Origin of the sequence: Micrococcus sp. NPDC078436, assembly GCF_040702705.1 — a bacterium.
Taxonomy (GTDB): domain Bacteria; phylum Actinomycetota; class Actinomycetes; order Actinomycetales; family Micrococcaceae; genus Micrococcus.
On record NZ_JBFBLX010000013.1, the window covers coordinates 1 to 55,841 of the forward strand.

Consider the following 55,841-nt stretch of genomic DNA (forward strand, 5'->3'; position numbering starts at 1 on the left):
CCACTACAACTACCATCGGCCTCATACCTCCTGCGCAGAGGCTCCTCCGGCCTCACTGGCCCCGGCCCGAGTCAACAACGTCATGCCCTCCTACAGCTAGCCCGCCCCCTCCCCCGAACGAGGTGTCACGAATCGTTGGCATCCGGGCCGCATTCCAACGATTCGTGACAATTCGTCTGCGCGGAGAGGACGGCGCCGCGGCGGAGGGCGGCGCGCAGGTCGGCCGCCATCCGCTCGAACCCCGACGGCGTCCACACGTCCCCGGCCACCCGCAGACAGGTCCAGTCCGACGCCTCGAGACGGCGCACGCGGCTGATGTCCTCCCGGAACTGGGCGACGTCCGTGCGGTGGTGGTCGCCCTCGTACTCGAGGCACACGCGCGACTCCTCCCACACCAGGTCCGGCATGATCCACGACCCGCCCCGGAGCGTGACCCGCACGTTCATCCGCGGCTCCGGGAAGCCGGCCCCCACCAGCCGCAGCCGCAGCCGGCTCTCCGCGGGCGATCCGCTGCCGTCCCGCAGCAGCGGCAGCGCTGCCCGCATCAGGCGCACCCCGCGCACGTTCCGCCGCTTCCCGACGACGGCGGCCAGTTCCGCTCGCGTGCATCGCGGGTGCTCGCCGGGCTCCTCCCTGGCGGCCGCCCCGTGCGCGGACTGGAGCAGCGACTCCCCCGCCACCACGAGGTCCTCGAGGGCACGCTCCTCCACGAGGGGCGGGACGGACCGTGGGTCACCCCACGGGACGAGCTGTGTGGCCAGGTCAGTCCAGGTCCATGCCGCCGACGTCACGGGGACGCCCGCGAGACGGGTGACGGGGGCGGCCGGGGGAAGCGTGTGGGGACGGACGCCGCGAGGACGGGGGCGGCCGCCGGCGTCGATGCGCTTGGACAGATGGAGCGGGGAGAGCGGGTCCAGCGCCGACGGCAGCCAGATCCCCCAGACCCACGCGGCGGTGGCGTGAGTGACCACGGCGTCCCCGGGCGTGAGGTCCGTCAGCGCTCGCAGGTGACCGATCCGGTCGACGGGACCCGGTCCGATCGCCCGCAGACCCCACGCCGGGGCCGCGAGGTCGGACGCGCGCAGGCGCTGGGCCGTCGCACCGGCGGCCCGCAGAGCGCGGACGGTGGACACCGGTGCCGCGCCGGAGGTGAGCAGGCGCCGGGGCACGGGGGCGTCCTCGTGGTCGGGTGGTGGGGAGACGGCGGGCGGGAGCCGTCGAGGGGGACGGGTCATGCCCCCAGTGTGGCGACCGCCGCGCGCGAGGGGCGGGCCGTCGTCGTCGTCGGTGGACGAGGCGCGCCCGCTTGGCACGTGTGCAGGAGCAGCCCACCCCCACATACCCACACGCACCCACACACCCACCCACACGCAGATGAGGTGTCACGAAGTGTTGGTATCCGTGGCGGATACCAACACTTCGTGACACCTCGTTCGGAGGGGAGGGAGGGGGGTGGGGTCAGCTCACCAGCCGCGCTCGGCCAGGCGGTGCGGGGCGGGCAGGTCCGCCACGTTGATGCCCACCATGGCCTCGCCGAGGCCGCGGGAGGCAGCGGCGATCGCGGCGGGGTCATCGAACTGGGCCGTCGCCTTGACGATGGCCTCGGCACGCTGGGCGGGGTTGCCGGACTTGAAGATGCCGGAGCCCACGAACACGCCGTCGGCGCCCATCTGCATCATCAAGGCCGCGTCCGCCGGGGTGGCCACGCCGCCTGCGGTGAACATGACGACCGGCAGGGTGCCGGTGGAGGCGACCTCGGCCACGAGCTCGTAGGGGGCCTGGAGCTCCTTGGCGGCCACGTACAGCTCATCCTTGGCCAGGCCCTGCAGCGCCGCGATCTCCTTGCGGATGGTGCGGATGTGCTTCACGGCCTCGGAGACGTCGCCGGTGCCGGCCTCGCCCTTGGAGCGGATCATGGCCGCGCCCTCGGTGATGCGGCGCAGCGCCTCGCCCAGGTTGGTGGCGCCGCAGACGAACGGCACGTCGAAGCCCCACTTGTCGATGTGGTTCACGTAGTCGGCCGGGGAGAGCACCTCGGACTCGTCGATGAAGTCCACCTTCAGGGACTGCAGCACCTGGGCCTCCACGAAGTGGCCGATGCGCGCCTTGGCCATCACGGGGATGGAGACGGCGTCGATGATGCCCTCGATGAGGTCCGGGTCCGACATGCGGGCCACGCCGCCCTGGGAGCGGATGTCCGCGGGCACGCGCTCGAGGGCCATCACGGCGACGGCGCCGGCGTCCTCGGCGATGCGGGCCTGCTCCGGGGTGACGACGTCCATGATGACGCCGCCCTTGAGCATGTCGGCCAGGCCGCGCTTGACGCGGGTGGTGCCGGTGCCACGCGTGCCGTCGTCCGTGGCGGAGACGGTGGAGGCGGAGAAGCTGGCGGCGCGCTCGTCGCTCATGGGGGTCCTTCCGGAGGGGGGTGCGGCCCCGGCGCCGAGGCGGCGGCACGGAGCGGAGATGCCCACGAGTCTAGACGGCGCGCCCTCCTCGCACGCCCAGGTGCGACGCCCGACGACGGACGCGCCGGGTCAGGCGTTCCAGAGGCCGTAGGAGTCCGCGAGGCCGGCGATCTTCTGGGCGCGCAGCACGCGCGGGAGGTAGGAGCCGTCGCCCACCGCGGCCCCGGACGCGTGCTCCTCCAGGAGGTCGTGCGCCCACTTCAGCTCGTCCTCGGACGGGGACATCGCGCGGTTGATCCACTCCACCTGGTCGCGGGCCAGCACGAGGCGACCAGTCATGCCCATCGAGGCGGTCACGGCGCTGGACTCGCGCACGGCGTCCTCCCCGTCCGTGTTCCCGGGAGGGCCGTCGATCGCGCCGGGCAGCCTCCCCACGCGGGAGGCGATCACCATGCGGGAGCGGGCGTAGGCCATGGCCAGGGGCTCCTCGCCCACGCCCACGTCCTTGCGGAAGTCGTTCACGCCGAAGGCGAGGCGGAAGGTGCCCGGCGCCTTGGCCACGGCGGTGGCGTTCTCGATGCCGAGGGCGGACTCGAGCAGGGCGATCACGGGGGTGCCGGCGCGCAGGCGCATGGCGGTGAAGGTGACCTGCTCGGGCTCCTCGGTCTCCGCGAGGACCACGCCGCGCACGCCGCTCAGCCCGGCCAGCGCCTCGAGGTCCTCGGCCCAGTGGTCGGTGGAGGAGGCCGAGATGCGCACCCACGCCGTCATGCCGCCGGAGAGGGCGTCGACGACGTTCGCGCGCGCCTCGTCCTTCTGCGCCTCGGGCACGGCGGCCTCGAGGTCGAAGACCACCGAGTCCGCCTCCGAGGCCAGCGAGGGGGCGAACTCCTCCGGGCGGGCCGCGCTCACCAGCAGCCAGGAGCGGCTCAGCTTGGCGGGCAGGGCGGCGGCACGGCGGTTTCTCACGGGCATGGGCTCACCCTATCCTCCCGGCCGGGCGCCCCTCCGGGCCGCGCCGTAGCATGGGGGCGTCCTCCCCCGCACCCTCCCCGTGACCCCCAGGAGCCCGCATGCGCCAGCCCCCCGCCCCGCGGCTCCTGCTGCTCGCCGGTCTCGGCGCGGCCACCGCCCTCGCCTCGGGCTGCGCGGTCGGCCCCTCCGCCCCCGACGCCTCCTCCGGGGCCTCCGGGGCGTCCGGGCTTCCGACGGCGGACGCGGAGGGCTACGCACCCCTGGCCATGTACCTCGTGGCCGCCGACGGGGAGGGGCCCACGGGCGCCGAGACCCGCGCGTTCGGCTGCGGCGACCTCCTGGTGCGCGTCGAGACGGTGCCCTCCCGCGAGCCGGACCCGCTGCTCGCCGCGCTCGACTTCCTCACCGAGGACATGTCGGGCGAGCACGGCCGGCCCGCCCTCACCAACGCCGTGGTCGGGGCGGCGCCCGACCTCGTCCTCACCGGCCACCGGCGCGAGGGCGACACCGAGGTCGTCACCTTCTCCGGCCCGGTGAGCCCCGAGGACGACTGCGCGGCCCAGCGCCTCCGCGCCCAGCTCCAGGAGACCGCCCGGGCGCAGACCTCCGCGGCCACGGTGCGCCTCGAGGTGGACGGCACGGACCTCGACACCCTCCTCGGCCTGGCCCCGCTGGCGCTCAGCCCGGCCGAGGCCGGCTCCGCCGCCACTGCGACATCGCCCGCGGCCTCCGCGACGCCGGAGCGCGCGAGGGAGACGAGCCCCGCGGCCGAGCCGAGCACCGAGCCGACGCCGGAGTCCACGACCGCACCGAGCGCAGCCGAGACCTCCCCGGCGCAGACGACCGCTCCGACCACCGGCCGACCCTCTCCCGAACCCAGCCGCAGTCCCACCCCGTCCACCGCCTCCACGCCCCCGCCGACCCTCGGGCAGCGCGCGGGGGAGCCCGCGGCGGACGCCTCCGCGGACCCCGCGCCGTCGGGCTCGGTCTCCGGCTCAGGCGAGCCCTCCGCCACGCCCTCGGCGTCGCCGTCGACGTCCTCCGCGGAGGAGGGCGACGCCGCCCCCGCGCAGCGGAGCACCACGCCGGCGGAGACGAGCCCTGCCGGCGGCTGACCGGCCCCGCCTGTCCTCGGCGGCACGGGCCTGCTAGCGTGCGCAACCGTGCAGCCTCGTCGAGAACTCCTGTCCCACCGCGCCCTGGGCGTGACGCAGTCCGCCGTCCGCGATGTCTTCGACATCGCCATGGGCCCGAGGCTCATCTCCCTCGCCGGGGGCAATCCCTGGCTCGCCGACCTCCCGCTCGAGGAGCTCTCGCGGATCGCCGCGGACCTCGTGGCCCAGCAGGGCACCGAGTCCCTGCAGTACGGCCCGGGCCAGGGCCTGCTGGAGATGCGCCAGGCCGCCGCCGCCGTGATGGCCGTGGACGGCATCCCGGACGCCGACCCCGAGCTCGTGGTGATCACCCCCGGCTCGCAGGCCGCCATCGACACCGCGTGCCGCACGTTCGGCAACCCGGGCGACGTCGTCGTGGTGGAGGACCCCACCTTCGTGGGCGCCCTGACCACGTTCAACACGTGGGAGCTGGACGCCGTGGCCACCCCCACGGACGAGCAGGGCCTGATCCCCGCCTCCCTGGAGGAGACCCTCACCGCGCTCGCCGCCGAGGGCCGCCGCGTGGCCTTCCTCTACACGATCCCCTCCTTCGCCAACCCGTCCGGCGCGCTCCTGCCCGCCGAGCGCCGCGACGAGGTGGCCGCCGTGTGCGAGCGCCACGGCGTGCTGATCGTGGAGGACAACCCCTACGGCCAGATCGCGTTCGACGGCGCCCCGCTCACCCCGATCGCCGCCGCGCACCGCGAGAACACGGTGTACCTGGGCACGATGTCCAAGATCTTCTCCCCGGGTGTGCGCATCGGCTGGGCCCTGGTGCCCTCCGCGCTCAAGCGCGAGTACTACCTGGCCGCGGAGTCCGCCTTCATCCACGCCTCCACGTACTCCCAGATGCTCTCCACGGCGTTCCTCACGCAGCTGGACTGGCAGGGCCACGTGCGCGAGGTGACCGACCTCTACCGCGAGCGCGCCGCCGCGCTGGCAGGCGCGGTGCGCGAGCACTGGGACCCCGCCGTGGAGTTCGCGGACCCGAAGGGCGGCTTCTTCCTGTGGGCCACCCTGCCCCAGGGCGTGGACACCCTGGCCCTGATGCACCGTGGGATCGAGGCGGGCGCGGTGTTCGTGCCGGGCGCCGCCTTCAGCCCCGTGGAGGGCGTCCACTCGACCCTGCGCCTCGCCTACCCGTTCGTGGACGCCGAGCGGCTCGTGGAGGGCGTGCAGCGCCTGGCACCCGCCGTGAACGAGGCCGTCGCGGAGGCGCGCACGCGCTGACGCACGCCATGGGGACGTGCGGGCGGCCCACCCGCCTCGCGCGTCCCCGGGTGCCGGCTCCGCCCGGGGCATTCTCGCGACCCCTTCCCGTGGAGCCGGGTGATCGTATACGATTGCCCGCATGACGCAGATCACGCCCGAGACCCCCGCCCCGCAGCCCGCCGGCGGCCAGCCCTCCGGCACCCCCACCGTCACGGAGCACGACTTCGCCGCGCGCGGCGCCCGTCCCGGCAAGGTGGTGGCGCTGCACCTGAACTACCCCTCGCGGATCGCCCAGCGCGGCCGCTCGCCGAAGTTCCCCGGCTACTTCCTCAAGGCCGGCACCTCGATCGCCCGTTCCGGCGACGTCGTCGAGCGCCCCGTCGGCACCGAGCTCCTCGCCTACGAGGGCGAGATCGCGCTCGTGATCGGCACCGCGGCCCGCCGCGTGAGCCCGGACCAGGGCTGGCGGCACGTCGCCGGCGTCACCGCCGCGAACGACTGGGGCCTCTACGACCTCCGCCACGCGGACAAGGGCTCCAACGTGAAGAACAAGTCGGGCGACGGCTACACGCCGCTCGGCCCGGCCGTCATCTCCGCGGACGGCCTGGACCCCGAGGCCCTGCGCGTGCGCACCTGGGTCAACGGCGAGCTCGTGCAGGACGACACCACCCAGGGCCTCGTCTTCCCGTTCGGTCAGCTCGTGGCCGACCTCTCCCAGCTCATGACCCTCGAGCCCGGCGACGTGATCCTCACCGGCACCCCCGCCGGCTCCTCCGTGGCCCAGCCCGGCGACGTCGTCGAGGTGGAGGTGGACGCCCCCACCGCCCCCGGCGCGCCCTCCACGGGCCGCCTGGTCAGCCGCGTGGCCGAGGCCGAGCAGCCGATGGCCTCCTACGGCCACGGCCCCCAGGTGGACGACCTCCAGCGCGAAGAGGCGTGGGGCTCCCGCGCGGCCGCGGGCCTGCCGCCCGTGGCGGAGGACGCGACGGCCGCCGACGCCGCGGCCACCCCGGCCGCCGAGGCTCCCACCGCCGACGCCGCCTACCGCTGGGTGCCCTCCGAGCCCCGCCCGGACCGGACCCTGCTCACGGACGAGCTGAAGGCGAAGATCGCCGAGTGCGCGGTCGCCACCATCACTTCGCAGCTGCAGAGGCGGGGCATCCAGAACGCCACGATCGACGGCGTGCGCCCGATGCACCCCGGCCGCCGGATCGTGGGCTACGCCCGCACCCTGCGCTTCATCGCCAAGCGCGAGGACCTGTTCACCGAGTTCGGCGGCGGGTTCAACGCGCAGAAGCGCGCCATGGACGCCGTCCAGCCGGACGACGTGGTGGTCATGGAGGCCCGCGGCGAGGCCGGCACCGGCACCCTCGGCGACGTCCTCGCCCTGCGCGCCCAGGTGGCCGGCGGCGTCGCCGTCATCACCGACGGCGGCGTGCGCGACTCCGCCGCCGTCGCCGAGGTGGGCCTGCAGGTCTACAACGCGGCCGTCCACCCGGCCGTGCTCGGCCGCCGCCACATCCCGTGGGAGGTCGACGGGACCGTCACGTGCGGCGGCACCGCAGTGCAGCCCGGCGACATCGTGATCGGCGACGACGACGGCGTGGTGGTGGTGCCCCCAGCCCTGCTGCACGAGGTCATCGACGACGCGTGGGAGCAGGACCGCCAGGACGCGTGGGTGTACGAGCAGGTGCAGTCCGGCCAGCCCGTGGACGGCCTGTTCCCGCCGAACGCCGAGTGGAAGGCGCGGTACCAGCAGTTCCGCGAGGCCCAGCGTGACGCCGTCGAAGGCTGACGCCGCCTACCAGGCGATCATGCGCGGCATCCAGGAGCAGCGCTATGAGCCGGGCGACCGGCTGGTGCTGGCCCAGATCGCGGAGGAGCTGGGGATGTCCGTGGTGCCCGTGCGCGAGGCGATCCGGCGCCTGCAGTCGGAGAGCCTGGTGGAGTTCCGCCGCAACGTGGGCGCCACCGTCGTCGGGATCGACCCCGTGGAGTACCGCTACACGATGGAGACCCTCGCGCTGGTGGAGGGCTACTCCACCGCGCAGTGCGCCCCCCACGTGACGGCGGCCGAGATCGCGCAGGCGCGCGAGCTCAACGCCCTCATGCGCATGCTCGTCACGGGCGAGGCGGACTGGGACGCCGTGCAGTTCACCGACCTGAACCGCCGCTTCCACGCCCTCCTGTTCGAGCACCACCAGAACGACCACGTGCAGGACCTGGTGCGCCGCGGCTGGAACCGCCTCTCGGCCCTGCGCGCCTCCACGTTCGCGTACGTGCCCGGGCGGGCGGCCGCCTCGGTGTGCGAGCACGAGGAGCTGCTGCGGCTGATCGAGGGGCGGGCGGAGTTCGCCGCCGTCGAGCACGCCGCACGGACCCACCGGCTCAACACCCTGCACGCCTACCTGGACCACCAGGCGTCCCTCGAGGACGCCCACCCCGAGACCCCGTCCCCCGCCGGCACCCCGGCGACGACGTCACCCACCCGAGCACAGCTGGAGAGGACACCATGAGCGAGAACACCGTCTCCCACCGCAAGCCCGAGGGCCTGCCGGACGTCATCCGCCACTACATCGACGGCGAGTACGTCGACTCCATCGACGGCGACACCTTCGACGTCCTGGACCCCGTCACCAACGAGTCCTACATCCAGGCCGCCTCCGGCAAGTCGGCGGACATCGACCGCGCCGTGGCCGCCGCGAAGGCCGCCTTCGAGCGCGGCGAGTGGTCCCAGGCCCTGCCCCGCGCCCGCTCCCGCGTGCTGCACAGGATCGCCGACATCATGGAGACCCGCGGCGACCAGCTCGCCGAGATGGAGTGCTTCGACACCGGCCTGCCGATCAAGCAGGCCAAGGGCCAGGCCGCCCGCGCCGCGGAGAACTTCCGCTTCTTCGCGGACCTGATCGTGGCCCAGCACGACGACGCCTTCAAGGTGCCCGGCCGCCAGGCCAACTACGTGAACCGCAAGCCGATCGGCGTCGCGGGCCTCATCACGCCGTGGAACACCCCGTTCATGCTCGAGTCCTGGAAGCTCGCCCCGGCCCTGGCCACCGGCAACTCCGTGGTGCTCAAGCCGGCCGAGTTCACCCCGCTCTCGGCCTCCCTGTGGGGCGGCATCTTCGAGGAGGCCGGGCTGCCCCAGGGCGTCTTCAACATGGTGCACGGCTTCGGCGAGGAGGGGTTCGCGGGCGACCCGCTCGTGAAGCACCCGGACGTCCCGCTGATCTCCTTCACCGGCGAGTCCCGCACCGGCCAGATCATCTTCGGCAACGCGGCCCCGTACCTGAAGGGCCTGTCCATGGAGCTCGGCGGCAAGTCCCCGGCCGTCGTCTTCGCGGACGCGGACCTGGACACCGCCATCGACGCGACGATCTTCGGCGTGTTCTCCCTCAACGGCGAGCGCTGCACCGCCGGCTCCCGCATCCTCGTGCAGCGCGACGTCTACGACGAGTTCGTGGAGCGCTACGCGAAGCAGGCCGCCAACGTGAAGGTCGGCCTGCCCTCCGACCCCACCACCGAGGTCGGCGCGCTCGTGCACCCCGAGCACTACGAGAAGGTCATGTCCTACGTGGAGATCGGCAAGGGCGAGGCCCGTCTCGTGGCCGGCGGCGGCCGCCCGGAGGAGTTCCCGGAGGGCAACTTCGTGCAGCCCACCGTGTTCGCGGACGTGGCCCCGGACGCCCGGATCTTCCAGGAGGAGATCTTCGGCCCGGTCGTGGCGATCACCCCGTTCGACACGGACGAGGAGGCCCTCGAGCTGGCCAACAACACCAAGTACGGCCTGGCCGCCTACATCTGGACCAACGACCTCAAGCGCGCCCACAACTTCGCTCAGGACGTCGAGGCCGGCATGGTGTGGCTGAACTCGAACAACGTGCGCGACCTGCGCACGCCGTTCGGCGGCGTGAAGGCCTCGGGCCTCGGCCACGAGGGCGGCTACCGCTCGATCGACTTCTACACCGATCAGCAGGCCGTGCACATCAACCTCGGCGAGGTGCACAACCCCGTGTTCGGCAAGCAGGAGCAGGCCGCCTCGAAGATGGACGGCTGACGCGCCGGGCCGCCTCCGCCGTCGTTCGCGAAGCGGGGCCCCACCTCCGCTTCCCTTCGCAGAGCGGGAGGCTGAGGCCCTGTGCCCACCGACGGCGCCCGCACCCTCCTCGTGAAGGCACGGGCGCCGTCGTCGTGCCGGGGGCGCATCCGTTGCGGCACGGACGCAGGGGTGGGCGGGAATGCCCGTCCCGCCCTTCCCCCCGGGCCGCGTGATCGTATACGATCGAGCCAGTGACCGTGTCCCAGGCCACAGCGGGGCGTCACCGCCGACACCCCACCTCAGCGAAGGAGCATCGATGACCAACCTCGAGAGCCGCCAGAAGACCTCGTCCGGCTTCTACGTGACCAAGGAAGCCCCCATCACCCCGGAGAACCCCCTCCCCACCCCGACGTCCGAGGCGCCGGACATCCTGCGCTGCGCGTCCATGGAGCTCGTGGTCACGGACCTGGAGCGCTCCCGCAGCTTCTACGTGGACGTGCTGGGCCTCGTGGTGACCGAGGAGGACGACGAGGTCATCTACCTCCGCTCCATGGAGGAGTTCATCCACCACAACCTGGTGCTGCGCAAGGGCGAGATCGCCGCCGTCGCCGCGTTCTCCTACCGCGTGCGCACCCCCGAGGACCTGGACAAGGCCGTGGCCTTCTACGAGGAGCTCGGCTGCCGCGTGGAGCGCAACAAGGACGGCTTCGTGAAGGGCGTCGGCGACTCCGTGCGCGTCGAGGACCCGCTGGGCTTCCCCTACGAGTTCTTCTACGAGACCGAGCACGTGGAGCGCCTGGCCTGGCGCTACGACCTCTACACCCCCGGCGCGCTGGTGCGCCTGGACCACTTCAACCAGGTGACCCCGGACGTGCCCCGCGCCGCGAAGTTCATGCAGGACCTGGGCTTCCGCGTCACCGAGGACATCCAGGACGAGCAGGGCACCGTGTACGCCGCGTGGATGCGCCGCAAGCCCACCGTGCACGACACCGCCATGACCGGCGGCGACGGGCCCCGCATGCACCACGTCTGCTTCGCCACGCACGAGAAGCACAACATCCTCTCGATCTGCGACAAGCTCGGCGCGCTGCGCATGTCCGACCACATCGAGCGCGGCCCCGGCCGCCACGGCGTCTCGAATGCGTTCTACCTGTACCTGCGCGATCCGGACGGCCACCGCGTCGAGGTCTACACCCAGGACTACTACACCGGCGACCCGGACAACCCGGTCGTCACGTGGGACGTGCACGACAACCAGCGCCGCGACTGGTGGGGCACCCCGGTCGTGCCGTCGTGGTACACGGACGCCTCCCTCGTGCTCGACCTCGACGGCAACCCGCAGCCCGTCGTCGCCCGCACGGACGAGTCCGAGATGGCCGTGACCATCGGCGCCGACGGCTTCTCCTACACCCGCGAGACCGAGGGCGAGGAGTCCATGCCCGAGTGGAAGCAGGGCGAGTACAAGCTGGGCAACCAGCTCTGATCCGCTGAGCCGGACCGCCGGTGCGCGACACCACCGCTGTGCCGGACCGCCGGCGCATCAGCTGGGCGCAGTACTGCCAGGTAACCCCCCGGGCTACCTGGCAGTACTGCGCCCAGCTCATCCAGTGCCTGTGTCGCGGGAGGCCTGTGCCGCGGGGAACCTGGGGGGCCTGGGGGCGGGGGGCGGGGACCGCAGACATGGCGGACGACACCCGGACTAGCCTGGCGGCATGGACGAGACGAACGCGCCGACCCCTGAAGCGCCCCGCGTGCTGGCCGACGTCGCCGCGCTGACGGACGGGCTGGCCGCGGCGGAGCCCGGCGCGGCCTGGCGTCTGAAGGACGACCCGCGCGACCTGGACGTGAACCTCGTGCGGCTGCCCGCAGGCGGGCGCAACGAGCCGTTCGAGGGCCCCGGGCTGGACATCCTGGTGCACGTCGTCGCCGGCTCGGGCGTGCTCCACACCGACGGCGGCGACGTTCCCATCCGCGCCGGCCAGCTGCTGTGGCTGCCGAAGAGCTCCCGCCGCGGCTTCACCGCTGGAGACGAGGGCCTCGCCTGGCTGACGGCGCACCGGCGGAAGCAGGGGCTCGCGATCGGACACCGGCCGGGCTGAGGCCCGCACCGCCGTCGTGAGCGGGCCCACACCCGGGCGGATCGCAACGTATACGATTGGCGAAGCCCGCCGTCGCACCCCGAGGAGCACCATGCTGGACCACGAGACGCACGTGAAGATCGCCGACGAGCTCTTCGAGGCCGGCCGCACCGGCACCCCCGTGCCCCTGCTGACCGCCCGCCACGCGGGCATGGAGATCGAGGACTCCTACGCTGTGCAGCGCATCTGGGCGGAGCGCCGCGTGGAGGCGGGGCGCCGCGTCGTCGGGCACAAGATCGGCCTGACCTCCAAGGCCATGCAGGCCGCCACCGGGATCACCGAGCCGGACTACGGCGTGATCTTCGATGACCAGGTGTTCGAGTCCGGCCACGAGTACGAGACCGCGCGCATCACCAACCCCCGCATCGAGATGGAGCTCGCCTTCGTGCTCAAGGAGGAGCTGCGCGGCCCGAACGTGACCCTCTTCGACGTGCTGCGCGCCACCGAGTACGTGGTGCCCGCGCTCGAGGTCCTCGACGCCCACGTGGAGCTGCAGGGCCGGACCATCGTGGACACCATCGCGGACAACGCCGCGCTCGGCTCCATGGTGCTCGGCGGCCGCCCCGTGGCCCCCGACGCCGTGGACCTGCGCTGGGTGGCCGGGACGCTCTCCCGCAACCAGACCATCGAGGAGACCGGCGTGGCCGCGGGCGTGCTGAACCACCCGGGCAACGGCGTGCACTGGCTGGCCAACCGCCTGGCCGAGCACGGCGACGCGCTCGCCGCCGGGGAGATCGTGCTCGCCGGCTCCTTCACCCGCCCGATGCACGTCAGCGCCGGGGACACCGTCACCGCCGACTACGGGCCGCTCGGCACCGTCACCTGCCGGTTCGCCTGAGAGGACCCCCCCGCCATGCCCGTGCGCCACCACCCCCAGCCCCTCGTGAGGGACCTGTTCACCGCGGACGCTCGCGCCGCTCGCGGCGGCCGCCCCGCCGCCGGCATGTTCCTCAGCTCCGGGGACTGCACGGCCGCGGAGATCTGCGCCGGCGCGGGCATGGACTACCTCCTGATCGACGGCGAGCACGCCCCGCTCTCGCTCGAGACCGTCCTCGCGCAGCTGCGCACGATCGCCGGGTACGGCGTGCCCGTGATGACCCGCGTGCCCGCCCTCGACGTGGTGCTGGTGAAGCAGTTCCTGGACCTCGGCGCCCAGACCCTGCTCGTGCCGATGGTGGACGACGCCGAGCAGGCTGCCGAGGCCGTGCGCGCTGTGCGGTATCCGCCGCAGGGGGTGCGCGGCGTCGGGTCGGCGCTGGCGCGGTCGGGGCGCTGGAACCGGATCGAGGGGTACCTGCCGCAGGCGGCGGACCACGTCAGCCTGTTCGTGCAGATCGAGACGGCGGCCGGCGTCGAGAACGCCCGGGCCGTCGCGGAGGTCGACGGCGTGGACGGTGTGTTCGTGGGCCCCTCCGACCTGTCCGCGTCGATGGGGCTGCTCGGTCAGCAGGCCCACCCGGACGTGGTGGCCGCTGTGGAGTCGGTGATCACCGAGGTGAAGACTGCCGGGAAGGTCGTCGGCGTCAACGCGTTCGTCACGGCCCAGGCGCAGGCCTACGCGGCCGCCGGGGCGGACTTCGTCAACGTGGGGGCCGACGTCGCCCTGCTGGCCCGTGCCGCCGAGGCCCTCGCCGAGACCTGGTGCCCCGCCCCGGAGGCCGGCGATCCAGGCGACGGCGAGGGCACGTCCCGCGCGTCGTACTGACAGGCGCTCTGACCGGGCCGGACCCCCGGTCACCGTGCCACCCTGGATCCATGCCCACCCCCGGTTCGAAGACCCCGCGCCTCACCCACCGCTTCGCCGACACGTTCCCCGAGCTCGCCCTGCCGTGGGAGGCCCAGGAGACGCCCGCGCCTCAGCTGGCCCTGCTCAACAACGAGCTCGCCGAGCTGCTGGGCATGGACGCGGAGTGGCTCGCCACCGACGACGGCGTCCGGTTCCTCACCGGCGAGCAGCCCGGCCCGGACGCCCGCCCAGTCGCGCAGGCGTACGCGGGGCACCAGTTCGGCGGCTACTCGCCGCGGCTCGGCGACGGCCGCGCCCTGCTGCTCGGTGAGATCGCCCCGATCCTTCCGGGCGCCGACTCCCCCGCCGCAGCCCGCGCCCTGCGCGACCTCCATCTGAAGGGGTCCGGCCGCACCCCCTTCGCGCGCGGCAACGCGGACGGCCAGGCCGTCCTCGGCCCCATGCTGCGCGAGTACGTCGTGGCCGAGGCGATGCACGCCCTCGGCGTGCCGACCACGCGCGCGCTCGCCGTCGTCGCCACGGGCGCCCAGGTGCTGCGCGAGGACCTGCTGCCCGGCGCCGTGCTCGCGCGCGTCGCCGCCTCCCACCTGCGGGTGGGCACGTTCCAGTACGCGGCGGCGCTCCCGGACGCGGAGGCCTCGAAGGACCTGCTGCGCCGGCTCGTGGACGAGGCCGTCGCCCGCCACCACCCGCACGCCGCCGACGCCGAGAACCCGGCGCTCGCGCTCTACGAGGCGGTGGTCGGCGCGCAGGCCGAGCTCGTGGCGCGCTGGATGCTCGTGGGGTTCGTGCACGGCGTGATGAACACGGACAACGTGACGCTCTCGGGCGAGACGATCGACTACGGCCCGTGCGCCTTCATCGACGCGTTCGACCCCGGCGCCACGTTCTCCTCGATCGACGTGCAGCACCGCTACGCCTTCGGCAACCAGGGCCCCATCGCGGCGTGGAACCTCGCCCGGCTCGGCGAGACGCTGCTCCCCCTGCTCGACGACGACCCGAACCGGGCCGTGGAGCTCGCCCAGGAGGCCCTCGCCGGGTTCCAGGCCCGGCACCTGGCCGCGTGGCGCGGCGGGCTGCGGGAGAAGCTGGGGCTGAGCACCGACGTGCCGGACGAGACCGTCACCGAGCTGACCGACCGACTCTTCGTGCAGCTGACCGAGGCGAGTACGGACTGGACCTCGTTCTGGTTCCGCCTGGCGGACATGGCCGAGGCCGATGCGGAGGCCGATCGCCTCATCCCGGGCGCCCGCACCCCCGACGAGGTGGCCGCGTGGCTGCGCGACTGGCGGGCCCTGAGCCCGGACGCCGCCGCGATGCGCCGCGTGAATCCGGTCTACATCCCGCGCAACCACCTGCTGGACGCCGCGCTCATGGCGGCCGAGGACGGGGACCTCGCGCCCGTGCGCGAGCTGCTCGAGGCGGTCACGGACCCGTTCGCCCCACGCCCCGGCTTCGAACGGTATGCGGAGCCGGCCGCGGTGGGCGGCGCCCCGTTCGTCACCTACTGCGGGACCTGAGCGCCGTCACCCGCGCGCGAGAGACCTCACGGGCACCGCCGGATCCGCGAGGGCCTCCGGGTCCACCCGGATTGCGCGGTCGATGATCCGCCGCGCCGCCTTCACGGCCATCGGATCGTCCACGGACGCGGCCCCGCGCATCGTGCCGTCCGCGGCGAGCGCGAAGCTCGCCACCGTCCGGCCCCGCACCTCGCGGTGGACGTGCCGGCCGCCGTCGGGAAGCGCCATGTCCCCCACGGCCTCGACGTGCGCGCCGTGCCGGTCCGACCAGAACCACGGCGCGCCGGGCGCGGCCGGCTCCTCACCCATCAGGGCCGCGGCGGCCGCGACGCCCGCCTGCATGGCCGGCTCCCAGTGCCGCGACGCGGGCCAGGCCGAGTCCCGCAGCCGCGCGACGTCGCCGACGGCGAGGATCCCCGGCACGGACGTCCGGCCCGCGGCGTCCACCAGCACGCCGTCCGCGGTCTCGATCCCGGCCTTCTCGGCGAGTGCGGTCTCCGGGACGGTGCCCGTGGCCAGCACGACGACGTCGGCGTCCACGGTGCGGCCGTCCTCGAGATGGACGCGGTGGGCGGTGGGGAGTCCGCCGCCGGGATCGTCCACCGCCTCGTCCGCGTGCTCGATCCGCGCGACGCGCCCGACCTCGAGCTCGACCCCGTTCTCGGCGTGCATGCGGTGCAGGCGCGCGGTGATCGCCGGTCCGACGGCGGTCAGTGAGGGCGTCTCGGTGCTCGTCACGAGCGTGACGTCGGCGAAGGCGGCGCGGGCCGACGACGCGGCCTCGGCGCCCGTGAACCCTCCGCCGATCACCGCCACGCGCGCCCCGAAGTGCAGCCGGGCCACGAATGCGTCCGCGTCGGCGCGGGTGCGCAGGGTGATCAGCCGCGCATCGTCGGCGCCGGGCACCGCCAGCGGGCGCACCCGACCGCCCGTCGCGAGGACCACGACGTCCGCCTCCCGGGCCTCCCCCGTGTTCAGCCGCACGCGGTGCCGCACGTCCGCGCCGCCGGGCTCGAGCGCCTCAGCCCGCGCGGTCACGACCTCCACTCCGTGCTCGGCGAACCACGACGGCGGGGCGAGGAGCAGCCGGGGCCCGTCCGTCTCCCCGGTCAGGTAGTCCTTGGACAGCGGCGGTCGGTCGTAGGGCAGGCCCTCGGGGTCCGCGATCGTCAGCGCGCCCGCGAAACCCCGACGGCGCAGCTCGCGCACCAGGGAGAACCCGGCCAGCCCGCCGCCGAGCACGAGCACGGAGGCGGAAGCCCCGCCGGGAGCCCCGCCGTCGTCCGCCACAGGCACGAGGCCCGCGCTCATTCGCCCGGCGTCAGGTAGAGCTGACCGTCCCGCGCCTCCACCGCATGCGTGCCGACCGGCTTCGTGGCCGGCAGGCACAGCGCCTCGCCGGACCTGAGGCAGAACTCGGCGGAGTGCAGCGGGCACTCGACCTTCGTCCCCTCGAGCCACCCCTCGGCCAGGGATGCGTCCTCGTGGGTGCAGGTGTCGTCGATCGCGTAGAACGCGCCGTCCTCGGCGTGGAACACCGCGACGTCGTCGCGCGTGCCCGCCGTCTGCGCCGGGATCACGCGGGACTCGCCCTCCGGGATGTCCGCCGCCGCGCCGATGTGGATGGGCTCCGCCATGTGCTGCCTCCGTGTTCCGCCGGCCCGCGCCGGCTCCTTCAGGGTCTGCACGCCACGGTATCGCGCGGGCGTCAGAGGACCTCGACAGCGCGCACCGTCCCGTCCGCGCAGCGCCTCGAGCGGGGCGGGGGCGGCGGCCATGTCCTCGTCCGAACGGACGGGGACGTTCAGGAGCACCCAGAGCAGCGCCGTCGTGACCAGGATGATCGAGGTGACCTTGCGCAGGCAGCCCTTCGCCGAGGCCCACATGGAGGTGAGCACGGTGCGGGCACGCGCATCGCGATCAGCAGCACGTAGACCGGCAGGCTCGGCCGGTCACGTCGCGCTCGCGCAGCGCGCGGGTCACGGGGAGAAGGAGGGCCATGGGGTCCTCGCCTGGGGTGCCGTGCCCCGGACCGGCGGTCCGGGACGCTCGGTGCCGTCACCGGAATTGCGTCTGACGGGCGTGAGCTACGGGGGGCCTTACTCCCCTCGGCGGCGACGCGCACCTCCCCCGATCGACTCAGGACCGGAACGCGCGCGCCACCTCGAGGAAGCGGTCGTTGGCCTCGACCTCACCCATCGTGACGCGGACGCCCTCGCCCGCGAACGCCCGCACCGAGAGCGCTCGGGCCTGGGCTGCCTCGGCGAACGCGGCGGTCTGATCACCCAGCGGCAGCCACACGAAGTTGGCCTGGGTCTCGGGCACGTCCCAGCCGGCCTCCTGCAGCGCGGCGACGACGCGCTCGCGCTCGTCCACCACGGTCTGCACGTGGCCGAGGACCTCGTCCAGGTGCTCGAGCGAGGCGACGGCGGCCTGCTCGGCGAGCGTGGAGACGGCGAAGGGCACGGCCACCGTGCGCAGCGCGGAGGTGATCTCCGGGTGGGACACGGAGTAGCCGACACGGAGGTTGGCCAGGCCGTGGGCCTTGGAGAAGGTGCGCAGCACCACCACGTTGCGGTGCTTCCGGTACATCTCCAGGCCCTTGACGGCGTCCTCGTCCCGGATGAACTCCACGTAGGCCTCGTCGATCACCACGAGGATGTGGGAGGGCACCTTCGCCAGGAAGTCCTCCACCTCGGCCGTGGTGAGCGCCGGGCCGGTGGGGTTGTTCGGGGTGCACAGCAGGATCACGCGCGTGCGGTCCGTGATGGCGTCCAGCATGGCCGGCAGGTCGTGTCGGTGGTCCGCGGTGAGCGGCACCATGACGTCCTTCGCGCCGGCGCTGCGGGCCACGATCGGGTAGGCCTCGAAGGAGCGCCACGCGAAGATCACCTCGTCCGGCTCGGTGCCCTCCCCCTCGCCCGCGAAGGCGGTGATGATCTGGGACAGCGCGCCCAGCGAGCCGGCGCCGGTGACGATGTCCTCGGCCGGGACGTCCAGGTGGGGGGCCAGCTTCTCACGCAGCTCCGTGGCGAGCGGGTCCGGGTAGCGGCACAGCAGGCTCGGGGCGCCCTCGACGCCGGCCACGATCTCGTGCACGCGCTCCACGACGCCCGGCACCGGGGCGAACGGGTTCTCGTTCGAGGAGAGCTTGTAGGGGGCGAGTCCGGGGACGGCCACGGGCGGCTTGCCGGCCGCGTACGGCGGCAGCTTGCCGACCTTGGCGTGGGCACGGACGACGGCGGGGCTGGGCTGAGCGGAGTCGGTCATGTGGCACAGGATACGGCGGTGACGAGGCTCTCAGCCGTCGCCGAGGGCGGCCGCCACCCGCTGAGCGGCGGCGGACAGGCGGGCCCCGATCGCCTCGAGGTCCTCCGCCCGGGTCGCGAAGACGACGGCGAGCGCCGCCGGGAACTGGCCCCGCACCGCGAGCGGCACGGCCACCGAGGACACGCCGGTGATCACCTCGTCGCGGCTCGAGGCCCAGCCGCGCGCGCGGGCGCCGGCGACCTCCGGACGTTCGGCGCCGTCGTCGTGCGGGCCCACCCCCTGCCCGCCCTCGGCGCGGCGGGCGCGCTGCGCGGCCCACTCCGCCTCCGGCATGGCGGCCGCGAGGGCGATGCCCGGCGCGCCGACCCCCAGCGGGTGGCGCGTGCCCGGCCGCTGGGTCACGAGGTTGCCGCGTGGGGGCTCCACCGTGGCGAGGGTGAGGCAGTCCGCGCCGTCCCAGACCACGAGGAAGGCGGTCATGTGGAGGTCGGCCGAGACGGAGGTGAGCTCGGGCAGGGCCGCGGCGCGCAGGTCCGGCTCCACCCGGCCCGCAAGCACCGCGAGGCCCGGGGCGACGAGGACGCGGCCGGCGTCGTCCCGGCGCAGGAGGCCGTGCTCCTCGAAGGTGCGGAGCATGCGGTAGGCCACCGAGCGGTGGACGCCGAGGCCCTCGGCGAGCTCGGCGATGGTGGGCGGCGTGGGCGCCTCGGCCACGGCCTCGAGCATCGTGAGCGCACGGGAGAGGGTCTGCGACGGCGCCTCGGCGCGCACGGGGCGGGAGCGGGACGTCTCGGGGGGCATCGTGCGCTCCTTCGCTCAACGGGGCCGGGCGGAACGGGGTGGACGGACCGCGCCGGGGCACACCGGACGGCGTGTGGGCGCCCCCACGCGGGGTTGTGAAGCCGGTCACGCCCGCGTACAGTCTGCCACATGCGTGTTCCCTCTGGGAACGACGCGTTCTCTGAGCGAACAGGCGCCGGGTGCCATCCTCGGCCGCAGCGAAAGGTCTCCCATGCTGTTCCACCACCACGGCTACGTCTCCACCGATCCCCGCGTCCAGCCCGCCGCCGGCACGGGCCTCACCCGCCCCGCCGAGCTGCCGGACGAGATGGACGTGCTGATCGTCGGCACGGGCCCCGCCGGCATGATCGCCGCGGCCCAGCTCGCGATGTTCCCGGACGTCCACGCCCGCATCATCGAGCGCCGCCCGCACCGCCTCGAGATCGGCCAGGCCGACGGCATCCAGGCCCGCTCCGTGGAGACCTTCCAGGCGTTCGGATTCGCGAACCAGATCATCGACGAGGCCTTCGACCTCACCTCGATGGCCTTCTGGAACCCGGACCCCGAGAACCCGGCGGACATCGTCCGCACCCAGCTCGCCGAGGACGACCCGGAGGGCGTCTCCGAGTTCCCGCACCTGATCGTGAACCAGGCGCGCATCCTGGACTGGTTCGCCGAGTTCATGATGAACGCCCCGGCCCGCATGGCCCCTGACTACGGCTGGGCCTTCGAGTCCCTCGACGACTCCGGCACCGGCGCGCACCCCGTCTCCGTGACCCTGCGCCGCACGGTGGACGCCGAGGGCAACGCCCTGGAGAACCCGGAGGACGGCGAGCTGCGCACCGTGCGCGCGACGTACGTGGTGGGCGCGGACGGCGCCGGCTCGCGCGTGCGCAAGGCGATCGGCCACTCCCTCTCCGGCGACGCCGCCAACCACGCGTGGGGCGTCATGGACGTCCTCGCGGACACCGACTTCCCGGACATCCGCACGAAGTGCTCGATCCACTCGCAGGCCGGCTCGATCCTCCACATCCCCCGCGAGGGCGGGCACCTGTTCCGCATGTACGTGGACCTGGGGGTGGTGCCGGAGGGCGACGGCCACACCATCCGCAAGACCCCGCTCGAGGAGGTCATCAAGCGCGCCCAGGCGATCCTCCACCCCTACCGCCTCGACGTGAAGGAGACCGCCTGGCACTCGGTGTACGAGGTCGGCCACCGCCTGACCTCGGGCTTCGACAACCGCGAGCGCGTGGGCCAGCCCACCGTGTTCCTGCTCGGCGACGCCTGCCACACCCACTCCGCGAAGGCCGGCCAGGGCATGAATGTGTCCATGCAGGACGGCTGGAACCTGGGCTGGAAGCTCGGCCACGTCCTCTCCGGCCGCGCACCCCAGGAGCTGCTCGCCACCTACGCGGACGAGCGCAAGGACATCGCCAAGAACCTGATCGACTTCGACAAGGAGTGGTCCACGCTCATGGCGAAGCCCGTCTCCGAGCTGGGTGATCCGAACTACGTGGCGGAGTTCTACACGAAGACCGCTGAGTTCCCTGCGGGCTTCATGACCCAGTACCAGCCGTCCATGCTGACCTCGGGGACCGCGCACCAGGACCTGGCATCCGGCTTCCCTGTGGGCAAGCGCTTCAAGTCCGCCCTCGTGGAGCGCTCGTGCGACACCAACGTGAAGCACCTGGGCCACCTGCACCGCGCGGACGGCCGCTGGCGCGTCTACGTGTTCGCGGACTCCGCGTCCCCCCGTTCAGCGGACTCGCAGGCGGCCGCCTGGGCCCGGGCGATCGCGGAGGACCCGCAGTCCTTCCGCAACCGCTTCACCCCGCCCGGCGCGCCCGAGGACACCGTGTTCGACGTCAAGGTCGTGTACCAGCAGCAGCAGTCCGAGTTCGACTGGACCGACGCGCCCGCCGTGTTCGTGCCGACCACGGGCCCGCTCGGCCTGCGCGACCTGAACAACGTGTTCGCCACGTGCCGGCCCAAGCACGGCGAGGACGTCTTCGAGGCGCGCGGCATCAGCCGCGACGGCGCCGTCGTGGTCGTCCGCCCGGACCACTACGTGTCCGGCGTCTTCCCGCTGGACGCCCCCGCGATGGTGAACGAGTTCTTCGCGGGCGTGCTGTCCGACCGGGCCTGACCCGACCGGCTCACCGGCTGCGCGGCGGGCGGGCGATCTCCTCGGGCGCCTGGCTGACCACCCCCGCCCGACGCCGCGCGTCGGCGCCCTCGACGCCCCGCCGCAGGCGCACCGTCCGGCTGGAGAGCACGGCGCCCGTGGCCAGCCCGGCGAGCGCGGCGTGCACGCCGGCCACCTCGGCGCGAGCGGCGGGGTCGGCGGCCTCGAAGTCCTCGATCATGCGGGTGTAGTCCCCGAGCGCGTGGGCACGGTCCAGGTCAGTCCCGACGGCCTCCGCATCCTGTCCCAGGCGCGAGGCGAGCCCGGGCAGCTCGTGGGGGTCCAGCCGGTCCGGCCCCAGCCGCTCGAGCCCGTCCTCCCATCCCGCCTCGGACGAGGTCCCCGGGGCGAGCAGCGCGGGTGCCTCGTCCGGCCCCTCGGGGTGGAAGGTGACGGTGGCCCGCTGGAGGCCGAGGGGGTTCGGGCCGCCGTCGGCCGCGGTGTAGAGGTCACGGTCCGTGGCGAACTCGAGGATCGGCACACCGGCCGGCGCGGACTGGTTCCCGTTCGGCGCACCCACGGTCATGACGCCGCGCACCGAGTATGCCTGGGAGAATCCGGGATCGTCCGCGAGGTTGACCGCGTGCACGCCGCCCTGGCTGTACCCGGCCAGCAGGAGGTCGGCGCCCGTCGGCACGCCCGCCGCCGCGAGGGCCTGCGCGATGCCGGCCGCCGTCCGGCGCGAGTCGTTCCCCAGCGCGTCGAGGTTGCCCCCACCGTCCGCCCAGTTGTCCGAGCGATGCTCCGGCAGCAGCCCCTCCTGGGTGCCCGGCAGGCCCACGAGCCACACGTCCGCGCCGTCCGCGCCGCGGATCCGGGTGACGGTCACCGCGCCCTCGCCGTCGCTGTGCCGCGGGATGAGGTGCGCGACCTCGGACAGGTGGCCGGTGAGACGCCGGGGCGCCTCGAGGTGGTCCACAGGCTCCCCGGCGACCTCGAGGGGATCGGCGTTTGTGGGGTCCAGGAGCGGGTAGACCTCGGCGATGAGCCGCCACGCGGCCGCGGGCGTGAGGCGCAGGCTGGGGTCGATGTCCCCCAGGCGGTCCGCCGCCCACTCGAGCTCACCGCCCAGCTCCCCCACGGCGCACTGCCCCGCCACCCAGTCCCGCACGGGCCCGCCGAATCCACCGATGGCCGCGATGCCCCCGTCCACCGCCGTCCCCACGGGGAGGCCGAGCAGCTGGGCCAGGAGCGCCTCCCCCACGACCTCCGTGCCTGCACGCACGAGGAACTCCGCCTCCTCGACGGACAGGCCGTCCGCCGCCCGCGCCTCGAGCGCGGCTCCCAGCACGGCCGCCCGCGGGTCCTCCGCGTCCATGACGCCGGCCGCCCCCTGCTCGGCCCGGCGGTACGCCTCCGCAGCCCGCCGCAGGTCCTCCCGGTTGCGGGCGAGCGCGTCCGTCAGGCCCTGGAGACGGCGGGCGCCCTCGCGCAGCGCCTCCCGCAGGCGGGCCGCCGCGCCCGGGCCGGAGGCGGCCCGGTCCACGAGGGACGCCGCGTGCTCGGCGTGGAACACCAGGACGCGGGTGACGTCCGCGGCCTCGCGGAACCGCTCGGCGGCCGCGTCGATGCCGTCCAGGTCCGCGTAGACGGACCCCGGACCGCCCTGGGTGCTGAAGCGGACCACGCCTCCCACGCCGCTCACACCCCCGCCACGCTCAGCAGTGCGGCCCGGGCGGACTCCTCCACCTGGCGGATCCGCTGCTCGGCGGCGAGCCGGGCGTCCTCAGCCTCCCGCTCGGCCGCGGCGAGCAGGGCCAGCCACTCCTCGGCGGAGGCGACGAGCGCCCCCGCCTCGGCCAGCAGTGCCTCGGCCCGGGCCAGGTGCTCCCGCGCCGCGCTCGACCGCCACTCCACCTCGAGGGTCGCGCGGATGATCCCCTGCGCCGCCAGGAGCTCCCGGAGCAGCCCCTGGAGGGGATCCCACGCCGCGCGCAGCACCGTAGCGGCCCCCAGCGCGTCCTCGAGATCGTCCTGCGCGCCGCTGAAGCGGCCGGCGAGGGACGCGACGACGTCGTCCAGGCCCACGGCGCGCAGCAGCGGGACCGGGGAGGGAGGGAGGAGGGGCGCGGAGATCAGCTCGGCGACGGGCATGGCCCCACGGTAGGGAGGGCGCGCGGCCACGTTCCCCGGGCGAGGGGCCGGCCTGGGACGGGGGCCCGTGCGTCGTGACCTGTGCAGGAGGAGCCGGGCGGGCGGGGGTGTTGACCCACCTCACACCCTCCCCTATCCTGAACGAACGGTCAGTAATTCGATCCGCCGCGCGCGGACCCCGGGCACGGACCATCAGCCCGCACTCTCACGTGAGGTGAACCCCATGACGCAGACCAGCTCGACCACCCCCCTGGCCTCCGTCCCGTCCCCCGAGGATGCGGCCGGCCAGGAGAACTTCGATCGCCTGATCGCGGAGGACTCGCGCATCGAGCCCCGCGACTGGATGCCCGAGGCCTACCGCAAGTCCCTGACCCGCCAGGTCTCCCAGCACGCGCACTCCGAGATCATCGGCATGCAGCCCGAGGCCAACTGGATCACGCGCGCCCCCTCGCTCAAGCGCAAGGCCATCCTCATGGCCAAGGTGCAGGACGAGGCCGGCCACGGCCTGTACCTGTACTCGGCCGCCGAGACCCTCGGCACCCCGCGCGACGTGCTCAACCAGCAGCTGATCACCGGCCGCGCCAAGTACTCCTCGATCTTCAACTACCCGGCCCGCACGTGGGCGGACATGGGCGCGATCGGCTGGCTCGTGGACGGCGCCGCGATCTGCAACCAGGTGCCGCTGTGCCGCGCCTCCTACGGCCCGTACGGCCGCGCGATGGTGCGCATCTGCAAGGAGGAGTCCTTCCACCAGCGCCAGGGCTGGGAGATCCTCTTCGAGCTCTCGAACGGCACCCCGGAGCAGAAGCAGATGGCTCAGGACGCGGTGGACCGCACCTACGGCCCTGCCCTGCAGATGTTCGGCCCGCCGGACGCCGACTCCCCGAACTCCCAGCAGTCGATGGCGTGGAAGGTCAAGCGCTTCTCCAACGACGACCTGCGCCAGCGCTTCGTGGACATGATCGTCCCGCAGGCCGAGGCCCTCGGCCTGACCCTGCCGGACCCGGACCTGAAGTGGAACGAGGAGCGCGGCCACTACGACTACGGCCAGCTGGACTGGGAGGAGTTCAACGCCGTGATCCAGGGCAACGGCCCCATGAACACCCAGCGCCTGGCCCGCCGCATCCAGGCCCACGAGGACGGCGCCTGGGTCCGCGAGGCCGCCGCCGCCTACGCCCGCCGCCAGGCCGAGCAGCACGCCGCGGCCGACACCCAGCTGATCGGAGCCTGATCCATGACCGAGAACACCTCCGCCTCGAACGAGTGGCCCCTCTGGGAGGTCTTCGTCCGCGCGAACCGCGGCCTCTCCCACGTGCACGCGGGCTCGCTGCACGCCCCGGACGCCACCATGGCGCTGCGCAACGGCCGTGACCTCTACACGCGCCGCAACGAGGGCACCTCCGTGTGGGTCGTCCCCGCGGACGCGATCGCGGCCTCGGACCCGGACTCCAAGGGCGGCTTCTTCGAGTCCGCCCAGGGCAAGTCCTACCGCCACGCCACCTACTACCAGAAGTCCGAGGGGGTGCCCCACCTGTGAGCTTCGCGACCAACGACTCCGCCACGAAGCACTCCGCCGGCGTCGCCATCACCGCGGAGGAGATCTCCTCCGGTGAGCAGAAGGCCTCGGACGAGGTGGCCCGCTACGCCGTGTACCTGGGCGACGACTCGCTCATGCTCGGCCAGCGCCTCTCCTGGTGGATCTCCCGCGCCCCGGAGCTCGAGGAGGACATCGCCCTCGGCAACATCGCCCTGGACCTCGTCGGCCATGCCCGCTTCCTCCTCTCCTACGCCGGCACGGCGTGGGGGAAGAGCGAGGACGACCTGGCCTACTTCCGCGACGAGGAGGAGTTCCGCTCCGTCCGCCTCGTGGAGGCCGAGAACGGCGACTTCGCCAAGACCATCGCGCGTCAGCTGTACTTCTCCTTCTACGCGTACGAGCTCTACTCGCGCCTGAAGGAGTCCACGGACGCCACCCTGGCCGCCATCGCGGACAAGGCGCTCAAGGAGGTCCTGTACCACCAGGACCACGCCGCCGAGTGGCTCAACCGCCTGGGCCTCGGCACCGAGGAGTCGGCGCGCCGCATGCAGCGCGGCCTGGACGAGCTGTGGCCCTACGTGCCCGAGCTCTTCCACGACGACGACCTCACCCGCTCGCTCGCGGAGGAGGGCGTCGCGGTGCTCCCCTCCTCCCTCGAGGAGCCGACGATGTCCCGCCTGACGTCCGCCATCACGGCGGCCGGCCTGCAGGTCCCCGCGACGGGCACCGCCCGCGGCGGCGACCGCTCCGGTGAGATGAGCGAGCACCGCGGCTACATCCTGGCCGAGATGCAGTCCCTGGCCCGCCGTCACCCGGGGGCCACCTGGTGACCACCGCCAGCGAGCTGCGCCCCGCCGACCCCGCCGACGCGCGGGTCTGGGACGCGGCCTCCACCGTGCACGACCCGGAGATCCCCGTGCTGTCCATCGCGGACCTGGGGATCCTCCGGGACGCGCACGCGGAGGGCGAGAAGGCCGTCGTCGTCATCACCCCCACGTACTCCGGCTGCCCCGCGATGGAGACCATCTCCACGGACGTGACCCGCGCGCTCACCCGCGCCGGGTTCGCGGACGCGGAGGTGCGGCTGGTCCTCCAGCCGGCGTGGACCACGGACTGGATGACGGACGAGGGCAAGGCCAAGCTCAACGAGTACGGGATCGCCCCGCCGTCGGCGCGCGCCGACGGCGGCCCCGTGCGGATCGGGCTGACCGTCAAGTGCCCCCGCTGCCACTCCCTGAACACCCGCGAGATCACCCGCTTCGGCTCCACCTCGTGCAAGGCGCTGTACACCTGCAACGAGTGCCTCGAGCCCTTCGACTACTTCAAGGTGCACTGATGACCGAGACCACCGCCGCCCCCGCCGCCGGCAAGCGCCGCGCCGCCTTCAACACCCTCGAGGTGACCGAGCTGCGCAGGCTCACCGAGGACTCCGTGGAGGTCACCTTCACGGTGCCCGAGGAGCTCGCGGACGACTACGACTACGTGCCGGGCCAGTACGTCGCCCTGCGCAAGGAGCTGGAGGGGCAGGAGGTCCGCCGCTCGTACTCCATCTGCGCCGTCCCGACGCGCGGCGAGATCCGCGTGGCCGTGAAGAAGGACTTCGGCGGCCGGTTCTCCACCTGGGCGAACGAGCAGCTGCAGGTGGGCGAGAAGATCGACGTGATGAACCCGCAGGGCGCGTTCACCTCGCGCTCGCACATCACCTCGCTCAACGACGCCGAGAAGGTGGCCGCGGAGCAGGTGGCCAAGAAGGGCAATGCCCACCTCGTGGCGTTCGCCGCGGGCTCGGGCATCACGCCCATCATGGCGATCGCGAAGGCCGTGCTGGCCGCATCGGAGACCTCGCGCTTCGACCTGGTCTACGCGAACCGCTCGGCCATGGACGTGATGTTCGCCGAGGAGCTCGGCGACCTCAAGGACAAGTACCCCGCCCGCTTCTCCGTGCACCACGTGCTCTCCCGCGAGCAGCGCGTCTCCCCGCTGCTCTCCGGCCGCATCGACGCCGAGAAGCTCGAGACCCTGCTCAACCAGGTGATCGACGTGGACGGCACCGACGAGTGGTTCCTCTGCGGGCCGTTCGAGCTCGTGCAGCTCATGCGCGACACGCTCGCGAAGCGCGGCGTGTCCGAGGACGACATCCGCTTCGAGCTGTTCACCACCGGCAAGCCGGAGAACCCGCAGGGCCAGTCCGGCCGCGTGGTCGAGGTGGACCCCTCGGGCAAGAACGTCACCATCGAGTTCAACCTCGACGGCCTCACCGCCAAGGTCGACTCCCCCGCGTCCGCGCACGAGACCATCCTGAACGCCGCCCTGCGCGTGCGCTCGGACGTCCCGTTCGCGTGCGCCGGCGGCGTGTGCGGCACCTGCCGCGCCAAGGTCACCGACGGCACGTACGAGATGGGCGAGAACTACGCCCTCGAGAAGGACGAGGTCGACGCCGGCTACGTCCTCACGTGCCAGACCCGCCCCACCGGCGACGCCATCACCGTCGACTTCGACGCCTGATCCGCGCCCGCCCCGCCTGAGCCAGACCGAGCCGCCCGAAGGAGCCCCCGTGATCCAGCTGAGCATCGCCGACGGCGTCGCCGAGATCGTCCTCGACGCGCCCCAGAAGATGAACGCCCTCGACGAGGCCGCCCTGGCCGAGCTCGGCGAGGCCTATGCGGAGGCCGCGGCCGGCGTCGAGACCGGCGAGGTCCGCGCCGTGCTGCTGCGCGGCGAGGGGCGCGGGTTCTGTGCGGGCCGGGACATCTCCCACGTCACGCCCGCCGACGACGACGCCACCGCGTACCTGCGGGACAGGGTCACCCCCGTGCTGCGGACGATGTCGGAGATCCCGGTGCCGACGTTCGCGGCCGTGCAGGGCGCGTGCCTCGGCGTGGGACTCGGCCTCGCGATCGCCACCGACGTGGTCTACGTGGCCGAGAACGCCAAGATCGGCTCGCCGTTCGCCAACCTCGGCGCCACCCTGGACTCGGGTGGCCACTGGCTGTTCACCGAGCGCCTGGGCGCGCACCGCACGCTCGACCTCATCTACACCGCCGAGCTGATCTCGGGGGCCGAGGCCGTGCAGGCGGGCCTGTTCTCCCGCGCGGTCCCGGCCGAGGAGCTGCTGGAGTTCACCCGTGCCAAGGCCGCCCAGGTGGCCTCCGGCGCGACGCTGGCCTTCCGCGCGTCGAAGGAGCTGGTCCGCCAGATCCGCGACGAGCGCGTCGGCCTGTGGGAGTCCCTCGACGCGGAGAACGTGGCGCAGGGCGACCTGTGCGGCACCGCCGACTACGCGGAGGGCTTCAAGGCCTTCCAGGAGAAGCGCAGGCCGGAGTTCACCGGCCGCGGCTGAGCCCTCCGTCCTCCACAGGCCCCCGCGACACCCAGACCACGACGCCGTCCGCCCCTCCGCGAGAGGGGGCGGGTGGCGCCGTCGAGCGGACCGTGGGGGACGTCACAATCACGACACCCCTCGAGGGCGTGGCGCGAGTCACACCACATCGTATACGGTGACCCGTGTCACTTCCCGACCGAGCGGTCGGTCACATGCGTCTCTCGCCGTCTCGCACCGCAGGCCGCAGCCCCTCACCCCAGGAGCACCCATGAGCCATACCGTCGCCTCCCCAGCCGCCCCGGCCGCCCGCGACCCCCGCGAGGAGCGCAAGGTCCTCGCCGGCACCCTCGTCGGCACCACCATCGAGTGGTACGACTTCTTCATCTTCGCCCAGGCCACCGCACTGGTCTTCGCCGCCCTGTTCTTCGCCCCGATGGGCTCGACCGGCTCGCAGATCGCCGCCTGGGTCACCCTCGGCATCTCGTTCCTCGTGCGCCCCCTCGGCGCCATCATCGCGGGCCACCTCGGCGACAAGTTCGGTCGCAAGATCGTCCTGTCCTTCACCCTGATCGGCATGGGCGTGGCCACCACGCTCATCGGCCTCCTGCCCACCTACGCCCAGATCGGCGTGTGGGCCCCCATCCTTCTCGTGCTGCTCCGCCTCCTCCAGGGCTTCTCCGCCGGCGGCGAGTGGGGCGGCGCGGCCCTCCTGGCCGTCGAGCACGCCCCCAAGGGCAAGCGCGGCCTCTTCGGCGCGGCCCCCCAGGTCGGCGTGCCGCTCGGCATGATCCTGGCGACCGGCGTGCTCTTCTTGGTGCGCTCCAACATGACCGAGGAGGCCTTCCTCACCTGGGGCTGGCGCATCCCCTTCCTGATCTCGATCATCCTGATCGTGGTCGGCTACTTCATCCGCAAGGCCGTGGAGGAGTCCCCGGTCTTCAAGGAGATGCAGCAGCTCAAGGCCAAGGAGTCCGCCCCCCTGGGCGAACTGTTCCGCGGCCACACCAAGGAGGTCCTCCTCGCTGCCGTGATCTTCGCGGCCAACAACGGCGTGGGCTACCTGCTGATCGCCTGGTTCTCCAAGTACGGCGGCCCCAAGGGCCTCGGCATGACCTCCGCCGAGGTGCTGACCGCGAGCCTCGTGGGCGGCCTCGGCTGGTTCATCTTCACCCTGTTCGGCGGCTGGATCTCCGACAAGATCGGCCGCAAGACCACCTTCGTCATCGGCTACGCCATCCTGATCGCCTGGGCGTTCCCTATGTTCAGCCTGCTGAACACGGCCTCCCTGCCGCTCTTCGCCCTGGCGCTCTTCGTGCTGACGATGGGCCTCGGCCCCTCCTACGGCCCGCAGTCCGCCATGTACGCCGAGATGTTCCCGGCTCGCGTCCGCTTCTCCGGCGTCTCCATCGGATACGCCCTCGGCACCATCATCGGCGGCGCCTTCGCCCCGCTGATCGCCGATCTCCTCGTCAAGAACGGCTGGGAGTACGTCGCCTGGTACATCGTGGGCATCTCCGCGATCTCCCTGATCGCCGTCCTCCTGGTGCCCAAGGGCATCCAGGACCGCGAGCTGCACGACGAGGCCGTGCTGGCCACCCGCTCCACCCCCGTGGTCCCCGCCTGATCAGCCTCCGCTGACGGGCTTCGCCCGCCACGCACGACGACGGCGCCTCCTCCTTCGCGGGAGGGGGCGCCGTCGCGCCCGGGGCCGGGAAGGCGGGCGCGAGGACGATACTGGGGGCATGACGACGCCCCGACCCCGTGCCGAGTTCCCCATCGCCGAGATGGCTCCGGCGGGCATCCCACGCCTCACGAAGTCCCTGCTGATCCCCCGGCCCATCGCCTGGGTGGGCACCCGCTCCGCGGACGGTGTGGACAACCTCGCGCCCCACTCCTTCTTCACGATGGTCTCCAACGTCCCGCCGATCCTCGTGTTCGCCTCCACCGGCCGCAAGGACACGCTGGCCAACATCGACGCCACGGGCGAGTTCACCGTCTCGCTCGTCAGCCGCGCCCAGGCCGAGGCGGCCAACGGGACCTCGGCGCCCTACGACCCTGAGGTGGACGAGTTCGCCGTGATCGGACTGGAGAAGGAGCCCAGCGCCGCCGTCGCGCCGCCGCGCGTGGCCGGCGCGCCGGGGGTGTTCGAGTGCGTGCGGGAGCAGGTCGTCCCGGCCGGCGACGGCTTCACCGTGTTCGGCCGCGTGGTCCACGTGGCCGTCGCCGAAGACGTCCTCGTGGAGGACGAGCACGGGCATCGGCTCCCCGACGCCCACCTCCTCGACCCCGTGACCCGGCTCGGCCGGGACGAGTGGGGCTCCCTCGGCGAGGTCTTCTTCCTGCAACGGCCCCAGGCCAGCTGACGACGCCCCCCGGTTGACCCCCGTCACACCGGGCCGGGATACTGAATCCTGAACGCACGGTCGGTAATTCGGCGCGCCGCGTCGCCGCCATCCGTCGACGTGCACGCCCGCAACGCAAGGAGACCCCGCATGTCCACCCCTTCCCAGGCCCTGCTCGTCGGAGGTCGCCGCACCCCGGTCGGCCGCTACGGCGGCGCCCTCTCCTCCGTCCGCCCCGACGACCTCGCCGCCCTGACCATCAAGGCCGTGATCGAGGACGCCGGCATCGACCCGTCGGCGGTGGACGATGTCATCCTCGGCAACGCCAACGGCGCCGGCGAGGAGAACCGCAACGTCGCCCGCATGGCCTGGCTGCTGGCCGGCTTCCCGGACAACGTCCCGGGCATCACCGTGAACCGCCTCTGCGCCTCAGGCATGTCCGCCATCGGCATCGCCACCGCCATGGTGCGCTCCGGCATGGCCGACGTCGTCGTGGCCGGCGGCGTGGAGTCCATGTCCCGAGCCCCCTGGGTCATGGAGAAGCCGACCACCGCGTTCGCCAAGCCCGGCGCGGCGTTCGATACCTCGATCGGCTGGCGCTTCGTGAACCCGCGCTTCGCCTCAGGCGAGTTCGGGGACAAGTTCGTGTTCTCCATGCCGGAGACCGCCGAGGAGGTCGCCGAGGTGGACGGCATCACCCGCGAGGACGCGGACGCCTTCGCCGCCCGGTCCCACGAGAAGGCGCTCGCCGCGATCGAGGCCGGCCGCCTGGCGCCCGAGATCGTCCCCGTGACGGTGAAGGGCCGCAAGGGCGCCGAGACGATCGTGGACACGGACGAGGGCCCCCGCCCCGGCTCCACCCCCGAGGTGCTCGCCGGCCTGCGCCCGATCATCAAGAAGGACGGCGTGGTCACCGCCGGCAACTCCTCCTCCTTGAACGACGGCGCCTCCGCGATCCTCGTCGTCTCCGAGGCCGCTGCGCAGAAGCACGGTCTGAAGGCCCGCGCGCGCGTCGTGGAGTCCACCTCGGCGGGCCTGGCTCCCGAGATCATGGGCCTGGGCCCCGTCCCGGCCACCGAGAAGGCCCTCGAGCGCTCCGGCTGGTCCGTGGCGGATCTGGGCGCCGTCGAGCTCAACGAGGCCTTCGCCACCCAGTCCCTGGCCTCGATGCGTCGCCTCGGCCTGGACCCGGAGACCGTCAACGCCGACGGCGGCGCGATCGCCCTGGGCCATCCGCTGGGCTCCTCGGGGTCGCGCCTCGTGGTCACGCTGCTCGGTCGGATGGAGCGCGAGGGCGCGGACAGGGGCCTGGCCACGATGTGCGTGGGCGTGGGCCAGGGCTCCGCGATGCTCGTGGAGAAGGTGTGAGCATGGCCGAGACCCGCGAGACCCCTCAGGCCGAAGCGGATCCCGACGTCGTCGGCCCGCGCCTGGACGCGGCGGACTTCACCGCCCTGCGGATCGAGGAGCGCGAGGACCGGCTCCACGCGCGCATGGACCGCCCGGCGGTGCGCAACGCGATCGACGCGACCATGGTGGACGAGTTCCACGCGGTGTGCGCACACCTCGAGCAGAACCCCAAGATCCTCATCATCTCAGGCACGCAGGTGGAGTCGAAGAAGGCCCCCGGCACGTTCTCGGGCATCTTCGCGTCCGGCGCGGACATCGGCCAGCTGCGCGCGCGGCGCCGCGACGACGCCCTGCGCGGCGTGAACTCGCAGGTGTTCGACCGCATCCACCGCCTGCCGATGCCCGTCATCGCCGCGATCGACGGCTTCGCCCTGGGCGGCGGCGCCGAGCTCGCGTACGCGGCGGACTTCCGCATCGCCACGCCCTCCCTGAAGATGGGCCAGCCGGAGACCGGCCTCGGCATCACGGCTGCCGCGGGCGCGCAGTGGCGCCTCAAGGAGCTCGTCGGCGAGCCGGTGGCCCTCGAGCTGCTGCTGGCCGGCCGCATCCTGGACGCCCAGGAGGCCCTGGACCTCACGCTCGTCACCGAGCTGCACGAGCCGGACCACCTGGAGGACGCCGCCCACGCCCTGGCGGACCGCATCGCGCAGCACGACCCCCTGGCGGTGCGCCTGTCCAAGCGCGTGTTCCACCTGCCCCGCGAGGCCCACCCCCACGTGGACGAGATCGCGCAGGCCATCCTGTTCGAGTCCGAGGCCAAGTTCGAGCGCATGCAGGCGTTCCTGGACCGCAAGAAGAAGTGAGGACTTCCATGACCGAGACCCAGAACACCCCTGACACCTCCCGCGCGTCCGTGCCCGGCGTCGTCGGCATCCTCGGCGGCGGCCGCATGGGCGGCGGCATCGCTCACGCCTTCCTCACCTCCGGTGCCACCGAGGTGATCGTGGTGGAGCGCGACGCGCAGTCGGCCGAGGCCGCCAAGGAGCGGATCGAGGCGGACCTCGCGAAGTCCCTCGAGCGCGGCCAGCTGGACGGCAACCTGGACGTGTGGGCCGAGCGCCTCACGATCTCCCTGGACCGCGCCGACTTCGCCCGCTGCGGGCTCGTGGTGGAGGCCGTCTTCGAGGACATGCAGGTCAAGATCGACGCCCTCACCGACGTCGAGAAGCACCTGGCCGAGGACGCGTGGCTCGCCACGAACACCTCCTCGCTGTCCGTGGACGAGATCGCCCGCCACCTGCAGCGCCCCGAGCGCTTCTGCGGCCTGCACTACTTCAACCCGGTTCCGGCCTCGAAGCTCGTGGAGGTCGTCATCGGCGAGCAGACCGGCGAGGAGCTCACGGCCCTCTCCACCGCGTGGGTGCGCGGCCTGGGCAAGACCCCGGTCGTGGTGAAGGACGCGCCCGGCTTCGCGTCGTCGCGCCTCGGCGTGGCCATCGCGCTCGAGGCCATCCGCATGGTCGAGGAGGGCGTGGCCTCCCCCGAGGACATCGACGCCGCCATGGTGCTCGGCTACAAGTTCCCCGTCGGCCCGCTCGCGCTGACGGACATCGTGGGCCTGGACGTGCGCCTCGGAATCGCCGAGTACCTCGAGTCCCAGCTCGGCGAGCGCTTCGCCCCGCCGCGGCTCATGCGGGACATGGTGGCCCGCGGCGAGCTCGGCCGGAAGTCCGGCAAGGGCTTCTTCGACTACGAGGGACAGGCCTGAGCATCCGGCGCGCCGACCGCCCGTTCCGCTTCGAGCACCGCTGGGCGGTCCCCCTGCCCGCCGACGCGGTCATGGACCTCCTCGGCGAGCCGGTGGGCTACTCCTCGTGGTGGCCCGCGATCCCGCGGGCCCGCCGGATCGACGACGGCGTCCCGCCCGGCGCGATCGGCGAGCGGGCGGCCATCCGCCTGCGCGGCTTCGTCCCCGTGGGCCTGACCATGGAGCGCGTGGTGGACGACCGCGAGCGCGGCGTCCTCGTCGCCCGCGTCGAGGGGGACCTCGTGGGCACCGTCCGGGCGGAGGTCCGTCCGGAGGAACCCGGTGCCCACGCCCCGTCCCGGCCCGCGGACGACGGCACCGCCCCCGCCCCCGCCTCCGACGGGCGTTGCACCGTGCACTGGACCCAGGATGTCGTGCTGGCTCCCACGTGGATGCGCGCCGTCGTCCTGATCCCGGGGGCGAGGGCCGCGATGCGCGCGAGCCACGCCGTGGCGATGCGGGCTGGCCGCCGCGCCCTGGGGGCGACGCGCCTGCCCGCGGGCTGAGCGCGGCGCTGCACCCGACGCTCCCGCGCGAACCCGCCGACGCAGCACGCCCGGCGCGGCGTCGCACAGCACGACGGCCCCCACCATCCGGTGGGGGCCGTCGTGTCGTCGTGGACTCGCTCAGGCTGCGGCGTGCTCACAGGTGCCGCAGGAGCAGTCCGTGCACTCACACGTCGCGCAGGCGCAACCCTGGCCGCAGGAGCCGCACGCGCAGGTGTCGCACTCCTCGACGTGGTCGCCGTGCACGTGGTGCAGGTGGCCGTCGTGCTTGTAGTCCACGTGGTCGCCGTGCTCGACGGCCTCGTGGCCGCAGTCCGGGCCGTGCGCGTGGTCGTGCTCGGGGTGGATGACGTGGGTGGTGTGGTCAGTGCTCGTCATGGTGGGCCTCCTCGGCTGCATGCTGGACGGCGTCCCGCAGGATGTGCGACACGTGGTCATCGGTGAGCGAGTACATCCGGGTCTTGCCATGGAGGTCGGATCGGACGAGACCGCTCATCCGCAGCACCCGCAGATGCTGGGACATCAGGGTGTGCGTGACCCCCGCGTGGTCGGCCAGGCCGGAGACGCTCGTCGGCTGCTCCGCCATCCGCAGCAACGCGGTGATGCGCACCGGGGAGGCGAGGACCTTGAAGAGCTCGGCGGTCTGGGTGATGTCGGGGTTCACGTGCCGATCTTACATGCACATGTTTGCAGGTGTCCACACGTCGGGGCGGTCGAGCACGAGCGGGGTGAACGCGTGGCACGTGTTCACCGCGCCCCACAGGTTCACCTCGGCGGCGCGGCGCATCCCCTGCTCGTCGAGGCCCTGGTCCCTGACGAACTGCTGGATGATGCCGCCGACGTCGAGCAGGCCGTCCACCCGGCCGTGCGCCGCGACGACCTCCTCCGGGCGGCGACCGATGCCGTCGTGGTCCGTGATGTCCCGCGGGTGGGCGGTGAACCGGGGGTCGACGCCGGCGCGGCGGGCGGTCGCCTCGAGCGAACCAGCGGGGAGCGTCAGAGTTCGGCCTGTGCCTCGTCCCAGCCACGGGAGAGCGGGGGACGCGCGACGCCGTCGAGCAGCGCCTCCGCGGGATCCTCCCCGAGGTGCTTGATGCGGTTCTCCGCGTCCACGTGGACGACACGCGGGGTGAAGGAGCGCGCCTCGGCGTCGTCCATCTGCGCGTAGGCCATGAGGATCACGATGTCTCCGGGGTGCACGAGGTGGGCGGCGGCGCCGTTGATGCCGATGACGCCGGAGCCGCGCTCGCCCGCGATCGTGTAGGTCTCGAGGCGGGCGCCGTTGGTGACGTCCACGATGCTCACGAGCTCGCCCGGCAGGATCTGGGCCGCGTCCAGGAGGTCCTGGTCCACGGTCACGGAGCCCACGTAGTGCAGGTCCGCCTGGGTCACGGTGGCCCGGTGGATCTTGGCGTGGAACATGGTGCGCAGCATGCGGTGAGGAGCTCTCCAGGTGGGGGCGGGGTGTGTCCCAGGGACGGGGACGAGTCTACGCGGGGTCTGCGCGGCGGCCGATGAGTCGTCCGGACGGGGCGGTGGGCCGGTGGGGCGGTGGGGCGAAGCGCGGAGGCAGTCGTACACGCCGCTACGTGATTCGGTAGCGGCGTGTACGACTGCCTCCCGGGATGTGGTCACCGCGCGTCCTCTCCCACGGGCGATCGCCGGGCGAGGTGTTCCCGCAGCTGCCACAGGAACGTCTCCAGATGCGCTGGCCGGAAGACGTCCGCCGTCACGCGGATCACCTCCCACCCGTCCGCCCTCAGGTTGGCGTCCCTCTCGACGTCCTCCCGCCACTGACGCTGATCCGTGCGGTGCTGGTCGCCGTCGTACTCCACGATCACCTTCGCATCGAGCCAGGCCAGGTCCACGCGCAGCCACTGCCCCGTGGACAGGACGATGCGCGGATTCACCTCAGGCTCGTCGACGCCGGCCAGGACGATGGCCACCCGGAGGCGGCTCTCCTGGGGCGAGCCGGATCCCGAGCGGACGAGGTCGAGCGCCTCGCGCGCCGCGCGGATGCCCTTGACTCGCGGCCGACTCGCCACGCCCTCCCTCAGCTCCACCAGCGTGCCCACGCCCGGCGGCAGCTCACGACGGCGGCGTTCCGAGTGAGCCACCCTCACGATGCTGTCCCCCAGCGCGACGAGGGCGTCCAGCTGCGCTCCACCCTTCGCGAGGTCCACGAACGTCCACGGGGAGGTGGTCACGCGGACGCCGTCGACGACCCGCACCGGCGCGTCCGGCGGGAGCCGATGGCACCGCAGGCCCGGGCGCTGCGTGCCCCCGCCGTGATGCCGGGGCTCCGCAAGATGGATGACAGCGCCAGCCTCCAGCCGCCCGGTCAGCCACAGCCCGAGCACCCTCGCCGCCGTCGCATGGGTGAACACCCCCTCCGGGTGGAGGTCCTGCAGGGCGCGCAGCAGATCCAGCTGCGCAGGCTCCACCTCGCGCAGCCGCCACAGTCCGTACCCGAGCGAGACGAGGTCGCCGCGCCGCAGGCGGCTGGCCGACACCCCCGCCTCCTGCGCCGCCGGAGTGGAGAACACCGTGGGATTGCGCTCTTCGTCGCTCAAGCCGCATCGCATGGGCGGCAGCGGGGCGGGGGCGCGGGGCATGCCCTGAGCGTGCCCGACGGAGGGGGCCCGTCGTCGTCGGGACGGCAGATCTGTGGAGAACGCCCGCACCCACCCCTCAGCGAGGCAGGCACACGCGCCGCTACGAATATGCGTAGCGGCGCGTGTGCCTGCCTTGGCGCATGGGCGGCGACGGCCCGGGCGGCGACGGCGCCCCGGGTGGCAACCGCCCGCGCCGGCACCGCGTCACGACGACGACCGCATCACGACGACGACGGCGCCCCCGCCCCCTCCCGCGTGACGCGCGTCTCGGCTAGGCTCGGGCCCAATAACCGACCGATCGGTCGGGACCCATCCGCGCCCTCGACGTCAGGAGACCCACGTGACCGTCACCGCACCGTCCTCCGCCCCCGCCCTCCCCCAGATCCTGCCCAGCTACGTCCGCGGCGCCTGGTGGACCCCGGAGAACCCCTCCACGGTCACGCCCGTCGCGGACGCCAACACCGGCGAGCACCTCACGGACGTCTCCACCGAGGGCCTCGACACCGCGGCGGCCATCGACTACGCCCGCTCCGTCGGCCAGAAGAACCTCGGCGAGCTGACCATCCACGAGCGCGCCCTCAAGCTCAAGGAGCTCGCGCTCTACCTGAACTCCCGCATCCAGGAGCTCTACGACCTCTCCTTCGCGACGGGCTCCACGCAGCGCGACCACGCCTTCGACGTCGACGGCGGCATCGGCACGCTCTTCACCTTCTCCGGCAAGGGCCGCCGCGAGCTTCCGAACGCCAACGTGATCATCGACGGCGACGTCGAGCCGCTCTCCAAGGACGGCTCGTTCATCGGCGAACACGTCTACCAGCGCGTGCCCGGCGTCGCGGTGCAGATCAACGCGTTCAACTTCCCGGTGTGGGGCATGCTCGAGAAGTTCGCCCCCGCCTTCGTGGCCGGCGTCCCCACGATCGTGAAGCCGGCCACCCCCACGGCCTACGTCACGCAGAAGTGCGTGGAGCTCATGGTGGACTCCGGCATCCTCCCCGAGGGCTCCATCCAGCTCATCGCCGGCTCGGCTCGGGACCTCCTGGACCACCTCGACTACCGCGACCACGTGGCCTTCACCGGCTCCGCCCACACCGCCCAGACCCTGCGCAAGCACCCCAACGTGATCGACGGCGGCGTGCGCTTCACCGGCGAGACCGACTCCCTCAACGCGGCCATCCTCGGACCGGACGCCACCCCGGACACCCCGGAGTTCGAGGCGTTCGTCAAGGTGGTCTTCCAGGAGATGACGGTCAAGGCGGGTCAGAAGTGCACGGCCGTCCGCCGCGTGATCGTCCCCGCCGCCATGGCCGAGGCCGTCACCGCCGCCCTCACCGAGCGCCTCTCCGCGAAGGTGGTCCTCGGCGATCCCCGCAGCGAGGGCACCACCATGGGCGCGCTCGCCTCCAAGGAGCAGCAGTCCGAGGTCCGCAAGGCCGTGCAGCGCCTCGTCGACGCCGGCGGCCAGGTCCGCCTCGGCGGTCCTGACGGGGACACGGGCACCGCGGACGCCGAGGCCGGCGCGTTCTTCGCCCCCACCGTGCTCTCCTTCGCCGACGCCCGCACCCCCGAGGTGCACAGCGTCGAGGCGTTCGGCCCGGTCGCCTCGGTGCTGGGCTACGCCGACGTCGACGACGCCGTCGAGCTGGCCGCGATGGGCTGCGGCTCGCTCGTGGCCACCGTGGCCACGAACGACGGCGAGACCGCCCGCGCGTTCGCCGCCGGGATCGGCGCGCACCACGGCCGCGTGCACTTCCTCAACCGCCAGACCGCCAAGACCACCACGGGCCACGGCGCCCCCGTGCCCGTGCTCGTGCACGGCGGCCCGGGCCGCGCCGGCGGCGGCGAGGAGCTCGGCGGGATCCGCGCCGTCAAGCACTACATGCAGCGCACCGCGATCCAGGGCTCCCCGGACATCCTCACCGCCATCACGGGCGTGTGGCACCCGGGTGCCGCGGCGGACACCGCCACCCGCGAGGACGTGGAGTCCGGTGCCAAGAAGCACCCGTTCTACAAGTCGCTCGAGGAGCTGAAGGTCGGCGACCAGTTCGCCTCCGGCCTGCGCACCGTGACCCTCGAGGAGATCACGGAGTTCGCTGAGAAGACCGGGGACAAGTTCTACGCGCACACGGACGAGGAGGCCGCCATGGCCAACCCGTTCTTCCCACGCCGCGTGGCCCACGGCTACCTGCTGGTCTCCTGGGCCGCCGGCCTCTTCGTGGCCCCGGATCCGGGCCCGGTGCTCGCCAACTACGGCCTGGAGCACCTGCGCTTCATCACGCCCGTGACCTACGACGACGCCATCCGCGTCACCCTCACGGCCAAGAGGATCACCCCGCGTGTGACGGACGAGTACGGCGAGGTCGCCTGGGACTGCCGCCTGCACAACCAGAACGACGAGCTCTGCGCGCAGTACGACGTGCTGACGCTCGTCGCCAAGACCTGGCCGATGGCGCAGGGGCAGGCTCCCGACGCTCAGGTGTGAGCCGTCGGACGGATCGGACGGGAACAAGCCCACCGGCATGCTTCGTTCACCCTGGTGTCCCCCACGGACCATTGAGAGAGAAGGTCATCCCATGTCCGAATTCACTCGTTTCGAGCAGGTGACGGTGCTGGGCACCGGTGTGCTGGGCTCGCAGATCATCATGCAGGCCGCCTACCACGGCAAGAAGGTCATGGCGTACGACGCCGTCCCCGCCCCCCTCGAGAACCTCGACAAGCGCTGGGCGTGGATCCGCCAGGGCTACGAGGCCGACCTGGGCGAGGGCTACGACGCCGCCCGCTTCGACGAGGCCATCGCCCGCATCACCCCGACGTCGGACCTGGCCGAGGCCCTGGCGGATGCGGACATCGTGATCGAGGCCGTCCCGGAGAACCTGGAGCTCAAGCGCAAGGTGTGGGCCCAGGTGGGCGAGCTCGCCCCCGCCACGACCCTGTTCGCCACGAACACCTCCTCCCTGCTGCCCTCGGACTTCGCCGACGCCAGCGGCCATCCGGAGCGCTTCGTCGCCCTGCACTACGCCAACCGCATCTGGGCGCAGAACACCGCCGAGGTCATGGGCACCGCCGCCACCTCGCCGGAGGCCGTCGCGGGAGCCCTGCAGTTCGCCGAGGAGACCGGCATGGTCCCCGTGCACGTGCGCAAGGAGATCCCGGGCTACTTCCTCAACTCCCTGCTCATCCCGTGGCTGCAGGCCGGCTCCAAGCTGTACATGCACGGAGTGGGCAACCCGGCGGACATCGACCGCACCTGGCGCGTGGCCACCGGCAACGAGCGCGGCCCGTTCCAGACCTATGACATCGTGGGCTTCCACGTGGCCGCCAACGTCTCCCGCAACACGGGCGTCGACTGGCAGCTCGGCTTCGCTGAGCTGCTCGAGAAGAGCATCGCCGAGGGCCACAGCGGCGTGGCCGACGGCCAGGGGTTCTACCGCTACGGCCCCGACGGGGAGAACCTGGGCCCGGTCGAGGACTGGAACCTGGGCGACAAGGACACGCCGCTGGGCTGATCCCCGCCTCATCACGACGCCGGACCGTCCGGTGCGCATCCTGCGCGCCCGGGCGGCTCGTCGTCGTACAGTCGCCCCATGACGCTCCGGACCCCCTCTTCCCGCCGCGCCCTCGGCTGCACCCTCGCGGCGGTCGCCCTCGCCCTCACCGGGTGCGCGGGCGACGGCGCCCCGGCCGCCGCGTCGTCCTCCCCCGGAGCCACCTCGGCCGACGGGTCCGCCACGCCGATCCCGCCCACGCCTACGGAGACGACGGCCACCGCGAGTCCGGCCTCCTCCGCCCGGGCTGACAGCTCCGCCTCCAGCGCGTCCTCGCCCGCCGCGTCCGAGGGGAACGGCTCGACATCCCCGGCGGCGACGCGCCCACTGGACGAGACCGATCCGCAGGCGTATGTCGACGCCCTCCCCCTCACCGTCGACGAGATCGACCGGCGGGCGGAGGCCCTGTGGGAGACGTTCGACGCGGTGGGGCTCCCCGCGGCCGATCTCCTGACGCCCGCGGACCGCCTGGAGATGACCCTCGCGGACCTCGACGAGCTGCCTTCCGACGCCTCCCTCGTGGTGGGTGAGGAGGAGTGCGTCGCCGCCGTCCGCGCGCGGTCGGACCACGAACTGTCCACCCCGGTGTGGGAATACGAGGTGACCCTCGAGGACGAGATGATCGCCGACGACGCCGGGCTGGACTTCAAGGACAGCGTGCTGGAGTCGGTCCTGTTGAGCGAGACAGACCGGGCGGCGGATCTGCGCCGGCACGTGGAGAACCTGGACGAGGAGTTCCACGCGTGTGCCGACGTCCAGGCCACCGGTGCTCTCGGCGCTGCCGACGAACGCCCGTTCACGGCGGACGGCGTCACCTTCGAGTCCACCTCCCACCCGGGGCTGGCCTTCGAGGAGGGAGAGGTCTGGTGGTCCCTGGACGTGGCGAGGGGCTCCCGCCGGCTGGCGTACCTGTACACGGGCGACCCCGGCTCGCTCACCCGAGAGGACTTCGAGGAGGCAGCCGCCCGCCGGCTCCTCGACGTGGCCGACGCGCTCCCTCCCGAGTGGCCTCCGGCCCAGGAGACGGCGACGGCGGCGGACGTCCCCGGCCGGGCGGCCTCCACGGAGGCACGCACCTCCGCCTGACCCGCGGCCTCGCGCCTCCGCCCGACCTGCGTCCCTCCGCGGGCGGCCTTGTGGGACCCGTCACGGTCGCCCTACAGTTCGGTCATGACGACTCCTCGCACCACCGCCCGCCGCCTGTCCCGGCTCGGCGTCGTCGCCGCGAGCGCCCTCGCCCTCGCCGGATGTGCGGGGAACGGGGACGCCGGCGCCTCCTCGACCTCCTCCCCCGCGGGCGTCATCTCGTCCGGCGCAGCCCCCGCGTCCACGGGCCCGACGAGCGGGTCCGCGACCCCCTCAGGCTCCTCCCGCGCCCTCTCCCTGGACATGCCCGCCGCCCTGGACGCGGAGCACGTCAAGGCCGTGAAGCAGGCCGTGCTCCTGGCCGCCGGCCCCGGCGCGGAGATCGGCCTGAGCAAGGCCTCGCCGCTCGAGCGCCAGACCGAGCTCCGCCGGGCTGCGGAGGACATCGAGCAGACCGCGGCCGCCGGAGCCTCGCCTGCGCCGTCGTGGAGCCCGGAGCAGCGCACCTGCCTGGACGCCACGCGCGGCGCCTTGGAGCGCTCGGCGGACGCGGACGCCGCCTGGGTGGACTTCATCGTCCAGCCCACCACGGCGGCCACCGTCGGTGGGGCGTCGACCGCCTCCCCCGTCCCGTCCATGACGGCCTCTCCCAAGGCGGAGGTCACGCCGATGGGCGTGCGGGTGGAGTCCTTCCCGGACGAGGCGGCGGCGCGCGCCGACATGGAGCAGGCCCGCACGGCCGCCGCGGCCTGCGCCGGGGCCGACCTGCCCGGGACGGGCGTGCGCGAGCTGGAGGATGTGGCATGGGAGGGCGGCACTGCGTACACCGCACGGCCCGTGGGCTCGGTCTACAGCCACGTCATGGCCGTGCAGGACGGCAGCCGGATCATCTCGGTGAGCCAGGGGACCACCGAGGGCGACGCCCCCGCGGACGCCGAGAGGCGAGCCGCCTCGATCGTCAGGAACGTGAAGGCCGCGCTCGACGGCACATGACGTCCCGGGCGTGGACGCCGGTCAGCCCCGCAGGCCGCCCAGCACCACGCCCGTGACGGCCTCCACCATCTCCTCCACGGACTTGTGCCCGGGCTGGGCCCCGTTCGGCCGGTACCAGTCCACGATCGAGTTGATCATGCCGAGCATGAGACGGGCGAGGTTGCGCGGTGTCACGTCCGAGCGCACCGTCCCCTCGGCCTGAGCGGCCTCCACGAGCTCGCCGAGCCGCCGGGTGATGGCTCGCCGCCGCTCCATCGCGGCCAGCTCCACGTCCGAGTTGCCGCGCAGGCGCAGCAGCAGCGTGACCTCGGGCATCCTGGCCACGAGGACCCGCAGGGTGCCGCGCACCGCCGCCTCCACCTTCTCCCCGGGCGCACCGGGACCGGCCTGGACGGCGTCGAGCGAGGTCTCCAGGGCGCCGAGGGCATCGTCGAGCGCCTGCCCGAGGATGGCCTCCTTGGACTCCACGTGGTGGTAGATCGCCGACTTCGAGATGCCCAGGTGCTGCGCCAGCATCCCCATGGAGGTGGCCTCGTAGCCGTGCCGGTTGAACACGTCCACGCACACCGCCAGCAGCGTCTCGCGGTCGTAGCCGGGGCGCCCGCGGCGGGGCAGGCCGGCGACGGCGGCGTCGGGCTGGGGGTCGGTCACGGTGTCCTCTCGGGGCCTGGCATGCGGGTCGGCTGACCCAGCGTAGCCGCCGCTCGGGGACGGACGACGACGGCGGGCGCGGGCCGCCGTCCGCCTCCGACGGGCGCGGGCCGGGCTCCGGCCGGATCAGGCCTTGTCGCGCAGGTCGTAGACGCGCTTGAGCTTGCCGGAGGAGCGGGTCAGGGTGTCCGGCTCCACGACGTTGATGGCACACGAGGAGCCGATCTTCGTCTTGATCTCCTTCTGCAGCAGGCGCGCGCCCTCCTGGGCGGCCTCCAGGGTGGCCTCCACGCGGCGCTCGATGTTCACGGCCATCTCGTCCATGCGGTTCGGCCGCGTGATCTCGAGGGTGAAGTGCGGGGAGAGCGTGGGAATCTGGAGGGCGAGCTCCTCGATCTGCGAGGGGAAGAGGTTCACGCCGCGCAGGATGATCATGTCGTCGGAGCGGCCGGTGATGCGGCCCATGCGGCGGTGGCCCGGGTGCGAGGTGCCGGGCAGCAGGCGGGTGAGGTCGTGCGTGCGGTAGCGGATGATCGGCAGCGCCTGCTTGGTGAGCGAGGTGAAGACGAGCTCGCCGGGGCGGCCGGTCTCCAGCACCTCGTCCGTGAACGGGTCGATGATCTCGGGGCGGAAGTGGTCCTCCCAGATGTGCAAGCCGTCCTTCGTCTCCACGGACTCGCCGGCCACGCCGGGGCCCATGACCTCGGAGAGCCCGTAGATGTCCAGCGCGTCGATCTCGAAGGTCTGCTCGATCTCGCGGCGCATCTCCTCCGTCCACGGCTCGGCGCCCAGGATCGCGCGCTGGAGTGAGCTCTTGCGCGGGTCCAGGCCGAGCTTGCGGAAGCCGTCGGCGATGGTGAGCAGGTAGGTGGGGGTGGAGAGGATCGTCGTGGGCTGGAAGTCCGTGATGATCTGGACCTGCTTCTCCGTCTGCCCGCCGGACATCGGGATCACGGCCGCGCCGATGCGCTCCGCACCATAGTGGGCGCCGAGGCCGCCCGTGAACAGGCCGTAGCCGTACGCGTTGTGCACGATGTCCCCGGGGCGCACGCCGGAGGTCCGGAAGCAGCGGGCCACGAGGGTCGCCCAGGTGGCGAGGTCGTCATCGGTGTAGCCGACCACGGTGGGCTGGCCCGTGGTGCCTGAGGAGGCGTGGATGCGGCGCAGCTCGGAGCCCTTCGCCGCGAACGCCTTGAAGGGGTAGTTCCTCCGCAGGAACTCCTTGTCCGTGTACGGGAACTTCCTGAGGTCCTCGAGCTCGGTGAAGTCGGAGGGGTGCACGCCGTGGGCGTCGAAGTGCTCGGTGTACGCCGGGACGTTCTCGTAGGCGTGGTGGAGGGACCAGCGGAGGCGCTCGGTCTGGAGCGCCTCGATCTGGTCGCGGCTCATCGTCTCCTCCGGGTCCTTGGCGCCGCGCGCCTCCGGGTCAGCCGGGACGGGTGCGGGCGTGTACGGATTCGGGATCGAGGCCTCGAGCATGGCGTTCTCCTTGGGATGCGGGGCAGGTGGTCGGGTCAGGCGGCGGGCTGGGGCGCCGCGATCGTCCGGGAGCGGCCGCGGAACACGGCGACGACGGCGCCGTCCTCGGCGGTGACCGTGATGTCGTAGACGCCGGAGCGGCCGGACTTCGCCACGAGCCGACCTTCCGCGGTCAGCGTCTGCCCGGCACGGGTGCCGGCCAGGAAGTTGACGTCCACGCCGGAGGCGACCGTGATGGTGCTGCCATCCCCGCGCGGATCGTTGCAGGTCAGGGCGAAGCACGCGTCCGCGAACGCGAACACGGCACCGCCGTGAGCCATGCCGAAGCCGTTGTGGTGGTCCTCGGTCAGGGTCATCCGGATGCGGGCGTGATCCTTCTCCGCCGCCTCGAGGGTCACGCCGAGCCACTGCGCCACACGGTCGCCCGCGAGCATCGGGTGGTGCGGGGCGGCTGTCTGCCGGGCGTTCTCGGTCACGTGGGCACCTCCCTGTCGGGGCGCACGGTCGGTCGAGAGCAGAGGCCGCGCGAATTACTGAACGATCATTAGGTAAGTCCAGGTAACTCCGTCGATGTGACCTGCGTCAAGTCCGGGGCGGCATGTGACGGTCCGCCCCCGGCGGAGACGCCGACCCCTCTGCGGGCCCGGGCTCCTCCGTCCTCCGTCCTCCTCCGTCTCCGGGCCATGCGGGCCACGCGGGCGACGCCCTCCACGGACGCCACGTGCCGCGGCGGGTCCCCGTTCGGCTGCTCCGCGGCCCTCGAACAGCAGCCCGGCGTCAGCCCGCGCGACGTCCGCGATGGAAGAATGGACCCCATGACCTCGCAGCCCTCCGCCACCGCGCCCGCGTCCACCGCCCACCGCCGTTCCCTCGCCGAGGCCGGCATCGCCCTCGGCCCCCTGGACGGCCGCTACCGCGCGGCGGTGGAGCCGCTCGTGGAGCACCTCTCCGAGGCCGCGCTCAACCGCAACCGCGTGCACGTGGAGGTGGAGTGGTTCCTCCACCTGGCCGAGCGCTCCGTGCTGCCGGGCCTCGAGCCCCTCACGGACGAGCAGAAGGCCGGCCTGCGCGCGATCGTCACGGACTTCGACGCGGACTCCGTGGCCGAGCTCGCCGAGACCGAGCGCGTCACCGTGCACGACGTCAAGGCGGTCGAGTACTTCATCGCCGCCCGCCTCGAGGGCCTCGGCCTGGCGCACCTGAAGCCGCTCGTGCACTTCGCGTGCACCTCCGAGGACATCAACAACCTGGCCTACGCGGTGGGCGTGCGCGACGCCGTCGAGCAGGTCTGGCTGCCGGCCGCCCGCGCCGCCGTGGCCACGATCTCCGCGATGGCCGCCCGCGCCGCCGAGACCCCGATGCTCTCCCGCACGCACGGCCAGCCGGCCACGCCGACCACGCTCGGCAAGGAGATGGCCGTGTTCGTCCATCGCCTGGGCCGCCAGATCGCGCGCGTCGAGTCCCAGCCCTACCTCGGCAAGATCAACGGCGCCACCGGCACCTACGCCGCCCACCTCGCCGCCGCCCCGGACGCGGACTGGCCGGCCCTCTCCCGGTCCTTCGTGGAGCACCTCGGCCTCACCTGGAACCCGCTGACCACCCAGATCGAGTCACACGACTGGCAGGCGGAGCTGTACGCGGACGTCGCCCGCTTCAATCGGATCCTGCACGGCTTCTGCGTGGACGTGTGGTCCTACATCTCGATCGGCTACTTCGCGCAGATCCCGGTGGCCGGCGCGACCGGCTCCTCCACGATGCCGCACAAGGTGAACCCGATCCGGTTCGAGAACGCCGAGGCCAACCTCGAGCTCTCCTGCGCGCTGCTGGACTCCCTGGGCGCCACGCTGGTGGAGTCCCGCTGGCAGCGCGACCTCACCGACTCCACGTCGCAGCGCAACATCGGCGTGGCCCTGGGCCACTCGGTGCTCGCGCTGAGCAACGTCACGAAGGGCATGGGCCAGCTGCAGGTGGCCGAGCCGGTGCTCGCCGACGACCTGGACCACAACTGGGAGGTCCTCGGCGAGGCGATCCAGACCGTGATGCGCGCCGAGGCGATCGCCGGCGTCGCGGGCATGGACAACCCGTACGAGCGCCTCAAGGAGCTCACCCGTGGCCAGCGCGTGGACGGGGAGCGCATGCGGGAGTTCGTGGCCGGCCTCGGCCTGTCCGACGACGCCGGGGCCCGCCTGCTGGCGCTCACGCCGGCCTCGTACACAGGCATCGCGGCCGAGCTGGCCGCCGAGTTCGGCAGGCGCTGACGGGCCGGCCGAACAAAAAGAACAAATACGATGTGAGCATGCGCTATCCCGTGCCCGGCCCGGCCCAGCCGAACAGCCCCTTCACGCCGGGGTACGGGCGTCGCCCACTCGTGTTCGGCGGCCACGAAGACCTGCTCCGCGACATGGGCAGAGTCTTCCAAGACCATGACTTCGGCGAGAACCAGTCCGTCCTCCTGTCCGGACTGAGGGGCGCCGGAAAGACCTCCATGCTGCAGCGGATCGAAGACCTCGCCCGGGATGCCGGTTGGCTCGTGATCAGCGAGGATGCCAGCGCGGGCCTCCAACGCAGGCTGCTGGAGAGCACGTTGCCAGACGTCGTGAACTCCCTGCCCCGGCAGACCAAACGTGAGCTCAAGGAACTGGGGCTCTGGCACTTCTCCGCCGCGTGGGAGGTCACAGAGCGTCCCTCTCGTCCCCTCATGCGCAATGATCTGGTGACCGTTGCCCGACATGCCGGGGTGCGCGGAATCCTCATCACGATCGACGAGGTCTCCTCGGGCAAGACGCGCCTACGAGAGGTCAGCGCCGTCGCACGGGAGGTCTCCCATGCAATCAGCCGCGGAGCGGACATCGTGGTGGCTTTCGCCGGCATCAAGGTCGACCTCGATGAGCTCGTACGACAGGAGCACACGACCTTTCTCCGCCGCTCCCGGACCGCCGACTTCCACCGACTTTCCCCGAGGGAGACCCGCCACGTCCTCGCGGAGACGGCACGCCTCGGCGGCCGGGAGTTCACCGCAGAAGCCCTGGAGATGCTGATCGCCGCGGCCCAGGGCTACCCCTACCTCGTCCAGCTGCTGGGCGACTACGCGTGGCGACACCGCCCGGCCCATCCCCGGATCGACCTGTCCGCCGCCGAGGCAGCCCGCGACCGGGGGCTGCAGGCGGTGATGGACCGTGTGCTGTCGAAGGTCTTCAACGACCTCTCCGCCAAGGATCAGGAGTTCCTCCGCGCCATGGCTGTCGACGAGGAGCGATCCCGCATCGGCGACATCACCGCGCGCCTCGGCTCCTACAGCCAGTATGTGAATCAGTATCGGAACCGACTCATCGACAGCGGCTACGTGCAGCCGGACGGATACGGGTACCTCCGCTTCGCCCTTCCCTACCTCGGCGCCTACATCCGCTCTCTGACCGACAGGGGCCCGGCGTCGGCTCCGGACGACGACTGGAGCGCCTACCCGCCACCCCTGACATGAAAGGTGCCGACCCGGGCTGCGGGGACACCACTGGAGCGTCCCCGCTACCGTGACCCCATGCTGACCTCCTCCCTCGCCGCCTGGCTGCTGACCACGTCCCCCAAGAACCCGGAAGAGCTCCAGCGCGACCTGCCCTCCGCCGTCGACGAGACCGGCCAGGTGGCCCAGGCCGTCACCCAGATCGTCACGGCGGTGGACCTGGTGGGCGTGTTCTTCTTCGCGATCTCCGGCGCCATCCTGGCCGTCCGGAAGGGGTACGACATCGTCGGCTCGCTACTGCTGGCGCTCATGGTGGGCACCGGTGGCGGCGTGATCCGCGACCTGATCGTCAACCAGGACGTCCCGTCCGCCTTCCGCAACCCGTGGTATCTCATCCTGCCCGTGCTGGCGTCCCTGGCCGTGTTCTTCAAGGTCTTCGACGGCGAGCGCGGCAAGAACGCCGTGATGCTCGTGGACGCGGTGGGCCTGGCCGTGTACTGCGTGGTCGGCACCCGGATCGCGCTGCTCGGGGGCCTCTCCCCCGTCTCGGCCGCGGTGCTCGGGCTCGTCACGGCGGTGGGCGGCGGCCTGCTGCGCGACGTGGTGGCGGGCGAGCCTCCGGCCGTGTTCGGCGGGCGCGGCTGGTACGCCGTGCCTGCGCTGATCGGCGCCGCCGCCACCTCCGCGCTGGGCCAGGCCGAGTGGCTGAGCATCTACACGATGCTCGCGGTGATGCTCGTGGTCCTGACGCTGCGCGCGGTCTCCCTGCGCGAGGAGTGGATGGCCCCGGGCGCGGAGATCACCGGGGAGACCCAGCGCCAGCGCATGGACCCGGACGGCGCCCCGCCCGTGCCGGACGTCCGGGACCAGGGCAGCCCCGCCGACCCGCCGCGCGAGAGCGGCCAGGAGCCCACCACGCCCACCCCGCAGGTCGAGGAGAGCGCCATGGACCGCGCCGTCGAGGGCGACGACGGCGCCTACCGCCACTGATTCCCCCTCCCCCTGGAAAGGAGCCGCCGTGGACCTGCAGCAGCTGTTCGCCGAGCTGGCCGACGTCCCCTGGCTGCTGACCGTCCTGGACCTGGTGGGGGTGTTCTTCTTCGCGGTCTCCGGGGCGCTGCTGGCCGCGCGCAAGGACTTCGACCTGGTGGGCTCCGTGGCGTTGGCCCTGTTGGCGGGCCTGGGCGGCGGCATCACCCGGGACATCCTCCTGGACCGAGGCCTGCCGGCATCGCTGCAGGACCCGATCTACCTGGCCCCGCCCGTGCTGGTGTCCCTGCTGGTGTACGTCAAAGTGATCCACCCGAACCGCCTGAACCTGACCATCACGCTGTTCGACGCGGCGGGCCTGGCCCTGTTCACGGTCTCCGGCGTGATGATCGCCCACGCGATGGGCGTGCACCCGGTGTCCGTGGTGGTGGTGGCCACCGTGGGCGCCCTCGGCGGCGGGGTGCTGCGGGACATCGTGGCCAACGAGGTGCCGTCCATCTTCGACCCCCGCGGCGTGTACGTGATGCCCGCCGTGGTGGGGGCGGCCGCGGCGGAGCTCGTGGCGCAGCGCGGTGCCCTGAACGCGTTCACGGGCTTCCTGATCGCGCTCCTGGTCTTCACGGTGCGCATGCTCGCGTACCGCTACCAATGGCGCCTGCCCGGCGCGGACGTCAGCCAGGACAAGGACCGACTGGACCGCCTGCGCCGCCTCGCGGAGCAGGCGCAGAAGGCGGCCGTCCGACGCGCGGCCCGCGCCCGGGAGCGGGGGCCGCGGGCGGCCTTCGGCCCCGCCGAGGAGTACGAGGGCCAGGTGCGTGTGGAGGACTGGGACCCGGACACCCAGGCCATCACGGTGGTGGACGAGGCGGCCCGCCAGTCCGTTCGTTACCACCCGGAGACCGGCATCATGGACGTCACGGACCTGCGCACCGGCCGCACCCGGTCCTACGACGACCCGGACGACGACTGGGTGGTGGACACCGGCTCGGCCGAGGGCGCGGACGCGGACCGGGACGACGCCGGCCGGTGAGACGGTCTATGCTGGAGGTCCATGACCGGCACCGCTGACAGCGTCCCCACCATGGCCCCCACGCAGACCTCCCGCCCCGTCGGATTCGACCGCGCGACGTACATCGAGCTCCAGTCCCAGCACATCCAGGAGCGCCGCCGCCAGATCGGCGGGAAGCTGTACCTGGAGATGGGCGGCAAGCTCTTCGACGACCTGCACGCCTCCCGCGTCCTGCCCGGCTTCACCCCGGACAACAAGATCGCGATGCTGGACCGCATCAAGGACGAGACCGAGATCCTGGTGTGCTTCAACGCCAAGGACCTCGAGCGGAACAAGGTCCGCGCGGACCTGGGCATCACGTATGAGGACGACGTCCTGCGCCTCGTGGACGTGTTCCGGGAGCGCGGGTTCCTGGTGGAGCACGTGGTGGTCACGCAGCTGGAGGACGCCAACCACCGTGCGCTGGCGTTCCTCGAGAAGCTCGAGCGCCTTGGCCTGAAGGTGGCCCGCCACCGCGTGATCCCCGGCTACCCGCACGCGACGTCGAAGATCGTCTCCGAGCAGGGCTTCGGCGCCAACGAGTGGTCCGAGACCACGCGGGACCTCGTCGTCGTGACGGCCCCCGGCCCGGGCTCCGGCAAGCTGGCGACGTGCCTGAGCCAGGTGTACCACGACCGGCAGCGGGGCATCCCGGCCGGCTACGCGAAGTTCGAGACGTTCCCCATCTGGAACCTGCCGCTCGAGCACCCGGTGAACGCCGCTTACGAGGCCGCCACCGTGGACCTGGACGACATCAACCTGATCGACCCGTTCCACCTGGCCGAGTACGGCGAGCGCGTCACCTCCTACAACCGCGACGTCGAGGTGTTCCCGCTGCTCTCCGCGCTGCTGGAGAAGGTCACGGGCACCACCCCGTACAAGTCCCCCACGGACATGGGCGTGAACATGGCCGGCGCGGCGATCGTGGACGACGAGGTGTGCCAGGAGGCCGCGAAGCAGGAGATCATCCGGCGCTACTACAAGGCTCAGGTCAACGAAGCCCTGGAGGGCGCGGACGACACCGAGTCCGAGCGTGTGGCCCTGGTGATGTCCAAGCTCGGTCTGAGCTCGGAGGACCGCCCGGTGGTGGGTGCCGCGCAGCTGGTGGCCGAGCGCACCGGCGAGCCCGGCGCGGCCGTGCAGCTGGCGGACGGCACCCTGGTGACCGGCAAGACTTCGGAGCTGCTGGGCTGCTCCGCCGCGGTGCTGCTCAACGCCCTCAAGGTGCTGGCCGGCATCGAGGACGACGTGCACCTGCTCTCCCCCGCCTCGATCGAGCCGATCCAGACGCTCAAGACCGTGCACCTGGGCTCCAAGAACCCGCGGCTGCACACGGACGAGGTGCTGATCGCGCTGTCCGTGTCCGCGGCGACCGACGAGAACGCGAAGGCAGCCGTCGAGCAGCTGGCGAGCCTCGAGGGCTGCGACGTGCACACGACGACGATCCTCGGCTCCGTGGACGAGGGCATCTTCCGGTCCCTGGGGATGCTCGTGACGAGCGAGCCGAAGTTCCAGAAGAAGGGGCTGTACCGGAAGCGGTGAGGCAGGACGGTTCGGGCGGTCGCTTTCGTTGACGAAACGGGCGACCTCGAGGCGTTTTCGTTCGAGAAGTGGGAGCGGGCCGCGCGTGGGTCGCGGCCCGCTCAGGAGGCCCCGGCGGTGCGCCGGGGCCTCCGTTCGTTGACGACGGCGACGACGCGCTCTGCGACGACGGCCGGGTCCTCGTGCTCCCAGAAGCGGAGGACGAGCCATCCTCGCTCGGTCAGTACTCGGGTGGTCTCCGCGTCACGAGTGCGATTGGTAGCGACCTTGTCCGACCAGTAGCCGCCGTTGGCCTTCGGAGCGATGTAGTGCTCCGGACAGCCGTGCCAGTAGCAGCCGTCGATGAGCACGACCACACGAGCGGGCCGGAACAGGATGTCCGCGGTGCGGCGCAGGTCCTTCTCTGGCTTCGCGTTCACCCGGTAGCGGAGGCCGGCGGCATGGACGAGCCGTCGGACGGCGAGCTCGGGCTGGGTGTCGCGAGAGCGATTGCCACGCATTGTCGCCCGAGCACCGGCCGAGGAGGCCCAAGACTGTCTCACGCGGACAGACCTATCACCGCCCCGAAAGGAACTGCCGCAATGACAGCGGCCGCCTCCGAGCCGTCGGGCTAGGAGCCGCCACCGGTTCCGTCCCCACCGGCTCGGGTGCGATCGACACAGCATCGGACACAACATCAGTCCCTTGGTCCCGCCGCGCTGACATGGCGGCCTTGGTCTCGCTGTCGATGTGCTCCACGATGGCCACAAGCACTGACTCCCTCTCATCGGTGAACACGAGGAAGCCCGAGGCGGCCTGGAGACGACGCATGAAGTTTCGGGTGTAGAGCCGCCTCTCGCCTGCCTCGAACTCGCTCCGGACGATCCGCTCCGCGACGAGCCTCGCGAGGACCGGGCGCTGCGAGGTGATGTCACGCTCCAGCAGGGCAACGTGATCGTCCTCAGTCAGCCCCTGCGACTCGACGATCTCGGCACCGAACACAGCCCAGCGTCGCCAGAGTCGCTGGAGGACGTGGCGCCGGTTGCCGCCTGTCAGACGCGCCTTGAAGCTCGCGGCGCTGGGACGGCCAACATGGGTGATGCGCGGGAGGACGAGGTCGGGCAACAGAACCAGGGTGAGGAAGTCCCACACTGCCGCATCGCCGAACTCGCCGACGCGGCCCTGTGACGCATCGAACAGGACCCGCCCGAGGGCGAGGTCGAAGTCGTTGCCAAACGATGGCGACGACTCCTCGACTCTCTCCACTGCGTCCAGACAGGTCTGACGCAACACCAGCAGGTCATCCACAGTGCTGGGGCTTCCGCCCGTGGGCGGAAACACGCCTGGCCTCGACAGGGCGGCGTCCAGGTCTGCCGGCTCAAAGACGAGCTCATCGGTCTGGTCCATGAGGGCCCGCCGCGCCTTGTTCGCGCTGGACAAGTCGAGACGCGGGAGCAGTCTCCTGTGGCTCATGCCTCTCCCTTCAGGATCCCCGCGCCGGACATCAGCTTGAACTCGAATTGCTCCGGCATTTCCCGATACAGCCGGCAGGTCTCGCGCAACGAGGTGTGGAAGTAACGCTCCGCGGCCTTCCGTGCCGCCGCCACGATCGACTCAGGGTGCTCTGTTGCGAGGTCGTCGACGAGTGGGCTTGCGGTGGTGGAGGCCAGTCCAGACTGAGAGACGCCCTCCGCCGAGCGCGCGACGAGTCGGCTCGTTGCCGCCACGAGCTGGCGTGCAATGTCCATCTGAAGTAGCTGGACCGTAGATCGCGGAGCCGTGCCGTCGAGCAACTGGACGGCCTGCGGATAGTCCTCGTTCACGAAGAGCCGGACCGAGGTCTGGAACGGATCGTCGAGATCGATCGGCACCACCTCGAAGCGCCAGGGCGCCGGCGCCCATCCCTCAGCACGGAATGAAACCACGCTCGTGGGGAAGCCCCCCTGGTCCTGGCCCAGGCCGACCTTCTGCGGCCTTGCCTGGGCGATGATCCGGTCGGTGAGCCACAGGTGGCCCTGCATCGGCATGACGATCGATGCCTCGAGGTCAAGGCGAGTCGCGACGCTGGAGCCGTCCAGGGTCACCATGCCTCGCCCCACGAATCTGTCGCCGTTGCGGCGCAGCTCGGCGCGAGCGCTCTCGTTGCGCGCAGTCGCCTTGCATCGCGCGGCAACCACCATCTCCGCCGACGCCACGTCCCCGAGGGTCTCCAGGGCCCTTCCCTCTAGCGAGACGTCGATGTGGAAGGTGAGCCGCGAGTTCGAGTCCCAGTGCTCCGACACGTCCTTGAGCGCGCAGATGTTGCCGTCGACCTCGGCCGACCACTGGAACCACTTGATGCTGGACTCCGGCAGACGCGGATATCTGTGCAGGACCAGGCTGGTCATGAAGCCTCCTCGCTGACGTCCAGTTCGAGCTTGATCGACGCATCTATGGTGGGCCGGACGACGACCTGACCGCGGGCGCCTGCGGTCACTAGCACCGACGGCCCCGTGGTCTCCGCTCCGGACAACGACCAGCGGACGTCGACCTCGTTGTCAGCCAGCTGGATGTCCCCCTCTGAGGTCATGGCGCGAACCGTCGCCCGCACCTTCCCTGTGCGGCCAGGATCGCCATGTATCTCGAAGCTGACCGCCCAGGCACCGTGTTCTTGGAGCTCGCTGGAGAGGACGGACAACACCAGGACACGGCCTGTCGTACGTCCGGACGGAGGGGTCTCCCCGGCGGTGCCGGCGGACCGAGCCCCACCGTTCGTGCTCTCGTCGGCGTTCGTTGCCTGCTGGCCGGGAGAGCTGAACTCTCCGGCGACATCCGGAGCGCCTGCGACGGGAACGAATGCGCCGAGAGCGCGTGACAGCTGGCGAGCCGACAACGACTCCTCCGCCGTCTTCCTCTGCTGGCCCTTCACGAAGCTCCGCACCTGCGCGCGAACCTGGCGCTTGACATGACCAACTACATACGCCGATGGCGGATGGGCTACTGCGGCGTCGTTCCACGCATCATGGGTCGACGGCTCGGACGCCGCGAAGTGGACATCGCACTCGGGCGTCGGCTTGAAGACGGCGTACCATTCAAGCGCATCCTCGGGATCCAGGCCGAGATCGTCATAGTCAACTACCAGCTCCGCACCGGAGCGCATGAGGCAAAGGCTGTTAAGGCGTCGCCCCTGGGCCCCCTCCACCGTTAGGTCTCGTAGGGCCCTGGCCATGAACAGATGGCCAGCAATCCGATCGTCACGGTCGCCAAAGTAAGCCTTCTTCGGGTGCTCCTCGGTGTACTTGGGGCTCAGGCGGATGTCCTGCGTCACCTCCTTGCGGATCAACTCCGGACGATCCCATGGGGTGCATGCTTCCTCCCCCAGCTGCTTTCCGCGGATGGAAGACAGGCCGTGCGCGAACACCCGATAGCGCTCCTCGACGAGACGCTCCACGTCGTGCGGCTCTCCGTAGACCTCGAACTCGACGATCATCGGCGCGTTACCGTCCGCATAGGGGACGAGCTTCGGCCAGGCGCTCGTGAGGAGCGCCGAAAGCATCTGGCGGCCGAGCTCTTTGCCCATCTGCTCGTTGCGCACGTGCGCGAGTGCGGGGATGCCGTTGTCGTCCGGCAACATCACCGTTGGGTCGATCACCAGGATGGACGTCCCCGTCTCGTCCTCGCCGAAATGTGTGTCGAAAAGTCGCTCTCCAAGGCGCCTGGCCGCGTCGCCTCGCAACGGTTCGATCTCCTCAACGTCGGGGCTACCCCACCAGTGAGCACCGGTGAAGCGCTTCCCTTCGACCTCGAACGCATCGTGCAGCGCGGAGGCGATCAGACGGTCCTCTAGCACGCCGTCACCCCGATCACAGCGCGTCCAGTAGACGACCGAGTGGGCGCCCGATACCTCGAACGTCGCTGTCTTGCCGAATCCAAAAGTCCCTCCAGCATGACCTCGTGACTTCGTCGTGCCGATGTCAAAAACGAAGGCGTTGAAGTTGTTGGGTTCACCCTCCGGAGCTGCGACATCAGGGCTCACCGGGCCATTGAGACCGGTTGTTCCTCGATCGAAGATCTCAACAACGTGGAGAGCGTCGGTC

At 72.2% G+C, this 55,841-nt stretch carries 53 protein-coding genes and 1 pseudogene (1 of these 54 running past the window's edge); 33 read left to right on the plus strand and 21 right to left on the minus strand.

All coding sequences use genetic code 11. The features are described 5' to 3' along the window. A pseudogene (locus AB0302_RS08200) lies at positions 1-100 on the plus strand (IS481 family transposase); the annotation flags it as partial. Positions 101-125: 25 nt separating this feature from the next. Here AB0302_RS08200 and AB0302_RS08205 read toward each other — a convergent pair. The 3 genes from AB0302_RS08205 to AB0302_RS08215 all read right to left on the minus strand — a co-directional run bounded on the left by AB0302_RS08205 (position 126) and on the right by AB0302_RS08215 (position 3,383). Beyond that, a complete protein-coding gene (locus tag AB0302_RS08205) occupies positions 126-1,235 on the minus strand; it encodes a hypothetical protein (RefSeq protein ID WP_366371252.1) in 1,110 nt (369 codons plus the stop codon). Positions 1,236-1,463: 228 nt separating this feature from the next. Further along, the gene (pdxS, locus tag AB0302_RS08210; protein ID WP_366371254.1) at positions 1,464-2,408 is read right to left on the minus strand and encodes a pyridoxal 5'-phosphate synthase lyase subunit PdxS; all 945 of its coding nucleotides are present in this window, start codon (positions 2,406-2,408) and stop codon (positions 1,464-1,466) included. 129 nt (positions 2,409-2,537) lie between these two features. After that, a complete protein-coding gene (locus AB0302_RS08215) occupies positions 2,538-3,383 on the minus strand; it encodes a CoA ester lyase (protein ID WP_366371256.1) in 846 nt (281 codons plus the stop codon). A 98-nt stretch (positions 3,384-3,481) separates the two neighbouring features. On the opposite strand from AB0302_RS08215, the gene AB0302_RS08220 reads away from it, so the two are divergent. From AB0302_RS08220 to AB0302_RS08265, 10 genes are all read left to right on the plus strand, one after another. Continuing rightward, positions 3,482-4,498 (plus strand): hypothetical protein, encoded by a 1,017-nt coding sequence (locus tag AB0302_RS08220; RefSeq protein ID WP_366371258.1) that lies wholly within the window; start codon positions 3,482-3,484, stop codon positions 4,496-4,498. Positions 4,499-4,546: 48 nt separating this feature from the next. Beyond that, a complete protein-coding gene (locus tag AB0302_RS08225) occupies positions 4,547-5,767 on the plus strand; it encodes a PLP-dependent aminotransferase family protein (protein WP_366371260.1) in 1,221 nt (406 codons plus the stop codon). Between the two features lie 121 nt (positions 5,768-5,888). Further along, positions 5,889-7,544, plus strand: coding sequence for a fumarylacetoacetate hydrolase family protein (locus tag AB0302_RS08230; protein ID WP_366371262.1), 1,656 nt, complete (start codon positions 5,889-5,891; stop codon positions 7,542-7,544). A gap of 19 nt (positions 7,545-7,563) precedes the next feature. After that, the gene (locus AB0302_RS08235) at positions 7,564-8,265 is read left to right on the plus strand and encodes a GntR family transcriptional regulator (protein ID WP_298712697.1); all 702 of its coding nucleotides are present in this window, start codon (positions 7,564-7,566) and stop codon (positions 8,263-8,265) included. After that, a complete protein-coding gene (gene hpaE, locus AB0302_RS08240) occupies positions 8,262-9,803 on the plus strand; it encodes a 5-carboxymethyl-2-hydroxymuconate semialdehyde dehydrogenase (protein WP_366371264.1) in 1,542 nt (513 codons plus the stop codon). Before AB0302_RS08235 ends, hpaE begins: the two co-directional genes overlap by 4 nt. 298 nt (positions 9,804-10,101) lie before the next feature. Beyond that, positions 10,102-11,268 (plus strand): 3,4-dihydroxyphenylacetate 2,3-dioxygenase, encoded by a 1,167-nt coding sequence (hpaD, locus tag AB0302_RS08245; protein WP_298712238.1) that lies wholly within the window; start codon positions 10,102-10,104, stop codon positions 11,266-11,268. A gap of 229 nt (positions 11,269-11,497) precedes the next feature. Then, positions 11,498-11,884, plus strand: coding sequence for a cupin domain-containing protein (locus AB0302_RS08250; RefSeq protein ID WP_298985226.1), 387 nt, complete (start codon positions 11,498-11,500; stop codon positions 11,882-11,884). Between the two features lie 91 nt (positions 11,885-11,975). Beyond that, a complete protein-coding gene (gene hpaH, locus AB0302_RS08255) occupies positions 11,976-12,761 on the plus strand; it encodes a 2-oxo-hept-4-ene-1,7-dioate hydratase (protein ID WP_298712230.1) in 786 nt (261 codons plus the stop codon). A gap of 15 nt (positions 12,762-12,776) precedes the next feature. Then, positions 12,777-13,628 carry an aldolase/citrate lyase family protein gene (locus AB0302_RS08260; RefSeq protein ID WP_366371267.1) on the plus strand — a complete coding sequence of 284 codons (852 nt, stop codon included), beginning with the start codon at positions 12,777-12,779 and terminating at the stop codon, positions 13,626-13,628. 50 nt (positions 13,629-13,678) lie between these two features. Continuing rightward, a complete protein-coding gene (locus tag AB0302_RS08265; RefSeq protein WP_298985231.1) occupies positions 13,679-15,190 on the plus strand; it encodes a protein adenylyltransferase SelO family protein in 1,512 nt (503 codons plus the stop codon). 6 nt (positions 15,191-15,196) lie between these two features. Here the strand turns inward: AB0302_RS08265 and AB0302_RS08270 are convergent, their stop codons facing one another. From AB0302_RS08270 to AB0302_RS08285, 4 genes are all read right to left on the minus strand, one after another. Further along, positions 15,197-16,486 carry an FAD-dependent oxidoreductase gene (locus tag AB0302_RS08270; protein WP_366371269.1) on the minus strand — a complete coding sequence of 430 codons (1,290 nt, stop codon included), beginning with the start codon at positions 16,484-16,486 and terminating at the stop codon, positions 15,197-15,199. An 11-nt stretch (positions 16,487-16,497) separates the two neighbouring features. After that, positions 16,498-16,827 (minus strand): bifunctional 3-phenylpropionate/cinnamic acid dioxygenase ferredoxin subunit, encoded by a 330-nt coding sequence (locus AB0302_RS08275; RefSeq protein WP_298712694.1) that lies wholly within the window; start codon positions 16,825-16,827, stop codon positions 16,498-16,500. A gap of 502 nt (positions 16,828-17,329) precedes the next feature. After that, positions 17,330-18,460: a histidinol-phosphate transaminase gene (locus tag AB0302_RS08280; RefSeq protein WP_366371271.1), complete on the minus strand. Its 1,131-nt coding sequence runs from the start codon at positions 18,458-18,460 to the stop codon at positions 17,330-17,332. A gap of 30 nt (positions 18,461-18,490) precedes the next feature. Continuing rightward, a complete protein-coding gene (locus AB0302_RS08285; protein WP_248117369.1) occupies positions 18,491-19,261 on the minus strand; it encodes an IclR family transcriptional regulator in 771 nt (256 codons plus the stop codon). A gap of 211 nt (positions 19,262-19,472) precedes the next feature. On the opposite strand from AB0302_RS08285, the gene AB0302_RS08290 reads away from it, so the two are divergent. Next, a complete protein-coding gene (locus AB0302_RS08290) occupies positions 19,473-21,386 on the plus strand; it encodes an FAD-dependent monooxygenase (protein WP_298712210.1) in 1,914 nt (637 codons plus the stop codon). Between the two features lie 10 nt (positions 21,387-21,396). On the opposite strand, the gene AB0302_RS08295 is transcribed toward AB0302_RS08290, so the two are convergent. Both AB0302_RS08295 and AB0302_RS08300 read right to left on the minus strand, forming a co-directional pair. Continuing rightward, positions 21,397-23,070, minus strand: coding sequence for a hypothetical protein (locus tag AB0302_RS08295; protein ID WP_366371274.1), 1,674 nt, complete (start codon positions 23,068-23,070; stop codon positions 21,397-21,399). Continuing rightward, positions 23,067-23,519, minus strand: coding sequence for a hypothetical protein (locus AB0302_RS08300; RefSeq protein ID WP_298985243.1), 453 nt, complete (start codon positions 23,517-23,519; stop codon positions 23,067-23,069). Before AB0302_RS08300 ends, AB0302_RS08295 begins: the two co-directional genes overlap by 4 nt. A 223-nt stretch (positions 23,520-23,742) precedes the next feature. On the opposite strand from AB0302_RS08300, the gene paaA reads away from it, so the two are divergent. The 12 genes from paaA to AB0302_RS08360 all read left to right on the plus strand — a co-directional run bounded on the left by paaA (position 23,743) and on the right by AB0302_RS08360 (position 34,383). Then, a complete protein-coding gene (paaA, locus tag AB0302_RS08305; protein WP_366371276.1) occupies positions 23,743-24,750 on the plus strand; it encodes a 1,2-phenylacetyl-CoA epoxidase subunit PaaA in 1,008 nt (335 codons plus the stop codon). Positions 24,751-24,753: 3 nt separating this feature from the next. Next, positions 24,754-25,056, plus strand: a complete 303-nt coding sequence (paaB, locus tag AB0302_RS08310) for a 1,2-phenylacetyl-CoA epoxidase subunit PaaB (RefSeq protein ID WP_248117358.1) — start codon at positions 24,754-24,756, stop codon at positions 25,054-25,056. Next, entirely contained in the window at positions 25,053-25,886 is an 834-nt protein-coding gene (gene paaC / locus AB0302_RS08315) for a 1,2-phenylacetyl-CoA epoxidase subunit PaaC (protein ID WP_298985248.1), read from the plus strand. Before paaB ends, paaC begins: the two co-directional genes overlap by 4 nt. Beyond that, entirely contained in the window at positions 25,883-26,392 is a 510-nt protein-coding gene (paaD, locus tag AB0302_RS08320; protein ID WP_343282122.1) for a 1,2-phenylacetyl-CoA epoxidase subunit PaaD, read from the plus strand. Before paaC ends, paaD begins: the two co-directional genes overlap by 4 nt. Beyond that, complete coding sequence (paaE, locus tag AB0302_RS08325; protein ID WP_366371279.1) at positions 26,392-27,561, plus strand: 1,2-phenylacetyl-CoA epoxidase subunit PaaE; 1,170 nt, start codon at positions 26,392-26,394, stop codon at positions 27,559-27,561. Before paaD ends, paaE begins: the two co-directional genes overlap by 1 nt. 49 nt (positions 27,562-27,610) lie before the next feature. Next, entirely contained in the window at positions 27,611-28,396 is a 786-nt protein-coding gene (locus tag AB0302_RS08330) for an enoyl-CoA hydratase-related protein (protein ID WP_366371281.1), read from the plus strand. 250 nt (positions 28,397-28,646) lie between these two features. Then, entirely contained in the window at positions 28,647-30,002 is a 1,356-nt protein-coding gene (locus tag AB0302_RS08335; RefSeq protein ID WP_366371285.1) for an MFS transporter, read from the plus strand. Positions 30,003-30,120: 118 nt separating this feature from the next. Continuing rightward, positions 30,121-30,741, plus strand: coding sequence for a flavin reductase family protein (locus AB0302_RS08340; protein WP_366371287.1), 621 nt, complete (start codon positions 30,121-30,123; stop codon positions 30,739-30,741). A 129-nt stretch (positions 30,742-30,870) separates the two neighbouring features. Further along, positions 30,871-32,088, plus strand: coding sequence for an acetyl-CoA C-acyltransferase (locus AB0302_RS08345; RefSeq protein WP_366371289.1), 1,218 nt, complete (start codon positions 30,871-30,873; stop codon positions 32,086-32,088). A gap of 2 nt (positions 32,089-32,090) precedes the next feature. After that, positions 32,091-32,933, plus strand: a complete 843-nt coding sequence (locus AB0302_RS08350; protein WP_366371291.1) for an enoyl-CoA hydratase/isomerase family protein — start codon at positions 32,091-32,093, stop codon at positions 32,931-32,933. An 8-nt stretch (positions 32,934-32,941) separates the two neighbouring features. Beyond that, on the plus strand, positions 32,942-33,838 hold the full coding sequence (locus AB0302_RS08355) for a 3-hydroxyacyl-CoA dehydrogenase family protein (protein WP_366371293.1): 897 nt from the start codon (positions 32,942-32,944) through the stop codon (positions 33,836-33,838). 71 nt (positions 33,839-33,909) lie between these two features. Next, positions 33,910-34,383, plus strand: a complete 474-nt coding sequence (locus AB0302_RS08360; protein WP_366371295.1) for a polyketide cyclase — start codon at positions 33,910-33,912, stop codon at positions 34,381-34,383. Positions 34,384-34,503: 120 nt separating this feature from the next. Here AB0302_RS08360 and AB0302_RS08365 read toward each other — a convergent pair whose 3' ends face one another. The 5 genes from AB0302_RS08365 to AB0302_RS08385 all read right to left on the minus strand — a co-directional run bounded on the left by AB0302_RS08365 (position 34,504) and on the right by AB0302_RS08385 (position 36,998). Next, the gene (locus AB0302_RS08365) at positions 34,504-34,761 is read right to left on the minus strand and encodes a hypothetical protein (protein WP_248117341.1); all 258 of its coding nucleotides are present in this window, start codon (positions 34,759-34,761) and stop codon (positions 34,504-34,506) included. Further along, a complete protein-coding gene (locus AB0302_RS08370) occupies positions 34,748-35,047 on the minus strand; it encodes a metalloregulator ArsR/SmtB family transcription factor (protein WP_248117339.1) in 300 nt (99 codons plus the stop codon). The genes AB0302_RS08365 and AB0302_RS08370 overlap by 14 nt, the downstream gene beginning before the upstream one ends. A gap of 9 nt (positions 35,048-35,056) precedes the next feature. Beyond that, positions 35,057-35,407, minus strand: a complete 351-nt coding sequence (locus AB0302_RS08375; RefSeq protein ID WP_366371365.1) for an SDR family NAD(P)-dependent oxidoreductase — start codon at positions 35,405-35,407, stop codon at positions 35,057-35,059. After that, on the minus strand, positions 35,380-35,817 hold the full coding sequence (panD, locus tag AB0302_RS08380) for an aspartate 1-decarboxylase (RefSeq protein WP_319074396.1): 438 nt from the start codon (positions 35,815-35,817) through the stop codon (positions 35,380-35,382). Before panD ends, AB0302_RS08375 begins: the two co-directional genes overlap by 28 nt. Positions 35,818-36,014: 197 nt before the next feature. Then, entirely contained in the window at positions 36,015-36,998 is a 984-nt protein-coding gene (locus AB0302_RS08385) for a DUF559 domain-containing protein (protein WP_366371298.1), read from the minus strand. 340 nt (positions 36,999-37,338) lie between these two features. Here AB0302_RS08385 and paaZ point away from each other — a divergent pair, with 340 nt between their 5' ends. The 4 genes from paaZ to AB0302_RS08405 all read left to right on the plus strand — a co-directional run bounded on the left by paaZ (position 37,339) and on the right by AB0302_RS08405 (position 42,619). Continuing rightward, the gene (paaZ, locus tag AB0302_RS08390; protein WP_366371300.1) at positions 37,339-39,477 is read left to right on the plus strand and encodes a phenylacetic acid degradation bifunctional protein PaaZ; all 2,139 of its coding nucleotides are present in this window, start codon (positions 37,339-37,341) and stop codon (positions 39,475-39,477) included. Positions 39,478-39,568: 91 nt separating this feature from the next. Beyond that, positions 39,569-40,501 (plus strand): 3-hydroxyacyl-CoA dehydrogenase, encoded by a 933-nt coding sequence (locus AB0302_RS08395; protein WP_366371302.1) that lies wholly within the window; start codon positions 39,569-39,571, stop codon positions 40,499-40,501. A gap of 78 nt (positions 40,502-40,579) precedes the next feature. After that, complete coding sequence (locus AB0302_RS08400) at positions 40,580-41,626, plus strand: hypothetical protein (protein ID WP_366371304.1); 1,047 nt, start codon at positions 40,580-40,582, stop codon at positions 41,624-41,626. An 84-nt stretch (positions 41,627-41,710) separates the two neighbouring features. Beyond that, complete coding sequence (locus AB0302_RS08405; protein ID WP_366371306.1) at positions 41,711-42,619, plus strand: hypothetical protein; 909 nt, start codon at positions 41,711-41,713, stop codon at positions 42,617-42,619. A 21-nt stretch (positions 42,620-42,640) separates the two neighbouring features. Here AB0302_RS08405 and AB0302_RS08410 read toward each other — a convergent pair whose 3' ends face one another. The 3 genes from AB0302_RS08410 to AB0302_RS08420 form a co-directional block, all read right to left on the minus strand. After that, positions 42,641-43,270 (minus strand): TetR/AcrR family transcriptional regulator, encoded by a 630-nt coding sequence (locus AB0302_RS08410; protein ID WP_366371308.1) that lies wholly within the window; start codon positions 43,268-43,270, stop codon positions 42,641-42,643. A gap of 126 nt (positions 43,271-43,396) precedes the next feature. After that, positions 43,397-44,749 carry an AMP-binding protein gene (locus AB0302_RS08415; protein ID WP_298985285.1) on the minus strand — a complete coding sequence of 451 codons (1,353 nt, stop codon included), beginning with the start codon at positions 44,747-44,749 and terminating at the stop codon, positions 43,397-43,399. A gap of 35 nt (positions 44,750-44,784) precedes the next feature. Beyond that, positions 44,785-45,183, minus strand: coding sequence for a hotdog fold thioesterase (locus AB0302_RS08420; RefSeq protein WP_366371367.1), 399 nt, complete (start codon positions 45,181-45,183; stop codon positions 44,785-44,787). Between the two features lie 381 nt (positions 45,184-45,564). Between AB0302_RS08420 and purB the strand changes: the two genes are divergently transcribed. Genes purB through AB0302_RS08445 form a run of 5 tightly spaced genes read left to right on the plus strand, consistent with a single transcriptional unit; the run spans position 45,565 to position 51,786 of the window. Further along, positions 45,565-47,007 (plus strand): adenylosuccinate lyase, encoded by a 1,443-nt coding sequence (gene purB / locus AB0302_RS08425; RefSeq protein ID WP_366371310.1) that lies wholly within the window; start codon positions 45,565-45,567, stop codon positions 47,005-47,007. 38 nt (positions 47,008-47,045) lie between these two features. Continuing rightward, entirely contained in the window at positions 47,046-48,227 is a 1,182-nt protein-coding gene (locus tag AB0302_RS08430) for an ATP-binding protein (RefSeq protein WP_366371312.1), read from the plus strand. Positions 48,228-48,284: 57 nt separating this feature from the next. After that, the gene (locus AB0302_RS08435; RefSeq protein ID WP_366371314.1) at positions 48,285-49,196 is read left to right on the plus strand and encodes a trimeric intracellular cation channel family protein; all 912 of its coding nucleotides are present in this window, start codon (positions 48,285-48,287) and stop codon (positions 49,194-49,196) included. Between the two features lie 28 nt (positions 49,197-49,224). Continuing rightward, a complete protein-coding gene (locus AB0302_RS08440) occupies positions 49,225-50,226 on the plus strand; it encodes a TRIC cation channel family protein (RefSeq protein ID WP_366371316.1) in 1,002 nt (333 codons plus the stop codon). Between the two features lie 21 nt (positions 50,227-50,247). After that, on the plus strand, positions 50,248-51,786 hold the full coding sequence (locus AB0302_RS08445) for a DUF1846 domain-containing protein (protein WP_366371318.1): 1,539 nt from the start codon (positions 50,248-50,250) through the stop codon (positions 51,784-51,786). Between the two features lie 101 nt (positions 51,787-51,887). Here AB0302_RS08445 and vsr read toward each other — a convergent pair whose 3' ends face one another. From vsr to AB0302_RS08465, 4 genes are all read right to left on the minus strand, one after another. Further along, complete coding sequence (vsr, locus tag AB0302_RS08450; protein ID WP_366371320.1) at positions 51,888-52,451, minus strand: DNA mismatch endonuclease Vsr; 564 nt, start codon at positions 52,449-52,451, stop codon at positions 51,888-51,890. Next, entirely contained in the window at positions 52,342-53,172 is an 831-nt protein-coding gene (locus tag AB0302_RS08455) for a hypothetical protein (protein ID WP_366371322.1), read from the minus strand. The genes vsr and AB0302_RS08455 overlap by 110 nt, the downstream gene beginning before the upstream one ends. 62 nt (positions 53,173-53,234) lie before the next feature. After that, positions 53,235-54,152, minus strand: a complete 918-nt coding sequence (locus AB0302_RS08460) for a hypothetical protein (protein ID WP_366371324.1) — start codon at positions 54,150-54,152, stop codon at positions 53,235-53,237. Beyond that, positions 54,149-55,841, minus strand: the 3' portion of a protein-coding gene (locus AB0302_RS08465) for a hypothetical protein (RefSeq protein WP_366371326.1). 128 nt of this gene lie beyond the right edge of the window; 1,693 of the gene's 1,821 nt are visible here — the last part of the coding sequence; the start codon falls outside the window, past its right edge; the stop codon is at positions 54,149-54,151. The genes AB0302_RS08460 and AB0302_RS08465 overlap by 4 nt, the downstream gene beginning before the upstream one ends.

Excerpts from the sequence above, each read along its gene's own strand:
- AB0302_RS08280 (WP_366371271.1), bottom strand. The coding sequence starts at position 18,460 with ATGACCGACTCCGCTCAGCCCAGCCCCGCCGTCGTCCGTGCCCACGCC.
- pdxS (WP_366371254.1), bottom strand. The coding sequence starts at position 2,408 with ATGAGCGACGAGCGCGCCGCCAGCTTCTCCGCCTCCACCGTCTCCGCC.
- AB0302_RS08290 (WP_298712210.1), top strand. The coding sequence starts at position 19,473 with ATGCTGTTCCACCACCACGGCTACGTCTCCACCGATCCCCGCGTCCAG.
- AB0302_RS08400 (WP_366371304.1), top strand. The coding sequence starts at position 40,580 with ATGACGCTCCGGACCCCCTCTTCCCGCCGCGCCCTCGGCTGCACCCTC.
- AB0302_RS08285 (WP_248117369.1), bottom strand. The coding sequence starts at position 19,261 with ATGCCCCCCGAGACGTCCCGCTCCCGCCCCGTGCGCGCCGAGGCGCCG.
- AB0302_RS08435 (WP_366371314.1), top strand. The coding sequence starts at position 48,285 with ATGCTGACCTCCTCCCTCGCCGCCTGGCTGCTGACCACGTCCCCCAAG.
- AB0302_RS08430 (WP_366371312.1), top strand. The coding sequence starts at position 47,046 with ATGCGCTATCCCGTGCCCGGCCCGGCCCAGCCGAACAGCCCCTTCACG.
- hpaD (WP_298712238.1), top strand. The coding sequence starts at position 10,102 with ATGACCAACCTCGAGAGCCGCCAGAAGACCTCGTCCGGCTTCTACGTG.
- AB0302_RS08350 (WP_366371291.1), top strand. The coding sequence starts at position 32,091 with ATGGCCGAGACCCGCGAGACCCCTCAGGCCGAAGCGGATCCCGACGTC.
- purB (WP_366371310.1), top strand. The coding sequence starts at position 45,565 with ATGACCTCGCAGCCCTCCGCCACCGCGCCCGCGTCCACCGCCCACCGC.
- AB0302_RS08365 (WP_248117341.1), bottom strand. The coding sequence starts at position 34,761 with ATGACGAGCACTGACCACACCACCCACGTCATCCACCCCGAGCACGAC.
- AB0302_RS08230 (WP_366371262.1), top strand. The coding sequence starts at position 5,889 with ATGACGCAGATCACGCCCGAGACCCCCGCCCCGCAGCCCGCCGGCGGC.
- AB0302_RS08455 (WP_366371322.1), bottom strand. The coding sequence starts at position 53,172 with ATGGACCAGACCGATGAGCTCGTCTTTGAGCCGGCAGACCTGGACGCC.
- AB0302_RS08395 (WP_366371302.1), top strand. The coding sequence starts at position 39,569 with ATGTCCGAATTCACTCGTTTCGAGCAGGTGACGGTGCTGGGCACCGGT.
- AB0302_RS08355 (WP_366371293.1), top strand. The coding sequence starts at position 32,942 with ATGACCGAGACCCAGAACACCCCTGACACCTCCCGCGCGTCCGTGCCC.
- vsr (WP_366371320.1), bottom strand. The coding sequence starts at position 52,451 with ATGCTGTGTCGATCGCACCCGAGCCGGTGGGGACGGAACCGGTGGCGG.
- AB0302_RS08335 (WP_366371285.1), top strand. The coding sequence starts at position 28,647 with ATGAGCCATACCGTCGCCTCCCCAGCCGCCCCGGCCGCCCGCGACCCC.
- AB0302_RS08445 (WP_366371318.1), top strand. The coding sequence starts at position 50,248 with ATGACCGGCACCGCTGACAGCGTCCCCACCATGGCCCCCACGCAGACC.
- AB0302_RS08250 (WP_298985226.1), top strand. The coding sequence starts at position 11,498 with ATGGACGAGACGAACGCGCCGACCCCTGAAGCGCCCCGCGTGCTGGCC.
- AB0302_RS08420 (WP_366371367.1), bottom strand. The coding sequence starts at position 45,183 with ATGCTCGCGGGCGACCGTGTGGCGCAGTGGCTCGGCGTGACCCTCGAG.
- panD (WP_319074396.1), bottom strand. The coding sequence starts at position 35,817 with ATGCTGCGCACCATGTTCCACGCCAAGATCCACCGGGCCACCGTGACC.
- paaA (WP_366371276.1), top strand. The coding sequence starts at position 23,743 with ATGACGCAGACCAGCTCGACCACCCCCCTGGCCTCCGTCCCGTCCCCC.
- AB0302_RS08360 (WP_366371295.1), top strand. The coding sequence starts at position 33,910 with ATGGACCTCCTCGGCGAGCCGGTGGGCTACTCCTCGTGGTGGCCCGCG.
- AB0302_RS08385 (WP_366371298.1), bottom strand. The coding sequence starts at position 36,998 with ATGCCCCGCGCCCCCGCCCCGCTGCCGCCCATGCGATGCGGCTTGAGC.
- AB0302_RS08300 (WP_298985243.1), bottom strand. The coding sequence starts at position 23,519 with ATGCCCGTCGCCGAGCTGATCTCCGCGCCCCTCCTCCCTCCCTCCCCG.
- AB0302_RS08415 (WP_298985285.1), bottom strand. The coding sequence starts at position 44,749 with ATGCTCGAGGCCTCGATCCCGAATCCGTACACGCCCGCACCCGTCCCG.
- paaB (WP_248117358.1), top strand. The coding sequence starts at position 24,754 with ATGACCGAGAACACCTCCGCCTCGAACGAGTGGCCCCTCTGGGAGGTC.
- AB0302_RS08265 (WP_298985231.1), top strand. The coding sequence starts at position 13,679 with ATGCCCACCCCCGGTTCGAAGACCCCGCGCCTCACCCACCGCTTCGCC.
- AB0302_RS08460 (WP_366371324.1), bottom strand. The coding sequence starts at position 54,152 with ATGACCAGCCTGGTCCTGCACAGATATCCGCGTCTGCCGGAGTCCAGC.
- hpaH (WP_298712230.1), top strand. The coding sequence starts at position 11,976 with ATGCTGGACCACGAGACGCACGTGAAGATCGCCGACGAGCTCTTCGAG.
- AB0302_RS08205 (WP_366371252.1), bottom strand. The coding sequence starts at position 1,235 with ATGACCCGTCCCCCTCGACGGCTCCCGCCCGCCGTCTCCCCACCACCC.
- AB0302_RS08215 (WP_366371256.1), bottom strand. The coding sequence starts at position 3,383 with ATGCCCGTGAGAAACCGCCGTGCCGCCGCCCTGCCCGCCAAGCTGAGC.
- AB0302_RS08405 (WP_366371306.1), top strand. The coding sequence starts at position 41,711 with ATGACGACTCCTCGCACCACCGCCCGCCGCCTGTCCCGGCTCGGCGTC.
- paaE (WP_366371279.1), top strand. The coding sequence starts at position 26,392 with ATGACCGAGACCACCGCCGCCCCCGCCGCCGGCAAGCGCCGCGCCGCC.
- AB0302_RS08220 (WP_366371258.1), top strand. The coding sequence starts at position 3,482 with ATGCGCCAGCCCCCCGCCCCGCGGCTCCTGCTGCTCGCCGGTCTCGGC.
- AB0302_RS08275 (WP_298712694.1), bottom strand. The coding sequence starts at position 16,827 with ATGGCGGAGCCCATCCACATCGGCGCGGCGGCGGACATCCCGGAGGGC.
- hpaE (WP_366371264.1), top strand. The coding sequence starts at position 8,262 with ATGAGCGAGAACACCGTCTCCCACCGCAAGCCCGAGGGCCTGCCGGAC.
- AB0302_RS08345 (WP_366371289.1), top strand. The coding sequence starts at position 30,871 with ATGTCCACCCCTTCCCAGGCCCTGCTCGTCGGAGGTCGCCGCACCCCG.
- AB0302_RS08340 (WP_366371287.1), top strand. The coding sequence starts at position 30,121 with ATGACGACGCCCCGACCCCGTGCCGAGTTCCCCATCGCCGAGATGGCT.
- AB0302_RS08260 (WP_366371267.1), top strand. The coding sequence starts at position 12,777 with ATGCCCGTGCGCCACCACCCCCAGCCCCTCGTGAGGGACCTGTTCACC.
- AB0302_RS08235 (WP_298712697.1), top strand. The coding sequence starts at position 7,564 with ATGCGCGGCATCCAGGAGCAGCGCTATGAGCCGGGCGACCGGCTGGTG.